At 69.4% G+C, this 57,671-nt stretch carries 44 protein-coding genes and 6 pseudogenes (1 of these 50 running past the window's edge); 24 read left to right on the top strand and 26 right to left on the bottom strand.

Annotation, left to right across the window (positions count from 1 at the left end; genetic code table 11):
- On the bottom strand, positions 1-28 hold the 5' end (the start) of the coding sequence (locus tag AB0L21_RS09515; RefSeq protein WP_365783149.1) for a hypothetical protein. 491 nt of this gene lie to the left of the window's left edge; 28 of the gene's 519 nt are visible here — the first part of the coding sequence; the start codon lies at positions 26-28; its stop codon lies beyond the left edge, outside the window.
- A 467-nt stretch (positions 29-495) separates the two neighbouring features.
- Here AB0L21_RS09515 and AB0L21_RS09520 point away from each other — a divergent pair.
- Positions 496-1,622: pseudogene (locus AB0L21_RS09520) on the top strand (Helicase associated domain protein); the annotation flags it as partial.
- A gap of 78 nt (positions 1,623-1,700) precedes the next feature.
- Here the strand turns inward: AB0L21_RS09520 and AB0L21_RS09525 are convergent.
- From AB0L21_RS09525 to AB0L21_RS09565, 9 genes and pseudogenes are all read right to left on the bottom strand, one after another.
- A complete protein-coding gene (locus AB0L21_RS09525) occupies positions 1,701-2,204 on the bottom strand; it encodes a VWA domain-containing protein (RefSeq protein WP_365783151.1) in 504 nt (167 codons plus the stop codon).
- 64 nt (positions 2,205-2,268) lie between these two features.
- Positions 2,269-2,850: a shikimate kinase gene (locus tag AB0L21_RS09530; protein ID WP_365701705.1), complete on the bottom strand. Its 582-nt coding sequence runs from the start codon at positions 2,848-2,850 to the stop codon at positions 2,269-2,271.
- Positions 2,847-4,035: pseudogene (locus AB0L21_RS09535) on the bottom strand (IS256 family transposase). Before AB0L21_RS09535 ends, AB0L21_RS09530 begins: the two are co-directional and overlap by 4 nt.
- Before the next feature lie 250 nt (positions 4,036-4,285).
- On the bottom strand, positions 4,286-4,759 hold the full coding sequence (locus AB0L21_RS09540) for a hypothetical protein (protein ID WP_365701710.1): 474 nt from the start codon (positions 4,757-4,759) through the stop codon (positions 4,286-4,288).
- A 773-nt stretch (positions 4,760-5,532) separates the two neighbouring features.
- On the bottom strand, positions 5,533-6,252 hold the full coding sequence (locus AB0L21_RS09545) for a hypothetical protein (RefSeq protein ID WP_365783153.1): 720 nt from the start codon (positions 6,250-6,252) through the stop codon (positions 5,533-5,535).
- Between the two features lie 259 nt (positions 6,253-6,511).
- Positions 6,512-7,294, bottom strand: coding sequence for an MBL fold metallo-hydrolase (locus AB0L21_RS09550; RefSeq protein ID WP_365783155.1), 783 nt, complete (start codon positions 7,292-7,294; stop codon positions 6,512-6,514).
- Between the two features lie 502 nt (positions 7,295-7,796).
- Positions 7,797-8,762 carry a helix-turn-helix domain-containing protein gene (locus tag AB0L21_RS09555; RefSeq protein WP_365783157.1) on the bottom strand — a complete coding sequence of 322 codons (966 nt, stop codon included), beginning with the start codon at positions 8,760-8,762 and terminating at the stop codon, positions 7,797-7,799.
- 838 nt (positions 8,763-9,600) lie between these two features.
- A pseudogene (locus AB0L21_RS09560) lies at positions 9,601-9,889 on the bottom strand (hypothetical protein); the annotation flags it as partial.
- Positions 9,890-10,148: 259 nt separating this feature from the next.
- A complete protein-coding gene (locus tag AB0L21_RS09565; RefSeq protein WP_365783159.1) occupies positions 10,149-10,457 on the bottom strand; it encodes a hypothetical protein in 309 nt (102 codons plus the stop codon).
- A gap of 504 nt (positions 10,458-10,961) precedes the next feature.
- Between AB0L21_RS09565 and AB0L21_RS09570 the strand changes: the two genes are divergently transcribed.
- The 4 genes from AB0L21_RS09570 (at position 10,962) to AB0L21_RS09585 (ending at position 15,056) form a co-directional block, all read left to right on the top strand.
- A complete protein-coding gene (locus AB0L21_RS09570; protein ID WP_365783161.1) occupies positions 10,962-11,351 on the top strand; it encodes a hypothetical protein in 390 nt (129 codons plus the stop codon).
- A gap of 71 nt (positions 11,352-11,422) precedes the next feature.
- The gene (locus AB0L21_RS09575) at positions 11,423-12,844 is read left to right on the top strand and encodes a M48 family metalloprotease (RefSeq protein ID WP_365783337.1); all 1,422 of its coding nucleotides are present in this window, start codon (positions 11,423-11,425) and stop codon (positions 12,842-12,844) included.
- Positions 12,845-13,131: 287 nt separating this feature from the next.
- The gene (locus AB0L21_RS09580) at positions 13,132-13,707 is read left to right on the top strand and encodes a hypothetical protein (RefSeq protein WP_365701725.1); all 576 of its coding nucleotides are present in this window, start codon (positions 13,132-13,134) and stop codon (positions 13,705-13,707) included.
- A gap of 818 nt (positions 13,708-14,525) precedes the next feature.
- Positions 14,526-15,056 (top strand): GNAT family N-acetyltransferase, encoded by a 531-nt coding sequence (locus AB0L21_RS09585; RefSeq protein ID WP_365701726.1) that lies wholly within the window; start codon positions 14,526-14,528, stop codon positions 15,054-15,056.
- Between the two features lie 542 nt (positions 15,057-15,598).
- Here the strand turns inward: AB0L21_RS09585 and AB0L21_RS09590 are convergent.
- The gene (locus AB0L21_RS09590) at positions 15,599-16,849 is read right to left on the bottom strand and encodes an Ig-like domain-containing protein (RefSeq protein ID WP_365783163.1); all 1,251 of its coding nucleotides are present in this window, start codon (positions 16,847-16,849) and stop codon (positions 15,599-15,601) included.
- Positions 16,850-17,076: 227 nt separating this feature from the next.
- On the opposite strand from AB0L21_RS09590, the pseudogene AB0L21_RS09595 reads away from it, so the two are divergent.
- Positions 17,077-17,197: pseudogene (locus AB0L21_RS09595) on the top strand (BlaI/MecI/CopY family transcriptional regulator); the annotation flags it as partial.
- Between the two features lie 362 nt (positions 17,198-17,559).
- Here AB0L21_RS09595 and AB0L21_RS09600 read toward each other — a convergent pair.
- Positions 17,560-18,069 carry an RICIN domain-containing protein gene (locus AB0L21_RS09600; RefSeq protein ID WP_365701729.1) on the bottom strand — a complete coding sequence of 170 codons (510 nt, stop codon included), beginning with the start codon at positions 18,067-18,069 and terminating at the stop codon, positions 17,560-17,562.
- 229 nt (positions 18,070-18,298) lie between these two features.
- On the opposite strand from AB0L21_RS09600, the gene AB0L21_RS09605 reads away from it, so the two are divergent.
- From AB0L21_RS09605 to AB0L21_RS09615, 3 genes are read left to right on the top strand one after another with little or no spacing between them, the layout of a single operon-like run.
- On the top strand, positions 18,299-18,442 hold the full coding sequence (locus AB0L21_RS09605; protein ID WP_365783165.1) for a hypothetical protein: 144 nt from the start codon (positions 18,299-18,301) through the stop codon (positions 18,440-18,442).
- A gap of 37 nt (positions 18,443-18,479) precedes the next feature.
- On the top strand, positions 18,480-18,809 hold the full coding sequence (locus AB0L21_RS09610) for a helicase associated domain-containing protein (RefSeq protein WP_365783339.1): 330 nt from the start codon (positions 18,480-18,482) through the stop codon (positions 18,807-18,809).
- A 19-nt stretch (positions 18,810-18,828) separates the two neighbouring features.
- Entirely contained in the window at positions 18,829-20,916 is a 2,088-nt protein-coding gene (locus AB0L21_RS09615) for a VCBS repeat-containing protein (RefSeq protein ID WP_365783167.1), read from the top strand.
- Positions 20,917-20,970: 54 nt separating this feature from the next.
- Here the strand turns inward: AB0L21_RS09615 and AB0L21_RS09620 are convergent.
- From AB0L21_RS09620 to AB0L21_RS09640, 5 genes and pseudogenes are all read right to left on the bottom strand, one after another.
- A pseudogene (locus AB0L21_RS09620) lies at positions 20,971-21,231 on the bottom strand (transposase); the annotation flags it as partial.
- A gap of 185 nt (positions 21,232-21,416) precedes the next feature.
- A complete protein-coding gene (locus tag AB0L21_RS09625) occupies positions 21,417-22,667 on the bottom strand; it encodes an alpha-L-fucosidase (protein ID WP_365701735.1) in 1,251 nt (416 codons plus the stop codon).
- A 3-nt stretch (positions 22,668-22,670) separates the two neighbouring features.
- Positions 22,671-25,715 (bottom strand): glycoside hydrolase family 38 C-terminal domain-containing protein, encoded by a 3,045-nt coding sequence (locus AB0L21_RS09630; protein ID WP_365783169.1) that lies wholly within the window; start codon positions 25,713-25,715, stop codon positions 22,671-22,673.
- Between the two features lie 45 nt (positions 25,716-25,760).
- Positions 25,761-27,098 carry a 6-phospho-beta-glucosidase gene (locus tag AB0L21_RS09635; RefSeq protein ID WP_365783171.1) on the bottom strand — a complete coding sequence of 446 codons (1,338 nt, stop codon included), beginning with the start codon at positions 27,096-27,098 and terminating at the stop codon, positions 25,761-25,763.
- Complete coding sequence (locus tag AB0L21_RS09640) at positions 27,095-27,865, bottom strand: DeoR/GlpR family DNA-binding transcription regulator (RefSeq protein WP_365701988.1); 771 nt, start codon at positions 27,863-27,865, stop codon at positions 27,095-27,097. Before AB0L21_RS09640 ends, AB0L21_RS09635 begins: the two co-directional genes overlap by 4 nt.
- Before the next feature lie 127 nt (positions 27,866-27,992).
- On the opposite strand from AB0L21_RS09640, the gene AB0L21_RS09645 reads away from it, so the two are divergent.
- From AB0L21_RS09645 to AB0L21_RS09685, 9 genes are all read left to right on the top strand, one after another.
- Positions 27,993-29,015, top strand: coding sequence for a carbohydrate kinase family protein (locus AB0L21_RS09645; protein ID WP_365783173.1), 1,023 nt, complete (start codon positions 27,993-27,995; stop codon positions 29,013-29,015).
- A gap of 55 nt (positions 29,016-29,070) precedes the next feature.
- The gene (locus AB0L21_RS09650; protein ID WP_365701743.1) at positions 29,071-30,357 is read left to right on the top strand and encodes an extracellular solute-binding protein; all 1,287 of its coding nucleotides are present in this window, start codon (positions 29,071-29,073) and stop codon (positions 30,355-30,357) included.
- On the top strand, positions 30,357-31,313 hold the full coding sequence (locus AB0L21_RS09655; protein ID WP_365783175.1) for a sugar ABC transporter permease: 957 nt from the start codon (positions 30,357-30,359) through the stop codon (positions 31,311-31,313). The genes AB0L21_RS09650 and AB0L21_RS09655 overlap by 1 nt, the downstream gene beginning before the upstream one ends.
- Before the next feature lie 14 nt (positions 31,314-31,327).
- On the top strand, positions 31,328-32,191 hold the full coding sequence (locus tag AB0L21_RS09660; RefSeq protein WP_365783177.1) for a carbohydrate ABC transporter permease: 864 nt from the start codon (positions 31,328-31,330) through the stop codon (positions 32,189-32,191).
- Entirely contained in the window at positions 32,188-35,115 is a 2,928-nt protein-coding gene (locus AB0L21_RS09665; protein WP_365783179.1) for a glycoside hydrolase family 2 TIM barrel-domain containing protein, read from the top strand. The genes AB0L21_RS09660 and AB0L21_RS09665 overlap by 4 nt, the downstream gene beginning before the upstream one ends.
- 113 nt (positions 35,116-35,228) lie before the next feature.
- Positions 35,229-35,798: a hypothetical protein gene (locus tag AB0L21_RS09670; RefSeq protein WP_365783181.1), complete on the top strand. Its 570-nt coding sequence runs from the start codon at positions 35,229-35,231 to the stop codon at positions 35,796-35,798.
- Complete coding sequence (locus tag AB0L21_RS09675) at positions 35,798-38,701, top strand: M48 family metalloprotease (protein WP_365783183.1); 2,904 nt, start codon at positions 35,798-35,800, stop codon at positions 38,699-38,701. Before AB0L21_RS09670 ends, AB0L21_RS09675 begins: the two co-directional genes overlap by 1 nt.
- Positions 38,702-38,787: 86 nt before the next feature.
- Positions 38,788-39,339 carry a hypothetical protein gene (locus AB0L21_RS09680; protein ID WP_365701755.1) on the top strand — a complete coding sequence of 184 codons (552 nt, stop codon included), beginning with the start codon at positions 38,788-38,790 and terminating at the stop codon, positions 39,337-39,339.
- A gap of 177 nt (positions 39,340-39,516) precedes the next feature.
- Positions 39,517-40,602, top strand: a complete 1,086-nt coding sequence (locus tag AB0L21_RS09685; RefSeq protein ID WP_365783185.1) for a hypothetical protein — start codon at positions 39,517-39,519, stop codon at positions 40,600-40,602.
- 36 nt (positions 40,603-40,638) lie between these two features.
- Here the strand turns inward: AB0L21_RS09685 and AB0L21_RS09690 are convergent, their stop codons facing one another.
- The 3 genes from AB0L21_RS09690 to AB0L21_RS09700 form a co-directional block, all read right to left on the bottom strand.
- The gene (locus tag AB0L21_RS09690) at positions 40,639-40,800 is read right to left on the bottom strand and encodes a hypothetical protein (RefSeq protein WP_365701759.1); all 162 of its coding nucleotides are present in this window, start codon (positions 40,798-40,800) and stop codon (positions 40,639-40,641) included.
- Between the two features lie 64 nt (positions 40,801-40,864).
- Positions 40,865-42,034 carry a PP2C family protein-serine/threonine phosphatase gene (locus AB0L21_RS09695; protein WP_365783187.1) on the bottom strand — a complete coding sequence of 390 codons (1,170 nt, stop codon included), beginning with the start codon at positions 42,032-42,034 and terminating at the stop codon, positions 40,865-40,867.
- Between the two features lie 647 nt (positions 42,035-42,681).
- On the bottom strand, positions 42,682-43,542 hold the full coding sequence (locus tag AB0L21_RS09700; protein WP_365783341.1) for an MFS transporter: 861 nt from the start codon (positions 43,540-43,542) through the stop codon (positions 42,682-42,684).
- Between AB0L21_RS09700 and AB0L21_RS09705 the strand changes: the two genes are divergently transcribed.
- Complete coding sequence (locus AB0L21_RS09705; protein ID WP_365783349.1) at positions 43,514-43,735, top strand: hypothetical protein; 222 nt, start codon at positions 43,514-43,516, stop codon at positions 43,733-43,735. The genes AB0L21_RS09700 and AB0L21_RS09705 overlap by 29 nt on opposite strands.
- Before the next feature lie 77 nt (positions 43,736-43,812).
- On the opposite strand, the gene AB0L21_RS09710 is transcribed toward AB0L21_RS09705, so the two are convergent.
- Entirely contained in the window at positions 43,813-44,199 is a 387-nt protein-coding gene (locus AB0L21_RS09710) for a hypothetical protein (protein ID WP_365701763.1), read from the bottom strand.
- A gap of 356 nt (positions 44,200-44,555) precedes the next feature.
- Here AB0L21_RS09710 and AB0L21_RS09715 point away from each other — a divergent pair, with 356 nt between their 5' ends.
- Positions 44,556-45,989 (top strand): hypothetical protein, encoded by a 1,434-nt coding sequence (locus tag AB0L21_RS09715; RefSeq protein WP_365701765.1) that lies wholly within the window; start codon positions 44,556-44,558, stop codon positions 45,987-45,989.
- Between the two features lie 13 nt (positions 45,990-46,002).
- On the opposite strand, the gene AB0L21_RS09720 is transcribed toward AB0L21_RS09715, so the two are convergent.
- A complete protein-coding gene (locus AB0L21_RS09720; RefSeq protein WP_365783189.1) occupies positions 46,003-46,776 on the bottom strand; it encodes an HAD family hydrolase in 774 nt (257 codons plus the stop codon).
- Positions 46,777-46,972: 196 nt separating this feature from the next.
- Between AB0L21_RS09720 and AB0L21_RS09725 the strand changes: the two genes are divergently transcribed.
- Positions 46,973-47,155 (top strand): hypothetical protein, encoded by a 183-nt coding sequence (locus tag AB0L21_RS09725; protein ID WP_365783191.1) that lies wholly within the window; start codon positions 46,973-46,975, stop codon positions 47,153-47,155.
- A 345-nt stretch (positions 47,156-47,500) separates the two neighbouring features.
- On the opposite strand, the gene AB0L21_RS09730 is transcribed toward AB0L21_RS09725, so the two are convergent.
- A complete protein-coding gene (locus AB0L21_RS09730) occupies positions 47,501-48,490 on the bottom strand; it encodes a helix-turn-helix domain-containing protein (RefSeq protein WP_365783192.1) in 990 nt (329 codons plus the stop codon).
- 729 nt (positions 48,491-49,219) lie between these two features.
- Between AB0L21_RS09730 and AB0L21_RS09735 the strand changes: the two genes are divergently transcribed.
- Positions 49,220-49,708 carry a hypothetical protein gene (locus AB0L21_RS09735; RefSeq protein WP_365783194.1) on the top strand — a complete coding sequence of 163 codons (489 nt, stop codon included), beginning with the start codon at positions 49,220-49,222 and terminating at the stop codon, positions 49,706-49,708.
- A 731-nt stretch (positions 49,709-50,439) separates the two neighbouring features.
- On the opposite strand, the gene AB0L21_RS09740 is transcribed toward AB0L21_RS09735, so the two are convergent.
- Complete coding sequence (locus tag AB0L21_RS09740; protein WP_365783196.1) at positions 50,440-51,597, bottom strand: Dyp-type peroxidase; 1,158 nt, start codon at positions 51,595-51,597, stop codon at positions 50,440-50,442.
- A gap of 88 nt (positions 51,598-51,685) precedes the next feature.
- Between AB0L21_RS09740 and AB0L21_RS09745 the strand changes: the two genes are divergently transcribed.
- The gene (locus AB0L21_RS09745) at positions 51,686-53,026 is read left to right on the top strand and encodes a right-handed parallel beta-helix repeat-containing protein (protein WP_365701775.1); all 1,341 of its coding nucleotides are present in this window, start codon (positions 51,686-51,688) and stop codon (positions 53,024-53,026) included.
- A gap of 7 nt (positions 53,027-53,033) precedes the next feature.
- Here AB0L21_RS09745 and AB0L21_RS09750 read toward each other — a convergent pair whose 3' ends face one another.
- Together AB0L21_RS09750 and AB0L21_RS09755 are read right to left on the bottom strand one after the other, a co-directional pair.
- Positions 53,034-53,714, bottom strand: a complete 681-nt coding sequence (locus tag AB0L21_RS09750; protein WP_365701992.1) for a hypothetical protein — start codon at positions 53,712-53,714, stop codon at positions 53,034-53,036.
- 302 nt (positions 53,715-54,016) lie between these two features.
- A complete protein-coding gene (locus AB0L21_RS09755; protein WP_365783343.1) occupies positions 54,017-56,467 on the bottom strand; it encodes an SdrD B-like domain-containing protein in 2,451 nt (816 codons plus the stop codon).
- Between the two features lie 756 nt (positions 56,468-57,223).
- On the opposite strand from AB0L21_RS09755, the pseudogene AB0L21_RS09760 reads away from it, so the two are divergent.
- A pseudogene (locus AB0L21_RS09760) lies at positions 57,224-57,355 on the top strand (IS5/IS1182 family transposase); the annotation flags it as partial.
- Between the last annotated feature and the right edge of the window lie 316 nt (positions 57,356-57,671).

Genomic DNA, 57,671 nt, shown 5'->3' on the forward strand with positions numbered 1-57,671 from the left:
GCGCTCTCAATTCCTGCGGAAAGACCACCTTTATGGCATGCTCGGTCTGCTCGGTCTGCTCGGTCTGCTCGATCTGCTCGGGCGTAGCCGGCTCACGCGCAGCCAGCTCTTCGAGCTGCCTGGTGGTCCGGCACCTGAGGCAATGCGTCAGGCACTACCGCTCATCTGCCCCATCAATTTAGGGACGGGTCACATGCGACCGCTACGACGGTGCGCGGCACGGTGTCGGTCGGCGCAGCAGTGGGTGTCCCATCGCACGGCAGCGTGGGCTGCGCGTCATCCTGGTCCACCGTCGGCATCGGCTCCGGCGCCGGCCGCGTGCTGGCGTTGAGCACTTCTGTCGCGGCGTACCCCGCCACGCCGATCACCACGGCCACGGCGAGGAACGCCTGCCTGGCCCGGTTCACCCCAAACCCCCTGTCTCGCAGCGTAATGGGCGCGGTGCCCGACGGACCTTTCCCACTTCCTTCGGCACTCACCATACGAGAACCCGGACGCCGCGAGGTCATCAGGCAGTTCACCAACGGCATCGACGCCGCCGACCGCCGGATCCACCGCGCCTTCCTCGCCTCGGTGCGCGTACTCGGGGAAGGCGTGGACATCACCGGCGAGCGGGGAGTTGAGGCGGTGTGCTTCGCGGACACCCGCGGCTCCCAGGTGGAGATCGTGCAGAACATCGGCCGGGCGCTCCGGTTGAACCGTGACGGCAGCACGAAGGTGACCAGAATCATCGTGCCCGTCTTCCTGGAGCCCGCCGAGGACCCAACCGACATGGTCGCCTCCGCCTCGTTCCGCCCTCTTGTCGCCGTACTCCAAGGCCTGCGCTCACACGATGAGCGCCTGGTCGAACAGCTCGCCTCCCGCGCCCACACCCACGGCAAGCGCAAGATCCACATCCGGCGCGACGAGGACGGGCGGATCGACGGGGCCGACGGCGACGGCGAGGACCAGGACCACGACGACGGCACCGACGCCGCTGCCCAGTCCGCGCTGCTCCACTTCTCCACTCCCCGCGACGCGGCGACGATCGCCGCGTTCCTGCGCACCCGGGTCTACCAGCCGGAGTCGCTGGTGTGGCTGGAGGGCTACCAGGCCCTGCTGCGGTGGTGGGCGGGGAACGAACTCATTGCCCATGGCCACTGGACTGGCAACACCACTACCGCGTCCTCGCGGACCTCGTCGACGCCGACGGCAGCCTCCCCGACATCGCACCCGGCGTACTGATGGACGGCGACGACATCGGCAAATGGCTCCAGCAGCAGAAGCAGCCGGGCACCTGGGCGCAGCTCCTGCCCGAACAGCAGGAACGGCTGACCGTGCTGGGCGTCAAACCGCTTGAGGAGCCGTCTGCCGCCCCGGCGGCCGGGCGCGCGGGAAGGGGCCCGAGCAAAGCGCAGCAGGCATTCCAACGGGGCCTGGCGGCGCTCGCACAGTGGGTGGAGCGGGAAGGCGCGGACCGGGCGGTGCCGCGCCGACACAGCGAGGAAATCACGGTCGACGGCGAGGCGGAGCCAGTGGTCGTGAAGCTGGGCGTATGGATCTCCAACACGAAGTCGAGGCGCGACAAGCTCACCCAGGAGCAACTGGACGCCCTGCGGAAGCTGGGCATGGAGTGGGCGTAATGATCATGCAGTGAGATCGGTGCGGTTTGTGCCGGCTGCGCGGGTGCGTGGCAGTCACGGCTGGCTCGATGTGCGGCCTTACGCCTGCATCCACGTAGCGAAGGCGTCGACAAGGCTCGTGTAGAACCGCTCGCCAGGCACCGATCCCGGATTCTCGCTGGCGTCGTAGAACGCGACATTGGTGAAGGTGTCAGAGGCGGAGGCGTTGAGGTTCTTGTAGAACGCGAGCTTGCCGCGGCCGAAGCCCACAAACAACCAGAAGACACCCAGAGAGGCGGTGTTCTGGAGCATGGAGCGGACCTCGGCTTTGTCCCAGGGCTCGTCACCGACCTGGGTAACGATGAAGGCGGGGTCTGCCGCGCCGGACTCCTGGTAGTGGCTGACCGCCCGGCGCATCGCGTCGGCGACATTGCCCCAACCCCAGTCGATCTGAGTATGCAGCTGCCCGATACGACCGCGGTAGTTGTTCAGCCGGATCTCCTCCAAGAACGGTTCTCGCCCACTGGAGAAGATCACGGGGACCGTGCCGTCGTCGTCGAGATTGGCCGACAGGGCCAGAACGCGTTCGGCGAACGCCTGCACGGCGAACGACTCAGAGTCATTGTCAATACCTGTGGATTCGGGGTGTTCGTCCGTCGTTCGCCGGTCAACTGCTTGCGAGCAGCCGTGCTGTGATCTGGGCGGGTGTCTCGTCACGGGTGTAGATCGTCCGTGTCGCGACCTGTTCGGTGCCGGGGTCGTCGAGCCAGTGGGCGAGAAAGTCGTGCCCGTCGATGATCCACGATCGGCCCTTGCTCGCCGCGCAGCGTCGCCGTAGGACGGTCAGTGAGACGTCGCGGTTCGGGGAGGGCAGGAGTCGGACCACGTCTCCGCAACGGCTCAGAGCGGTGCGGACCGTGACCAGGTGCTGGTGGTCGGTGTAGCTGGTGTGGCCTGCGCCCAGTGCCACTACGGCGTCGGGATGATCGGCGACGGCGCGGGCCACGGCGTGTGCCCGGGCTGGTTCCCACTCCGCTTCGGCTGCAAGGCGTCCGACCGCGGTGATGCGCTCGCGGAGTTTGTCGATGCTCCATCCCGCCTCCGCGTAGTACCCGTCCGCGGCAGCGTCCAGGTCGACGAACGGTCTCTGCGTCCTTGCCGCGATCTCTTGGCCGAGGGTGGTCTTTCCGGTGCCGGCCGGACCGACGAGGACCATCCAGGGTGTTTCGATGGGCGTCGGTCGGCTCACGCGGCAGTCACCTCTTCGCCTTCGACGAGGTGACCGCGTTCGAAGCGGGCTCCGGCGCGGACGAGGGCGACGAGGTGAGGTGCGTTCACGGCCCGCCACCGGGCCTGGGCGGACTCGATGAGCTTGAATACCATGGCCAGGGCAGCGGTGCGGGAGCCGGCCCCGCGGGTGACCTTGGTGCGCAGGCGGACGGTGGAGAACGTGGACTCGATCGGGTTCGTGGTCCGCAGGTGGATCCAGTGCTCTGCGGGAAAGTCGAAGAACGCCAGCAGCTGGTCCTCGTCGTCGGTGATCTTCTTGACGGCTTTGGGGAACTTTGCGCCGTAGAGCTGGGCGAACGTCTTGATTGCCTTGACCGCGTGCTCGCGGTCTTCGGCGTTGTAGATGTCCTGGATCGCCTTCTTCGCGCCCGGCTGCGCGGACTTTGGAAGAGCGTCGAGGACGTTGGCCGTTTTGTGCACCCAGCACCTTTGCTCGCGGGTTTCCGGAAAGACCTCCGCGAGTGCTTTCCAGAATCCCAGGGCGCCGTCGCCGACCGCGAGGACGGGGGCGCGCATGCCCCGGCGTGCGCAGTCGCGCATCAAGTCGGCCCAGGATTCGGATGAGGACGCAGGCTCTGGCTTCCTCCAGGCGGACGTTGAGGTGGATACCGTCGGCCCACACGTACACGTAGTCGGCCTCGGACAGGTCGCGCTCCATGAACGCGGCGTGGTCGGCCTGCCACTGCTGTGTGAGCCGGGTGACCGTCGCCGGGGAGAGCCCGGCCGCGCTGCCCAGGAACTGCTCCAGCGCGGGCACGAAGTCGCCGGAGGACAGGCCGTGCACGTAGAGCAGCGGCAGCACCTCGCTGATCTTCGGGCTCTTGCGGCACCAGGGCGGCAGGATCGCCGACGAGAACCGCTTGCGTTCGCCGGTCTCCGCGTCGACGCGCTTGTCGTTGACCCGCGGTGCCTTCACCTCCACCACGCCGGCCGCGGTAGTCACCTTGCGGGGCTGGTGGTAACCGTTGCGGACCACCAATCGTCGGCCGGTCTCGTCTCTGTGATCGGTCAGCTCGGCCATATAAGCGTTGACTTCGGCTTCCAACGCGGCAGCAAGCATCCGTCGTGCGCCCTCGCGGACGATCTCATCGATCAGGGAGGAGCTGTTGGCGACGGTGCCGTCGTCGTTGACTACGCTGAGCACGGGCGTGCCTTCCCGACCGGTGCTGCGAACACCGGCCTACTCGATGACCACCAGTCGATCACTCGGGAAGGTACGCCCTTCGCGTGCTCCCCGGGCTCGATCCACAGGTCTCGAGCATGGCTCGGCGGTAGCGGTGGTCGGAGCGGTCCTGCGAGGGACGGTGATCTTGTGCTGTGTCACTGAAGGTGAGCGCGTGTCATCGAACGTTGGTCGCCGCGGTGTGGGATTTCGTGGCTCCTGGGATGGGGGCTCAAGGCCGACGCAGTAGTTCTTCCAGGGCCGCGCGGGTTTCGGCTATCCGCTTCTTCCAGGCCGCGCCGCGCAGGGTAGCGAAGTCCCATGCGACCACGGGCTCGGCGCCGCCCACGCAGTATCCGTAGACCGAGGATGCGATGTCCTCGGTGAGGAGGTGGTCGTAGTGGAACGATCCCTCGAAGCCGGCCCAGGCCGTGGCTCGGCCGTCCGCGCACAGGCGGCGCAGTGTCTCGCACGTGTAGGTGGACAGGGAGAGAGAGGTGTCGCGGAAGGTGAGGTCGTATGACATGAGGCCGAGCGACGCGATCGCTGCCGGCTGCTCCATCAGCCTGAAAGGGTGCACGTCGTCGGGCACGAGTCCGGCGAGGTGGAACGCCTCCGGCGGCAGCGGTTCGTTGCCCGCGCCGATGACGAATACGGTCACCACAGCGGGACCCATGAGGCAGAGTTCTTCCTGTACCTCGTTCACGGGATCCCTTCCTGCTGTTCGCGGCCTGGCTTGCTCATCCTCGCAGGCAGAACGACACGCCCCCACGCCACCCATCCCGCGCCGACGGCCGGTGCCAGCAGCGCACGCCACCCCAGAGACCCTGGCCGGTCAACCTTCAGTGGCAAACGGTCAAGGTTCAGTGTCAGAGGACATCCCGTCGTGCTTCTCAGCAGTCCGCTCGTGGAGGAGTGAGTGAGCTCGCCGCACCACCCCCGTCCTGGGTTACTTCCGGCCCACGATGCCTGCGCGGCCGCGCTGCTCGACTCCCTCACCACGGTGGAGGCCTGCCGTCTGGCGGACCGGGTCCTGGTCGTGAGGCGCTCCGCCGAGACGGCTCTTCCGGCGGCGTACGCCAACGAGCTCGGCCCTGACGGCCAGTGGTCCGGTCCGGCAGGCGCGGCAGACGCGGTGCTCGCGGAGCGCCGGCGCCCGTGGGGACGGGCGGAAACGGGCCGGTTCCGCCGCCAGCTCGCCGACGCCGACCGGCGTCTTGCCGACCCCCGGCTCCCGGAGGACTGGTCGCTGGCGGTACGCCGCGACGCCGAGCGCGCCGTCGCCGGTTCACCGCCCTGCGCTATGCCCGTGCCCTGCAGGCAGGGGTCTCTGGGTGGTTCACCACGGCCGCCGGGCACGACCGCTGCTCCAGGCGCTGCTGCTCCAGGAGCAGCCCGCCGCGGGCCGGGCCTCGTGGGCGCTGACGGTCGAACGCGCGCGCTGCTGCACGGAGCAGGAGGCCGCAGCGTGGACGACCGTTAGTCTCGTCGGGGCGGCCCCGACCCGAGGAACTCGCCAGCGGTGTCGGCCAGACGCAGCCACCGCACGGCCGAGCCAGAGGTCAGGCCCGTGGACAACAGGCGCAACTGGTCGACCCGAGGACCCAGTCCGGCCGGCAGAGACTGGGGCAGCGCGGCGAACAGTCCCACACCGTCCTGGCGCCGCAGCTTGGCAAGAGCCCGCGCACGCCATTCGGCCTCGCTCAGTTCGGTGGCGTCGTCTGGTGCGGCAGCCACAAGTGCAATCCATACAACGGCTTCGACTTGGGCGAGCAGGTCGTCGCGGCTCACGGCCCACACGGAGCAGCGCCCGTTCACCCATGCCGCAAACGTCTCGTCGTTGAGGCGACCGTCCATGATGTGTCGAGCGAGCCGCTCGCTTGCTGCTGTTACGTCGTCCATCGCCATGGGCGCGTTTCCGTCTTTCGTGAGCGAGCACGTGTGGGGCGGGGCCAACACCCGCCCCACGGCAACCAGGTACAGGCACTTGACGTTGAGTACCGCGCTGTGCGCGGTGCCGCTGTCCGTTTCGCCGTAGTAGGTCGTCCCCAACGTCTCGGTGCGGTAGGAATAGGTCGACGAGGACGGATCACAGCTGAACGCGGCTTTCGATGAACGCGCCGGAGGTGGACAGCTGTACTGCCGCGGGATCGACGCCTGCGTCTGCCAGACTCCCGGCCCGGTGAGGTAAGTCCGCACATCCGCCTCACTGTTGCAGGAGAACGGTGCGCGTGGGGCGAGACCAACGGTAAGAGGGAGGGAACCTGCCGCCGCGATCATCGTCAGCTGACCGCTCCGCCGCTCTGCCCGCTCAGCGCAGGCTGCGGGCAGCGGCCTCCGGCGACGAGCGGGAGCCGGCCTTGCCGACGGCACCGAACGCGACGGTGCTGCTCATCACGTGAACCTTTTCTGTGGTGGTGCGGCTTGCGTTGCCGGTGGTGTCGCGTGGTGGCGGGTCTCAGACTCCGGTGGCGCCGAAGAGGTACTGGTTGCCGATGTCGATCAGGAACCGGCCGCCCCAGGCCGGGTAGCGGGCCAGGATGGCCTGCTTGTACGCCTCGCCGTCGTCAGCGAGCAGTTCGCTCGCATCCGCGAGGTAGCGTCGCAGCTCGTCGAAGACCTCGGGGCCGGCGGGCAGGCCGTGACCGGGCAGGACCGTGCTGTAGGAGGGGTCGGCGGCCAGCTCGTCCACGGCCTTGACCCAGCCGGGGATGTCGTTGTTGCCGAGGAAGAGGTGCAGGGCGTGGTAGACGAGGTCCTGCCCGACCAGCACACCCTGTTCCGGGAGCCGGATGACGAGTTCGTCGGCGGCCTCGCCGCCCTGGTGGGCCTCGAAGATGAACGGGACGCCGTCGATGACCTCCGTGCCCGGCGTGATCTCCACGGTGGGCGTCACATCGGCGACCGGGATGAGAGTGCCGGCCGGGTCGCGGCCGTCGCCCTGGGCCGCGATCTGGTCGCGCACCGCGGCCAGCGCGTGCACCGGAACGCCGAAGCGGGCGGCGCCGTTGAAGTGGTCCGGGTGGGCATGGGTAATGATCAGCCGGTCCAGCGGCTTGCCCAGGCCCTGGGCGTAGGCGACGACCTCATCGGCGTAGGCGAGCGTGTACTGGGCGTCGACGGCGATAACGCGGGACGGGGTCTCGATCAGCTGCGTCGTGACGTTCAGGCTGTCGTCGCCGGCCATGTAGCTGTGGATGCGCACCGCGCCCTTGTCGATGACGGTGACCGTGCCGTTCATGAAGTCTCCTGCTCGTGGGGTGAGCTTCCTGTGCTGTCTTGTCCTTCATTGTCCGCGTGAAAATGCGGGGCAGACGAGAAAATCCGCCGACAGGACCCTCACGGACAACACTTCGTACGTTCTTCGACAAGGCACTCCCGTTTCGCAGTGACGTGTCGTGATCAAAAACGGACGGCGATGCCAGCGGTTTTCCAGTTCGGCCGAGTCCGCCAAGGCGACGCGCGGGGCAGGGAGGGTCCTTTCAGCCTGCTGGGCCTGGCGCTGCCGATCGGTGCAGCGCTGGGTAGCGGATCGCGCGCCGTACCGGGGGGCTTCTCGCCGGGCTGAACGCCGCCATCGGGCGCGAGTGGTGCCGTTGCGCGTCCGGGCGTGGTCGGCGGCTCGCGGAATCGCGATGGATGTGAGGGACTACACGTCTGGCTTGCGGACGGGGCGTACCCGTTGGGCGGCCGGCTGTGCGCCGGCCGTTCTCGTGGCGCTGACGCTGCCCGGCGTCAACCGGTCACCTGTGTTCCTTCGCGGTTTTCAGGGTCTGCCACTCTCGCGGGCTCATGCCGTACGCGGCGCGGAAGACACGGCTGAAGTGGCTGGGACTGACGAATCCCCAGCGCTGGGCCACGGCCGCCACCCCGGGGCGGCGTGCCGGCGGCATCAGCAGTTCTTCACAGCAGCGTTCCAGTCGCTTCGTCCGGATCCACTCACTCACGGTGGCTCCCTCCGGCTCGAACAGCTTGTGCAGGTAGCGCACCGAGATGAAGTGCGCGGCGGCGATAGTGGCCGGGGAGAGATCGGGATCGGAGAGGTTGCGCAGGATGTAGGTCTTCACCCGCAGCAGGGTGGCCGAGGCCGCTTGCGGAGCCTGCGGAACAAGACCGCGGCACCTTTCATCGATGAGGGTCGCGAGCAGGTCCAGGCCGACTTCGCTCAGCCGGCGGCCGGTGGCCTGATCCAAGTCGGCCGTGACTCGGGCCAGCGGCGCGAAATACGTGAAAACCAGCGCGGCCAGCTCTTCGCCGGGCGTGAAACTCGTCGCGGTCAGCGCCCGCAGATCCTCACCCCGTACCCGAAGGTAGCTGCGCCGGAACTGGAAGGACGTGAAGGCGAACTCGGAGTCCAGTGCCTTGCGCAGCGGGCGAGACGCGTCGGAGATCGAGAATTCGCCCGCCCTCACGACCGTTTCCCTGCCGTCCTGCTCCTTGATCGCGGTCCCGCGATGCTGCAAGGTCAGGATGAGGTAGTCCTCCCCGCCGCGCCGGATCGTACCCGGGGTGCGCAGCACCCTCTGCGGTCCCGCCTTGACACGGGTCACCCGGAGCGTGCCGACCTGCTTGCTGGTGATCGTTCCGGGGGAGGGCTCACGCTCAAGCAGCCGCACGTCCAGTGGGACGAACGCCCGGGACACCGCGTCATGCCACTGCTCCGCCCGCTCACCGGCGTCCAGCGACTCGGTGGAGACGGAGAGGGTCATCGGCTCCCTGGCCGGGCTTCCCGATCGGCCATCTGCCGGGGAACCCGCAGCAGCAGAAAGATCATCCCGCCCGGGCCGGGCGGACTCGGAAGAATCGGAGGAATATTTTTGCGCTACTCGCTCGTACATCACTAATTTCGTGCATTCCTAGCAGGAAAAACCGGCCCCCGTCACTTTAATGGGCTGCCGCCACGACTGCAATGTCGGCATATTCCATCCATGAAAGCAGGCGCGCACTGCAAGGCGTGGGTAGCGTATACGGTCCCCGAATAGGATCCGGCCCACGCCCCCAATTGACCCGCTCTCGCCGCCACTTGGCGCTCTCTCACCGGCGCCCCTGCTCCGCATCCATGTGGCCCGCTACCGCGTGATGTACGAGATCAGCGACCAGCAGATCCGCGCCAGCGTCATCCACCTCGGACGCCTACGCTGACCGGCCCGGTCCGGAGAACTGCGCCCCTTCCGAGATGGCGGGTCGGCACACTGGCACGGTGACTTGCTGGCTGCACCGCCGCCGGCTCAGGCTCTGGTCCCGTCTGCACCGCGACTTCGACAGCACCGCCCCCGCCGCGAAACGGACCGCCCGCGCCATCTGGGCACTGCTGACCGGGGCGACCTGCCTGGTGCTGGGCCGCCCGGCCACCTGGGGCATCCCGGGCCGTGGGCGCATCCCCGACCCTCACAGCGTGGCCTGCCGTGTGGCTCCTGATCACGCTGTTCACCCTCGCCCGGATCGCGGTCGGTGCCGGACCAGGCCGCACCCGACGGCCAGCACAAACCGCGCTCATCCTCGTGACCGGCGTCTGCTCACGGCGCTGTCCTGGCCGTCCTGACACCAGTCCAGTACAACGCCGGGGGCGCGGGCGAGGGCGTAGCGTTCAAAACCGGGCATCCCGGCTGTACGGAACTCGGTGAGGGAGACGATGACGAGCTCCAGCTCGGCGGTGCGGTGACCCGCGAACCGGGTGAGATCTCGTGGCGTCATCGGCAAGGAGCACATACAGATCGTGGTCGCAGTGCCGGGTGATCATGCCGTCGTGTGCTCGGGAGCCTTTGGGGAGGAGGCCGACGACGGCCGGATCAGTGCGGGCGAGTGCGACGAATGCGCCGTATGGGAGAGGCTGCTGCGGTCATGGTGTGGGTCTCCGCTGAGGTGATGACGGGCATGCCTGCTAGGGCGGCCCCTTGCTCAGAGGCGCCCCGCACCGTCTGCGGCTGCACAGGGCCGCCGCCCGGGAGATCAACGTACATCCGGGCCCTCCGCCCGGGCCGGGCCGCGGGCAGGGCATTCGGGAGAGATGTCAGCATGCCGGCTCTCTTGGCCACAGCCACTCGCCGGGGCTGCGACCAGCACGGTCGCCTGACAGAGCGTGCGAGGTTGGTCGATCAGGCGTCCGCGCTACGCAGCCGCTCGGGCGCTTCTCCGGCCAGCCGGGTGGCGGCAGAGCCGTTGGGCTGGGCGACCGATGCCTTCTTGGCGTTGAAGGCCAGCACCCACAGCCCAGCGGCCCAGGCCACCTCGAACTCCTCACGCGTCCTGTGCCGTCCGCGGGCCCGGGCGTATTCGCTCAGGAACCGCTCGGTCTCGGCGACGGTCGCAGGCCGGTTCTCGGGTCCGACCGCAGGGAAGACTGCGGCTGCCGGCCCGGCAAGTGCCGCCTCGGGGCGGGCGACCGCGCTGTCCCAGTCGTGCACCTCGTGCAGCTTGTCACCGTTCCAGCGGATGTTCTGGGACTCGAAGTCGCCGTGCCCGACCTCCTCGGGCAGAGCGGCGCCCCGCAGCGATGTGCCGCCGCGATGGCGGCCTTCTCGAAGCGCGGCACGATGTCCGCCGACAGGCGGCGGGCGTAGGGGCGAAGACGGCGGCGGACTGTTGGCGTGGCATCTGGCGGAACTGCCGCGCGAAGAAGGCTTTCAGCCGCAGCAGGTTCGGCAGGTGGGTGATCGCCGGGCGGCTTCGCAGCGTCGGCACAGCTGCAGGCCGAGCCGCGCACCCGGGATAGCCTGCATATCAAGATCAGCAGGCACAAGACCCGCAGCTCAACTCATGTCGAAAAGGATCAGTCAGTCGAGCTGCATGGCCATCACCCCGTGCGTCCCCCAACTCGCCGGGAAAACACTAGAATTGGGGACATGGTCGGGACCAGGCGCGGAGCAACCCGAGATATCGCGGCCGTTGCAGCTCCGCTGGAACTTCCCGTGCTCGACAGCCTGCGGACGTTGGACGACGCGCACGTCACCCGCCTGCTCAGGCGCCGGAAGGGCGCATCGGAGATGCTGGGATTCGGTCTGGCGGAGACCGGCGCCTTGGTGACTCCTGTGCTCTGGTTGGCGGTCACCGAAGTGGTCAACCGTGGGGCGGGTACAGCCGCTCATGGCCTGCTTGCCCGTCTTCGGTCGGCAGCGCGCAGCCTGCTGCGGCATCCGCGGGGGGAAGCGGTGGCTGTACCGTCGCGATCGGCCGGACAATTGGTTGCCGTACACCGCAGAGTGCTCGACCGGGCGGTCGATGCCGGTATCGACGGGCAGCAGGCCCAGGCGCTCACTGACGCAGTGGTCTCGCGGCTGGCGCGCGAGACCACTTCATAGATCTCGTGTCTCCGGTCGACCAGCTGGTTGGGGGACGTGGCACGGCCCGGCGACTGGCGTTGTCGGTGACCATGCTGCTGACGTCTTGCATGTCCCAGATCTTCACCGTGGTGCTGGCAGTCCGGTCCGAGACGCTGTCCACGTACTGTGACCGCGCCGTCGGCGCGGATCTCACCATATGGCGCTCCGAACAGCTGGCCCGCCGTGTCGCTGCCGAGTACGCCGACTGCCGTGCCGATGGAGCGTCCGAGGTGCTGCCAACCGCTCTGGCCGGGACGGGAGCGGTGCTGGGCGCGGCGCTGATTCTGTACTGGGTGCTGCCGTCCTGGCGGCGTCACCGGCGACGCCTCATCCCCGCTGCCTGGTTCGATGCCGCTATCGGGACCGGCCCCGTGTCCACCGCGCCACAGCAGGGACGGCACAGGGTGTGGACCGCGGAAGAATGGAATCGGCGAGATCGCAGCGAGAGACCCAGGAAGACCGAATCAGAGCCCCGTGAAACTTTGTCAGAGCACCTGTTGCGGCTGACGCGCCAGGCCGGCCTCCTCCGCTCACCCTGCTTCGTCGTCGACGCCGGTGCGTTGTCGACCGGGGCTGTCGTCTTCGGCCGGGGTGGCAGGCACACGGTGTGCCTGCACATCGGCCTGGTGATTGTCCGCGATAGGCAGCCGAAGCTGTTCGAGGCCGTGGTGCTCCACGAACTGGCGCATGTACGCAACGGTGATGTGGACATCACGTACGTCGCCGTGATGCTCTGGCGGGTGTTTCTGCTGGCCGTGCTGTTGCCGTGCCAGGCGCTCACCTGCTGGCTGCTTCTGGAGGAACGTCTACGGGGAGAAGACGAATTCTTCTGGGCGGACGCTCAGCCGGACTGGACCGTGGTGACGACGTCCGCGCTTCTCGTCGTCATGACGTACCTGGATCGCGCCGATATCCTTCGACGGCGTGAACTGGTCGCCGATCTCGACGCCGCCGCGTTCGGTGCCGATCCGGCCATGTGGCGCGTCGCGCACCGTGCTGACTCGACCAGGCCTGCCCCCGTACCCGGCAGTGGCCGCGGACGCTGGGCCGTGGCGAGGCGATGGTTCACCACGCTGTGGCGGACCCACCCGACATGGGAGCAACGGTATGAAGCGCTGGTCCGGGCCGAGACAGTCAATTCCGGCGGTACACCGTTACAGTTCGTGCTGTGGTTCGCGACGGGACTGGTGCTGCCCATGGCCATCGTGCCTGCGGAAGTGACCCATTCCGCTTGGCTCACACGCGTTCTTGGATACGCCTGCTTCGGTCTTTGGGCTGCGCTGTTCACCCTGATGCTGGGCCGGGAACCGGAGGTACTTCCCCGGTACGGAGTGTGGTCCCACCCCAGACGCGCCCAAGTTCTGTATCTACGTTACGCCACAATGTCGATCAACCGGCGGCTGTGCGTAATAGCTGCCTGCATCTCTGCGCTCTTCGTCATCGACCCGATCGGACGGTTGAGCGGCGGCTGACTCTCCGACCGGATCAAGATGAAGGCCGGGGCGGCGGCGGTCGCGGCTTCGGCGGCGAGCAGGGTCGATGCGCTCCCACTCCTGGAGCTCCGTACGGCCGCGCGTATCGTCGGCCAGGTACGCGTGCCGCGATTCCTGGCGCGCATCGAACCGGGGCTTCCTGGAGGGAATCTCACGGACGACAAGATTCCCCATTTTGCCCCTATCTGGCGTACAACCTTCCGGTGCCGCGGGTCGTCTCACCCGGTATCAGAGTTACGCGACGAAGCTCGACCAAGGGGGACAGGATGCGACGTATCAAGGCGGCAGTGGCGGTACTCGCGCTCGCGAGCGCCACGCTGTGGACGGCGACGAGCACCGCGGGCGCAGCCCCGGTGGAGAAACCGCGCGCGGCGGCGGCCTGCCCGACGGGCTGGGGCAGCGGCGCCAAGGGTGGTACCGCCATGGGGGCCGATCACCTGGAGGACATCAGGACCGGACAGCACGAGTGCTACGACCGCATCGTGTTCGACGTGCCCGGCGGGGGCGACCATCTCGGCTACCACGTCCAGTACGTCGACCGGTTCTACACGGACCCCGCGGGCCAGTACATACCAGTTGCCGGCGGGGCGATCCTCGACATCCGCGTCGGAGCCTGGAGCTACGACCTGGAGGCCGGCGCGCCGACCTACCCGGGCAGGGTGGGCCAGGCCCTGCCCGGCGTGAACATCAGCGGGTACCGCACCTTCCGGGACACCCGGTTCGGCGGCACCTTCGAGGGGCAGACGCAGGTCGGTCTCGGTGTACGCGCCCGACTGCCCTTCCGTGTGGTCCAGTTGGACGACCGGATCGTGGTCGACGTGGCCCACAGCTGGACGAGTTAGCCCACGCCCGGCCCGGGCAGGACTCCCCCACACTGCGGTTCCTGCTCAGCCGTGAGTCCCACGCCGTGCGGGGCAGCATCACCGCGTCCCCTCTCACTCTCGCCGGAAGGAGCCTGGAGCTGGGCCCTGTGCGCTTCCGTCTCCCTCACGTCACCGCCGATGAGAAGGACAGCCGGCGCGCTTCGCGTCCTGGGGCCCGGGCGCGGCGAAGGCCGCGAGGTCACCGTACGGCCCGCCGGCGGCGAGTGCTTCCGGCTCCTGCTCCACGATGCCACGCCCGCAGCCGAGTGGACCCCTGTGCCGCTGGAGCAGGGTCCACCCGGACCGTGCCGCCGACGAGCGCGGTCGTGGCCGCCATCGAGACGGCCGGGGGGTAAATCCCGCTCGTACTCCACTGTCCGCAGCCGCACAGGTGAGGTCCGCGCCGCGCTGGGAGCGCTCGTCGTCACGGCCACGCCCGGCTCCACCTCCTCGCCGCGCAGCACGGCGTCCTGGTGGCGGCTGCAGACGGTCACCCGAACCGGCACCGCGTCCGGCGAAGCGAGGAGCGCGTGACGCACACAGGACCGCACCTGATCGGCGTCCAAGCCCGTTCCGAACAGCTCCCGCGTACTGTCCTCCAGCCGCTTCAGGTGCAGATCCAGTTTCGCCACAGGTCCTAACGGCTCGATCCGCCATTGATGGTGGGTGCTCCGTCTCGGGGGCAGCTGATCTGGGGTGTTGCGGCGACCGTTGACCGGCCCGGGGTGTTGTGATGGGCGGTGTTCGGTCGGGATATTGGATGGTGGCCGCTCGTTGATGGTGGTCATACTGCCGCGATGGATCCAGTGACTCTTGAGACCGAACGTCTGGTGCTGCGGGCCTTTACAGCTGCCGACGTCGACGCGGTGTACGAAGCCTGCCAGGACGAGGACATCCAGTTCTACACCCCGGTGCCGGTGCCGTACCGGCGTGCGGACGCGGAGGAGCTCGTCCGCGAGAAGCTGCCCGCTCAGTGGGCCGAGGACAGGGACTACACCCTCGGCGCGTTCCGCAAGGACACCGGCGCCCTGGTCGGCTCGTACTGCCTGACCCTCGTCAGCCGCGGCGTCTGGGAGCTCGGTTACTGGGCGGTCAAGGAACAGCGCGGACGCGGGTATTCGGTGGAGGCCGCTCGGGCCCTGTGCGACTGGGGCTGGGCCACCCTCGACGTCCACCGCATCGAGTGGTGGGCCATGGCCGGGAACACCGGATCGCGGGCCGTCGCCGAGAAACTCGGCTTCACCGTCGAAGGGACATTGCGCAATCGCGGCATCGCCAACGATGGCAAGCCGCACGACTGGTGGGTGGGCGGACTGCTGAGGCCCTGATGATTGATCATCGGCGGGCAGCCCTGACGTGGCAGTGGCCGCACGGGTTCTTCGAGTGTGACCAAGAAGAAGTGGGCTGTGCGGCCTTGACCATCCTGCCTTCTGCGGCGTCTCGCATGCGCAACTCGGCGATTTGATCGAAGAGTTGGCCGATCTGCGGCTCGCCCGGTGCGAGTCGGAGCCTCGTGAGCGGCGTGGTGCCGAGCGGGCGGCAGCGGGAGGCCGGTGCCGGCCCGAGGCACGACCCGGCCTTCACCGACCGCCTGCTCGTCACCCTGGTCCACCTACGCACCAGGCTCCCGCACGCCGCGCTCGCCGCACTGTGCGGCACCACCCGCTCCACGATCTCAGCCCATCTGATCGGCCGGTCCGTTGCTCCGTGCCGCTCACCGAACCCGGCGTACCCGTCTCCGCATACGCGCTGCGGGTCCCCCGGCCGAGGGCTGTTCGAGCGTCCTGACGCCGCAGACGGTGGCCGATGTGGTGTCGGCCACCGCCTGGTGGAAGGGATGCTGTTCGGCTGACTGGAGAGTGGCGTGGTGTCAGGTGGTCGGGCTGCCCGCGACCCACTCCTTCCACGGCATGTTCCAGTCGCTGAGGCCGTTGTCCGGGGCCAACCTGGTCTTGTCCTCGGAGTTCTTGACGACCACGAGGTCGCCGATCATCGACTGGTCGAAGAACCACGCGGCGGGCTGGCTGCCGTCGCCGCTGCCCCTGACGTCCTTCAGGCCCACGCAACCGTGGCTGGTGTTCACCTTGCCGAAGACCGAGTCGGCAGCCCAGTAGTTGCCGTGGATGAACGTGCCCGAGTCGGTCAGCCGCATGGCGTGCGGTACGGCCTTGATGTCGTACGAGGGCTTGCCGTCCTTCTCTGTGAGGCCGACGCTCGCACCGTTCATATGGACATGCCCGAACTTCTCCGAGATCACCATCTGACCGTTGTACGTCGGGTGCTCAGGGCTTCCGGACGAGATCGGGATGGTCTTGATCGTCTTGCCATCCCGTACGACGGTCATCTGCTTGGTCTTGGCGTCGACGGTGCTGATCTGGCTCCGGCCGATCTTGAACGTGACCGTCTTCTGGATGCCGTGGCGGGTGAGCCTGACGGTGACGGTGGAGCCGGGCTTCCAGTACTTCTCGGGACGGAAGTCCAGGCGGTGGGCGTTGAACCAGTGGCCGACGACCTGCTGGCCGCTGCTGGAGCTGACCTGGATCTCCGACTCCACGGCGGCCTTGTCGCCGATCGCCTTGTCGAAGGTGACCGTCACTGGCATGCCCACGCCGACGGTCGAGCCGTCCTCCGGGGAGAGGTGCCCGATGAAGTCGTTCGGGGAGACCGTGGTGATCGTGGCGTTACCGGTGGCGGAGCGACCCTTGGCGTCCTCAGCCTCCGCGGTGATCTGATACCTGGTGGCCCGCTCCAGCCGGCCGTTCGGCTTCCAGGAAGTGCCGTCCGCGGACAGAGTGCCTGGGGTCTCGGCGCCGGTCGCGACGGCGGTCATGGTCACCTTGGTGAGCTTGCCGCTGCTGACGGTCACACTGATCGGGTCGTTGATCCCGACGCCATAGGCGCCCTGCCCGGGCGTGATCCGTATGCGGGCGTCGGAAGCTTCCCGGGTGCCCGCCTGCTGTACCTGCGTCTGCGGTTTCGGGGGGTTCCCGGCGTCGTTGCCGCCGGTGGCAGCGTTGCTGGTACCACCGAGGGCCGTGACTGCGAGTACGCCGCCGAGTACGCCGGTCGTAGCCATCAGCCCGGTGCGACTTGTGAACAGCGTGATCAAGCGCTTCTCCATGTCACTGGTCTTTACATCCCTCCGCTGATCGCCGAAGGGGTGCAACCAGCCATGGCATCACTTATAGGCATACCATGTTCAAAAATGGGCAAATTGTGGTGAAGGACACGCATTGTCGAGCACGTCGCCGAGATTGCGAACCTGGAGCTGAGCCTGGGAGCCGATGACGGTCCGCATACGGATCTTGATGCGGTCGCGCTCTAGTCGAACGCCGGCCGGCAGGCGAAATCGGAGGCCGTGGTGACGGCCGCACTGTGGGCCGCCGACGCGCCGCTCATCCCCGCCCGGGTACAGGCGGAACTCGTCCAAGACCTGGCCCGGACCGCCGCGACGACGATCCGGACCAGGAAGGGAACGATCCTCATCCCCCACAATCGTCTACGGTGCTGTAGACGGAAGGTGCCGGGCGCGGCACGGCTGTCGGCGTAAGTGACGTCTTCGGGGTCGGCGTCGGCCCACACGGAGTGGTAGAGCGGGATCGTCTGAACGGCCCCGTCGGGTGTGAGGCGGGGTGAAGTGCCGCCAGACCAAGATCCGTGAGGAGAGCATCGGTGCCGTTCTCGCGACGGCGGCCGGTGGGACCGCAGCCCGGGCCCGGCCTCTGAGCCGCTCACCGGCAGCAGACAGCCCCCGCCTGAGCGAAGCAGACGGGGGCTGCGGCCCTCTTCATCCGGCCTGACCCGCCGGCCGCGGGCACGCCGAAAGTCAACTCACCAAAGCCCCCAGTGCTGCGGATCGGGCTTGGAGGGATTGCAGGTCCACAGCGTCAGGTAGACGCCCTGCGCCATCACGTCCCCCTTGTTCGTGATGCACTTGCCTCCGTAGTAGGTGAAGATCGAGTCCCACCCACTCGAGGGCTGGTAGAGCACGAAGCGCTGGGACGGTGCGTTGGTGCACGTCCACAGCGTCAGCACGGTCCCGTTGACAGCGCTGGCGTCACCCGACGGAGTCAGGCACTTGCCGCTCGCCACGTTCCTCAGATAGCCGTCACCGTAGTACGTCCACTGCTGCAGGCTGCTGCCCGTGCAGGACCACGTGGTCACGATCGTGCCGTTGGACGTGCCGTTCCCCTGGGGCGTCGCGCAGAAGCGGATCCCGACCCCCTCAGAACTGGTCTGCTCCATGTAGCCCGTCGTATCCGCGCTCGCGGGAGCGCCCGACACCAGTGTGAGCGAGATGGCGGCCACCAAACCCGCGACCAGAGCGAAGATCCGTCTCATATTTTCTTTCAACCTCGATAAGCGATCAGGAAGTTGGTAATCAGACCTGATCATCATGGCATGCTCATGAACCCCGCCGTAGGGGAACCTCCGCTTCCGATCAGTGAGCGCACCCCCGGCAGGGCAGCGCCTGACCCGTGACGAAGCCACCGAAGTGCCGCACACAGCAGTGCGGTTGGAGCGGGAGGACGACGAGTACCAAGCCGAGGGCGCCGAAGATGACGTGTGAGTGGGTCAGGCGGCGGGGCTGCTGCGGTTCAGCACTCCGCGCGACCCGGCGTCGTTTGCGCAGTTCGCGCAGTTGCGGGTGAGCGCCCCGGAGAACACGTACTGGCGGCGCGGGATCGAGGCGGCCACCCCGGTGGCGGTGTGAGCACGGCGGCGGGCAACCGCGGGTGCCGTACGACTACGTGACGGGCGAGGACGCGGCGGCCGACCCGGGTTTCCCGCTCGGGCGGTGGCTCGCCGGCCAGCGGCGCTACTACGGCGCCGGGACCCTGGAAACCTCCCGCGTCGCGCAACTCGACGCACTGGGCATGGTGCGGTCCCAGCATGATGTCGCGTGGGAGGAAGGGCTCACGGTCGCCCGCTCGTGGGCGGCCGGGCACGGGCATGTCCTCCCGCCGGTGAACGCGGTGGGAGACGGGTGCTGTCCGATCGGAGTGTGGGCTAAGACGCTGCCGTTGACCAACCGCTTCGCGACCGGATGCCAGACTACGTGGCCCGGAAGTGTTCGATAAGAGGGGAGCTTCATCGCTCATGCTGAGATGGATACGCCGCGCCGGCGCCGCGGCCGTGACGACGGCGGCCATGCTGGCCGTCGCCCTGCCCGCGCAGCCGGCGGCGGCCGTGAGCGTGCCGAACGGTTCGGTCGTGCCGGCCTCGGTCACCCGCATCACCCCCGCCGATACCTGGCGGCTCGCCTCCACCGAGACCGGTAATGTGGCGGCCGGGCAGGAGACCCGATTCGGGCAGTACGCCACGGCCGTGGAGAACGGCGGCATCCCCAAGACCGGCCTGTCCACTGTCCTCGCCGACCTCAACGCGACCGGCCGGGCGCTGTGCCACGACACCAACGCCGCCGGTGCTCAGGGCTTCTGCTGGGATGACACCTGGGGCGACGACAGCGGCATGACGTACGTGCCGCAGGGCGTGACCGGCTCCGGCGCGGCCCGCGGCAACGAACTCCTCACCGGCGGGCGCCGCGTCGTGGTCGCGAGCTGGCACAGCGGCGGGGCCCACCCGGTCGGCGAGGACAACCTGATGCGGGTCACCTTCGCCGACGTGACCGACCCGGTGGTGCGCTACCGCCATGTCCTCCTGGTCACCCCGACCGCCACCGGCTACACCGCCCTGCCCGGCCACGCCGACTCCGTGACCTGGTACGGCAAGTACCTGTACGTCTCCAACGCCGGCGGCCTCGCCGTCTTCGACCTGACCCGTATCTGGCGCACCGACGAGAACAGTGGCTCCGTCGGCGCCTCGGGCGGCACGTACTCCGCGGCCTGGCACAAGTACGCGCTGCCGCAGATCGACCGCTACCAGTACGTGGCGCCGACCCCGCCCGGCTACTGCGGCACCTTCAACGGCTACCCGCCCTGCTTCGCCGGCGTGTCGGTGGACGACTCCGGATCCGTGCCCGCGCTCGTCACCACCGAGAAGAACGGGGTGACGGACCGCCAGCAGCAGCAGTTCACCGACCCCGGCGTGATCGCGCGCTGGCCGCTCGACAAGACCACCGGCCTGCTCCTCACCGACCCGGGGACCAGGAACACCCGCGCCAGTGAGGCCTTCCGCTCCACCGTCAGCGGCGCCCAGGGCGTCGCCATGGACCGCGGTCGCTTCGTCGTCTCGGCACCCTGCCCCGAGTTCGTCTCGGGCGGAGCGAACATTCCCAGCTGCCTCTACCACGCCTGGGAGGGCGAGCCGGTCCGCCTGTGGACCCGCACCGGCATCAACAATGAGAACGTCTCCTACTGGCCGGCCACCGACGAGCTGTGGACGATCAACGAGTACCCCGGAGACCGGACCGTCTTCCGCATCCCGTGGCCCAAGCCCGCGGTTCCGGTGCGCTCCCTCACCGGCACCTTCGGCGATCTCACCGGCGACACCCTGCCCGAGCTGCTCGCCGTACGCCCCCAGGCCGTACCCGAGAACGGCGGCGCCTCGGGCGAGCTCGTCCTCTACCCCGGCACCCGGCAGGGCCCCGGCACCCGCGCCTCGATCGGCTCGGGCTGGGACGCCATCCGGCTCCTCGCCGGCGTCGGCGACCTCACCGGCGACGGCCGACCGGACGTCTTCGCCGTGGACACGGCGGGCGACCTCTACCTGTACCCGGGAGCGGCGGGTGGTCTGGGCGCGCGTCAGAAGCTGTCCTCGGGCTGGGGCGTGGTCCAGACGATGACCGGGGTCGGCGACCTGACCGGTGACGGCCTGCCCGACCTGATGGCCGTGTGGAACGACGGCACCGCCCACCTCTACCCCGGAAAGACCGGCGGCCTCGGCACCCGTGCGCAGATCGGCACCAACTGGAACAGCATGCGGCTGCTCACCGGCACCGCCGGGGACCTCACCGGCGACGGCCGACCGGACGTCCTCGCGGTGGACGGCGCGGGCGACCTGTACCTGTACCCGGGTGCGGCGAGCGGCCTCGGCGTCCGGCAGAAGCTGTCGGGCGGCTGGGGCGTGGTCCAGGCCATGGCCGGGGTCGGCGACCTGACCGGTGACGGCCTGCCCGACCTGACGGCGGTGTGGAACGACGGCACCGCCCACCTCTACCCCGGAAGGGCCGGCGGCCTCGGCCCCAGCACCGCGGTGGACCTTGGCTGGGGCACGGGCCAGGCGTAGGCCGGACAGCGCGTGCCGTGCGGGGTGGCCGCATGTGCGCCACCCCGGACAGCGGCCGTGGAACAGGTCGTGGACGGGATGGTCGATCGCCCAGCGGGTGGCGACGGTGTCGTGGCGGATGGTGGCCACGACGTGGAAGACGTCCGCCCGCTCCAGCTCGGACCGCCAGCCTTTGCTGAACCCGTAGGCGGCATCCGCCGTCACCCGCCGGAACGAGGTCTTGTCCGCGATGGCGCGGCGGACCATCGCCTCCGCCACGGCCCCCTTGGTCTCGAAGCCGGTCTCGTCGCCGATGCCGGGCCGGCGTTCAGCATCCGGTGGATGCGGTCCGGGCCCGCGTGGCCCGGTTTCCTCCGCCAGCGTCCAGCCGTTCTGAGGTCATGTCTGATCCTCTGTGCAGCAGTTGGAGGGCCTGGCGCCCGAGTGGCGCGGCCCTCCGACTTCCCACTAGCTCACGGCGGTCCCGTACGTCGTCCTCCGGAAGGCAGGCATCACCGGGGTCAGAACCGGCCGGCCCCTCGGTACAGCTCCAGTTCGCCGTCCAGTTCGACGGCGAGGACGGTGGCGTGCGGGTCGAGGTCGGACTCGGCCGGCGGGTCGATCCACAGCACCCCGACCGCCTCGTGGAGTCCGCCGATCACCCGGTGGCGTAGTTCGGTGCCGGTGCCGAGGACGGTGACCCTGTTGACCTTGGTGGCCAGGCCCCGGACGCCGATCTCGGCGCGCGGGGCGTCGAACACGGTGAGGTAGAGGGTGCGCCGGTCGGGAGAGAGGGTGCTGGGACCGTAGTGGTGCCCGGCCGGAAGGCCGCGCACGGTGCCGTACACCGCCTCCGCGTGTTTGCGGATCCACTCCCCCAGCCCTTCCAGGCGCTCGACCTGCGGCTGCGGGATGGTGCCGTCCTCCATGGGACCGACGTCGAGCAGCAGGTTGCCGCCGCCGCCGATGGTCTCGGTGAAGTAACGGATCAGCTGGGCGAGGGACTTGTGGTTGTGGTCGTGGTGCTGGTAGCCCCACGAGTCGTTGATCGTCAGGCACAGTTCCCAGGGGCCGGCCGGGGGCACGACGGGGGCGCCCTGTTCGGGGGTGGCGTAGTCGCCTTCGCTGAGCATGCGTGCGTTGAAGACGACGTGTGGGACGTACGAGCGGATGAGCGCGGCCAGTTCGGGGATGCGCCACTGCTCCTCGCTGCGGTCCCACTCGCCGTCGAACCACATCAGGTCCGGCCGGTAGCGGGAGGCCAGCTCTCGTATCTGGCCGTCCCGGTAGGCGATGAAACGCTCCCAGGCGTCCAGGTCCTCGTCCTCGGCGGCCACTTCGGAGTAGCGGTTGTCCTCCAGCTCCGGCGGGCGGCCCGGCTTGCGGGTGCTCGCGTAGTCGGGGTGGTTCCAGTCGGAGTGCGAGTAGTACAGGCCGACCTTCAGGCCTTTGTCGCGCAGGGCGTCGGCGTAGGGGCCGAGGTAGTCCTTGCCGAGGTTGAGGTCGCCGTACGCCGTGTCCCACAGGGCGACGCCGTCGTGGTGACGGCTGGTCAGGACGGCGTACCGGGCGCCGGCGCGGGCGAACAGGTCCGCCCACGCCTCGGGGTCGTAGTGGGCGCCGGTGAAGCGCTCCAGCTGGGACATGTACTGGTCGTGCGGCACGATGTCGTCGTAGAAGGACCAGGACTCCTGGACCCCGTCGACGGCGTAGATGCCCCAGTGCACGAAGATTCCCAACTTGGCGTCGGTGAACCAGGGTTGCATCGCCATGGGTCAGCTCCTGCGCAGGCGGAGGGTGAGGATCTGGAAGGGTCGCAGCTCGACGGGCACGGTGTCGCCGTCGGTGGCCGCGGCTTCCAGGGGGCGCTCGAGCAGGTCGGTGACCTGGGCGGCGGCGAGGGGGAAGCCGGTGCGCAGGACGCCCTGGGCGCGGCCGCCGCGGGACTCGTAGAGGCGGACGATGACATCGCCGGAGGAGTCGTCGGCGAGCTTGACCGCCTCGACGGTCACTCCTTCGCCGTCCACCGAGACGACGGGCTGCGGCTCGCCCGCCGCCTCGGCGACCCGCAGCGGCAGGTTGAGGGCGTAGCCCTCGGCGACCGCGTCCGCGATGCTCGCGCCGGGCAGGAGGGAGTAGGTGAAGCGGTGCCGGCCCTGGTCGGCCCCGGGGTCCGGGACGCGCGGGGCGCGGACCAGGGAGAGGCGGACGGTGGTGGTCGTACCGCCGTCCTCGCGGACCGTGCGGGAGACGTCGTGGCCGTACGTCGAGTCGTTGATGACGGCGACGCCGTAGCCGGGCTCCGCGATGTGCAGCCAGCGGTGGCCGGAGACCTCGAAACGGGCCGCCTCCCAGCTGGTGTTGGTGTGGGTGGGCCGTTGGACATGGCCGAACTGGATCTCGGCGGAGGAGTGCGGGGCGCGGATGTCCACCGGGAAGCCGGCCTTGAGGAACTTCTCGGCCTCGTGCCAGTCGATGTCCGTCTCGAAGTCGATCCGGGGGCTGCCGGCCCGGAGCGTGATCGTCTGGGTGATCTTCGAGCCGTTGCCGAACGAGCGGCTGACACGGATCGCGCCGAGGAGCGGGTCCTGCTCGACGACCGTGATCTCCGAGGGGTCCAGCAGGTCCGTGTAGCGATTCTTGTAGTGCTTGTCGACGTCCCAGGCGTCCCAGTAGTTCGGGAGGTCGGTGTGCAGGCGCAGGAGGTTGCCCTTGTCGGCGAGAACCTCGCGGTTCGCCCGCAGGTCGTACACCGAGGACAGGGTGCCGTCGTCCGCGATCCGTACGCGCACCAAGCCGTTGTCGATGACCCGCCCGTCGACCGTCACCGGCTGCGGAGTCTTGGCGCCGCCGGTCAGAGGCGCGCTGCCGCTCGCCGGGACCTCGACGTACACCGGCGCACCCGCGCCGTCGCGGACGACCTCGGCGCGGGCGTAGGGGCTGGTGTTGAAGACCCGGGCGGTGCCGGTGCCCAGCGCGGCGATCGCCTCGGCGGTCAGCGCCTCCAGTTCCTCGGCGACACGCGCGTATTCGGCCTCGGCCTCGCGGTGCACCCAGGCGATCGAGGAGCCCGGCAGGATGTCGTGGAACTGGTGGAGCAGGACGGTCTTCCAGAGCCGGTCGAGCTTCTCGTGCGGGTACCGGTAGCCGGGTGCGTGCAGGGCGGCCGTCGTGGCCCACAACTCGGCCTCGCGCAGCTTGTGTTCGCTGCGCCGGTTGCCCTGCTTGGTGCGAGCCTGGGAGGTGTAGGTGGCGCGGTGCAGCTCCAGGTAGAGTTCGCCGACCCAGACCGGCGCGTCCTCGTACTCGGCACGGGCCTTGGCGAAGAACGCATCCGGGTGCTCGACCTCGACCCGCGGGGAGCCCTCCAGGTTCTTCAGGCGCCGGGCGCGCTCCATGATCTCGCGGGTGGGCCCGCCACCGCCGTCGCCCCAGCCGAACGGGGCCAGCGACCGGGTCGCGGCGCCCTTCTCGGCGTAGTTGCGGACCGCGCGGGACATCTCCTCGCCGCTGAAGCAGGCGTTGTAGGTGTCGACCGGCGGGAAGTGGGTGAAGATGCGGGTGCCGTCGATGCCCTCCCACCAGAAGGTGTGGTGGGGGAACTTGTTGGTCTGGTTCCAGGAGATCTTCTGGGTGAGGAACCACTCGTTGCCGGCCAGCTTGGCGAGCTGCGGGTAGGCCGCGTTGTAGCCGAAGGAGTCGGGCAGCCAGACGCCCTTGGTCTCCACGCCGAAGTGCTCGATGAAGAACCGCTTGCCGTGCACGAACTGGCGGGCGACGGCCTCGCCGCCGGGCAGGTTGCCGTCGGCCTCCACCCACATGCCGCCGACCGGCGCCCACTGGCCCTTCTTGACCGACTCCTGGATGCGGGCCCACACGCGCGGGTAGTTGTCGCGCACCCACTCGTACTGCTGGGCCTGCGAGCAGGCGAAGACGAACTCCTCGTACTCGTCCGCCAGCGATGTCACGTTGGAGAAGGTCCGGGACGTCTTGCGCTTGGTCTCGCGGATCGGCCACAGCCAGGCCGAGTCGATGTGCGCGTGGCCCACGCCGGAGATGCGGTGGGCGCTCGCGTGCGCCGGCTTCGACAGCACCGGCTTCAGGGCCTCGCGGACGGCGGGCGCCGAGCCGGAGACGTCGTCCAGGTCGAGCAGGTCCATCGCGTGGTCGAGGGCGTGCGTGATCTCGTGCCGGCGCGGGTCGTGCTCGCCCAGCTCCAGCATCAGCTCTCGGAGCACCTGCAGGTCCAGGTCGAGGTGCCAGACCTCTTCGTCGAGGACGGCGATGTCGGCGCGCTTGAAGGTGTAGAGCGGCTCGTCGCCTGCCGTCAGGACGTCGCCGAGCGGGGTCGGGGCCGCGAAGTCGCCTGCGAGGATGTCGGGGTTGGAGGCGGCCTCGAGCAGGTAGTCGATGACCTCGCCGCCGGTCGCCGGGTTGGCGATCGGCACGTACTGGTTGAGCGGGTTGACCGCCTTCAGCGGGGTCCCGTCGGTGAGGTGGACCAGGGCCTCGGCCTGGTTGCCGGGCCAGTCGCCCACGAAGCCGAGGTCGATGACGGCCTCGACGCGGCGACCCGCGAACTCGGCGGGCACCCGGCCGTGCAGCCGGAACCAGGTGGTGCCCCAGGGCGGGCCCCACGGGGTGTTCATGGCGAACGGCTCGTACGGGGCGGTCGCGGCTTCCTCGAAGGGCACCGGCTCCCCGGGGGCCTGCCAGGCCGCCACCTCGAAGGGGACGGTGGCCGCGTGGATCGCGGGCTTGATGCGCTGGTTGTGGAGGCGCTCTACGCGCTCCTCGATCCGGCGGCGTTCGTCGTGCATGGAGGTCTCCAGAAGAGGGCTGGAAAGCGCTTGCTGAGCGGTCGGCTAGGTGAGGTAGGCCAGGCCGGGATGGACCGCGGTGTAGCCTTCGACCAGCCGGCGGGCGACGTTGACCGAGTCGACCAGCGGGTGCAGCGCGAACGCCTTCACGGCCGTCGCGCGGGAGCCGGACTCGGCGGCCGCCAGCACCTCGCGCTCGACGGCCTTCACCGCGCAGACGAGGCCGGTGGCGTGGTCGGGCAGCGGGTCGACGGCGACCGGATGGGCGCCGTTGGCGTCCACGAAGCAGGGCACCTCGATGACGGCCTCACCGTCGAGCACCGACAGGGTGCCGCGGTTGCGGACGTTGAGGATCAGGGTGGTGCGCTCGTCGCGGGCGATGGCGCGCATCAGGGCGAGGGCGACCTTCTCGTAGCCGCCGGAGAGGTCGTCGGCGTCGCGTTCGCCTGCGCCCGCGGTCTCGCGGTTCTCGGCCATGTAGGTCGCCTCGCGCTCGGCGCGGGTGCGGTTCCAGACGTCCAGGGCCTTCATGTCCGGGTCCCTGACCTGCTGGTAGAAGTGCGCCTGCTGGTCGCGCAGGAAGGCGCCGCGGGTCTTTTTGGCCTGCTGGTAGGCGCGGACGGCCTCGCGGTTGAAGTAGTAGTAGTGCAGGTATTCGTTGGGGATCGCGCCGAGGGACCGCAGCCAGTCGGTGCCGAAGAGCTTGCCCTCCTCGAAGGAGCCGAGCAGGCCGGGGTCGGCGAGCAGGCGTGGGAGTTCGTCCCGGCCCGCGACGCACAGGCCGCGCACCCAGCCGAGGTGGTTGAGGCCGACGTAGTCGATCCAGGCCTCCTGCGGGTCGGCACCGAGGACGCGGGCGATGCGGCGGCCGAGTCCGACCGGGGAGTCGCAGATGCCGATGACGCGGTCTCCGAGGTGGCGTGACATGGCCTCGGTGACCAGGCCGGCGGGGTTGGTGAAGTTGATGACCCAGGCGTCGGGGGCGAGGCGGGCCACCCGCTGGGCGATGTCGACGGCGACGGGGACCGTCCGCAGACCGTATGCGATACCGCCCGCGCCGACCGTCTCCTGGCCGAGGACGCCTTCGTCCAGCGCGACCCGCTCGTCGTTCGCGCGGCCCTCCAGGCCGCCGACGCGGATCGCGGAGAAGACGAAGTCGGCACCGCGCAGGGCCTCGTCCAGGGACGTGCTGACGGTTACGGTCGGGGCGTCGTCCACGGTCGACGCCTGTTCAGCCAGCACACGGGCGACCGCCTGCAGTCGGCTGTCGTCGAGGTCGTGCAGAACGACCTCGGTCACCCGCCCTTCGCCGCGGTCCGTCAGCAGTGCCCCGTACACCAGCGGCACCCGGAATCCGCCGCCGCCCAGGATCGTCAGTTTCACGTCCGTACCTTTCCTGCTCCTGTCATGACCACCTCGACGCCGGCCTCCTCCAGGGAGGACCGGGTCGCCGGGTCGACCGGAGCGTTGGTCACCACCATGTCCAGGTGCTCGGGACCGCATACCTTCGCCATGCCCGTACCCGGGAACTTGGCCGCATCGGCGAGCAGCACGACCTTGTCGCTCGCGTTGATCATGGCCCGCTTGACCGGCACCTCCACGACCGTCGTGTCCATCACCTGTCCGCCCGGACGGACCCCGCTGGTGCCCAGGAACAGCCAGTCGGCGTGCAGCTGGCGCAGGTTGTCCTCGGTGAGGAAGCCGACCAGGGACCGGTACTCGCGCCGGACCATGCCGCCGAGCAGCACCAGTTCGATGCCCTCGTCGTCGGCGAGTTCCTCATAGACCACCAGGTTGCTGGTGATGACCGTGAGGCGGCGGCCGTGCAAGTGGCGGGCCAGCCGGTAGGCGGTGGTGCCGATGTCGAGCAGCACCGACTGGCCGTCGGCGACCATGGCCGCGGCACGCTCCGCTATGGCGTCCTTCTCGGCCACGCGCACCCCGGCGACCTCGGCGAAGGGCTGGTCGCCCTCCTCCACGACCGCGCCGCCGTGCACCCGCGTGAGCAGCCCGTCCTCCTCCAGCTTGACCAGGTCGCGCCGGATCGTGGCGGGGCTCACGCCGAGCTGCTCGGAGAGATCGGTCACGGCGGCGGGACCACCCGAGCGCAGGGCCCGCAGGATCAGTTGATGTCGTCGTTCTGCCAGCACACCGTGAACACTACTCTTCATCTTCAATCAAATCCATGCTCACTTCTGCTCGACTATTGACCAATCTCGACGGGCAGCGCACGATTCCGGTCATCGAAATTGACGAGTTCTGACGAGAGGGTGGCGTGTGGACGACGACAGGCCCGATGTGCTGCTGACCGGGCTGCTCTTCTACGACCTCGTCCTCACGGGGCTCGCGAAGCCGCCGACCCCGGGCGAGGAGATCTGGACGGCCGGCATGGGCTGCGGCCCCGGCGGCATCGCGAACCTCGCGGTGGCCGCGTCCCGGTTCGGTCTGCGCACCTCGCTGGCCACGGTCTTCGGCGACGACTTCTACGGCGCGCACTGCCGGGACGTCCTGCGCGACCAGGAGGACGTCGACCTCTCGCTCTCCCGCATCGCGGACGGCTGGCCGACCCCGGTCACCGTCGCCCTCGCACACGGCGGCGACCGCGCCCTGGTCACCCACGGCCAGGAGCCGCCGTACTCGCAGGACGCGCTGATGGGCGACCCGCCGCAGGCGCGCACGGCCCTGGTGCACCTCGAGGCCGAGCCCCGCGAGTGGATCGCCAAGGCGGCCGCGAACGGCACCCACATCTACGCGGACGTCGGCTGGGACCCCACCCAGCGGTGGTCCCGCGACCTCCTCGACCAGCTCGCGCTGTGCCACGCCTTCCTCCCCAACGAGCACGAGGCCATGGCCTACACCCGTACCGACACCGCGGCCGCCGCGCTGCGCGCCCTCGCGGAGCTGGTTCCGGTGGCGGTGGTGACGCGCGGCGGTCAGGGTGCGGTGGCCGTCGACCAGACGACCGGCGAGTACGCGGAGGTACCGGCCCTCGACGTGGACGTCCTCGACGCGACGGGCGCCGGGGACGTCTTCGGGGCGAGCTTCGTCGCCGCCTCGCTGGGCGGCTGGCCGCTGGCGGAACGGCTGCGGTTCGCCGTCCTCGCCGCCGGGCTGTCCGTCCAGCACCACGGGGGCGCACTCGCCGCCCCCGGCTGGTACGGCGTCGACCGCTGGTGGCGCTGCTCGCCGGCCGACCCCGACCTGAGGCGCGCCTACGGCTTCCTCGCGGACCGGCTGCCGGCCGACCCCGGACCACCGGTGCGGTACGCGCCCGTCACTCCCCCCGCACGGCAGCACTGACCCCACCCCCACGCTCATGCGAAGTCACGAAAAGATCCGAAAGGCGGTGGGAGCTGTGCGGCTCTCACGTAGAGGCCTGCTGCGCGCGGGCCTGGCCGGTACGGCCGCCACGGCGCTCGGCGGCCTGGCGTCCGGCTGTGCCGTTCCGACCGGTTCCACCGGCCGGAACATGGTCCTGTGGTACTGGGACGGCGGGCTCAGCGACACAGTCCTCCAGAAGGCGAAGGCCCGCTACGACGCGAACGTCGATCTGCAGGCCATCAAGATCGGCGGCTACTACCGGCCGAAACTGCTCACCACCATGACCGGCCGGGCCCACATCCCCGACATCGCGGGCCTCAAGGGCGAGGACATGGCGTCCTACCTGCCCAACGCCGACCAGTTCGTCGATTTGAGGACCTTGGGCGCCGACAAGTACAAGAGCCAGTACCTGTCCTGGAAGTGGGAGCAGGGTCTCGCCGACGACGGCACGATGGTCGGGTTTCCGATCGACTGCGGGCCGGTCGCGCACTTCTACCAGTACACCGTCTTCCAGAAGGCGGGGCTGCCCTACGAACCCGACGACGTCTCCCAGCAGCTGAACACCTGGGAGAAGTTCTTCGCGGCCGGCGAGCAACTGAGGAAGAGGATCCCGGGGGCCTGTCTGCTCACCGACATCACGTCCGTCTTCACCAACGTGGTGCAGCAGGGCAGCAAGCGGTACGTGGACAAGGACCGGCACTTCATCGGCGACCAGGCACATGTGCGCGACGCCTGGGCGCTGGCCGTGGAGGCCAAGCAGCGGAAGATCGTGTCCGACCTGGTCACCGGCACACCGGACCAGCTGTCGGCCGTGCAGGACGGCAAGCTGCCCAGCCAGCTCGGCGCCTCCTGGGCGACGTACGACCTCAAGAGCGGGGTGCCGAAGACCAAGGGCAAGTGGCGCGTGGCGCAGATGCCGGTCCGGCCCTCCAACAGCGGCGGATCGTTCCTGTCGATCACCAAGGCGTGCCGGGAGCCCGAGCAGGCGTTCCAGGTCATCACCTGGATCCTGAACGCCGCCAACCAGGCCCAGGGGTACGTCGACGCGGGTCTGTTCCCCTCCACCCCCGCCACGTACGGCATGGGCCAACTGCGGGAGCCGGACCCCTTCTTCGGCGGTCAGGTCACCACCGACGTCTTCGGCCCCGCCGCGCAGAAGATCGTGGTCGCCTACAACAGCCCGTACGACGTGGCGCTCTCGCAGCCCATCCTCGACGAGATCAAGAACGTCGGCGTCCTCGGCAAGGACCCGAAGAAGGCCTGGAGTGACGCCATGAGCAAGTGCCGCCGGATCGCCAAGCACCTGGGGGTGAGCTACTGATGGCCACCACACTCGAAAAGCCCACGCGGACCGTGGAAAGCCTCCCGACCGGCCGCCCCCGCAGGGGTCTGCGCACGTACTGGCACCTCTACGCCGCGATCTCCCCCTTCTACCTCCTCTTCCTCTGCTTCGGCCTGATCCCCGTCGGCTTCTCGCTCTACGTCTCCCTGCACCGCTGGGACGGCCTCGGCTCGATGGAGTGGGCGGGTCTGTCGCAGTACCAGTACCTGCTGAGCGACAGCGACTTCTGGCAGTCGGTCGGAAACACCATCGTCATCTGGGCGCTGGCCACCTTCCCCATGATCTTCCTGGCGATGGTGACGGCCGTGATGCTCAACTCGGCGGTCCGCTTCAAGAACGTCTACCGCTTCGCCTACTTCCTGCCGAACGTCACCTCGGTGGTGGCCATCGCGATCGTCTTCGGCTCGGTCTTCTCGACCAACTTCGGCCTGGTGAACGCCCTCTTGCAGGCGGTCGGCCTCGATCAGGTGGCGTGGCTGAACACGCCGTGGGGCATCAAGATCGCCATCGCCACGCTGATGACCTGGCAGTGGACCGGCTACAACGCGATCATCTTCCTGGCCGGCCTCCAGACCGTCCCGAGCGAGCTGTACGAGGCGGCCCGCATGGACGGCGCCGGTCCCGTGCAGACCTTCTTCCGGATCACGCTGCCGATGCTGCGGCCGGTGCTGCTGTTCGTGCTCGTCGTATCCACGGTCACCGGCCTGCAGAGCTTCTCCGAACCGCAGGTGCTGCTGCAGAACACCGCCAACGAGTCGACGTTCTCCGGTGGTCCCGGCCACGCGGGCCGCACGATGGTCCTCTACTTCTTCCAGCAGACCTTCGACAACAACGACTTCGGCTACGGAGCCGCCGTGGCGTGGGGCGTCTTCCTCGTCGTCATCCTCTTCTCGATCATCAACTGGCGCCTGGTGCAGCGTCGGGGCGAAGACTAGGAAGGCCGATCACCATGGCATCCATTCAAGGAACCCGCAGGCCCAAGCGCATACAGGGAACCCTCACCCGGGGCATCGCGCTGCACGCCGTACTCATCGTCGGTCTGCTGCTGTCGGCCTTCCCGTTCTACTGGGCCGTCATCATGTCGACGCACGCGTCGTCGGAGATCTTCGCCTATCCGCCGAAGCTGCTGCCGGGCTCGCACTTCCTGCAGAACGTCCGCAACCTCTTCCACAGCGTCGCCTTCTTCGGTTCGATGTGGAACTCGCTGCTGGTGGCGGGCTCGGTGACCTTCCTGGTCCTCTTCTTCGACTCGCTGGCGGCCTTCGTCTTCGCCAAGTTCGAGTTCCCCGGGAAGAACGTGCTGTTCGCGGTGCTGATGGTCATCTTCATGGTGCCGGCGCAGCTGTCCGCCATCCCGCAGTTCGTGATCATGGCGAAGCTGGGCTGGATCGGCACGATGACCTCGCTGATCGTGCCCGCCGCGGCCAACGCGTTCGGCATCTTCTGGATGCGCCAGTACATGAAGGGCGCCATCCACGACGAGCTGCTCGACGCCTCCCGCATCGACGGCGCCAACTTCCTGCGCCAGTACTGGCACGTGGCCCTGCCGGTGGTCCGGCCCGGCCTGGCCTTCCTCGGCATCTTCACCTTCATGGGCCAGTGGAACGACTACGCCTGGCCCCTGATCGCCCTCACCGACCCCCGCAACGTCACTCTCCAGGTGGCCCTGTCCCAGCTCAACGGCACGCACGGCACCACCGACTACGGAGTAGTCGTGACCGGCGCACTCCTCGCCCTCATCCCCCTGCTGATCGTCTTCGCGATCGGCGCCAAGCAGATCATCGGCGACCTCGGCAAGGGAGCCATCCGTTGACGGACCCGCTTCTGGCACTCCGCCCCTGGCAGGCACCCGAGGTGACCTCCTGGGGGCGGCTGCCCATGAACGCCGTCGACCGGCGCTCCGGCGCCCTCTCCCTGGACGGCGACTGGCGCTTCCAGCTGCTGCCGACGCCGGAGGCGACGGTCCACGGCACATGGTCGACGGCACGCGTTCCGGGCGCGTGGACGATGCAGGACACCGACGACCTGCCGCAGTACACGAATGTCCGTATGCCGTACGCGGAATTCCCTCCACAGTCGCCCGCGGCCAATCCCACCGGTGTGTACGAACGACACGTGGACGTCCCCGCCGACTGGGCCGGCCGCCGGATCGTCCTGCAGGTCGGGGCCGCCGAGAGCGTGCTGCTGGTGCACGTCGACGGACGGCCCGTCGGGATCTCCAAGGACTCCCACCTGGCCGCCGAGTTCGACCTGACCGACGTCGTACGCCCCGGTGAGCCGTCGGTCGTACGGCTGACGGTGGTCAAGTGGTCCGACGCCACGCACATCGAGGACCAGGACCAGTGGTGGCACGGCGGGATCACCCGTTCCGTGCTGCTGTACACGACCGACCCCCTGCACCTCGCGGACGTGACCGTACGGGCACGCCAGGACGGCGACCTGCGCGTGGACTGCCTGGTGCGCAACGCGGCGGGCGACCGGACGCTGCCCGTGGGCTGGTACGTCACCGGTGATCTGGACGGGGACCTCCTCGCCCAGGACACCGAGTTCGACCGGCTCAACGCCGAGGACGAGCGGGTCTCCGACTTCCTGGGCGAGGCCCGTATCCACGCCGTCGTGCCCGAGGTGCGCACCTGGAACGCGGAGCAGCCCGAGCTGTACGGACTGACCGTACGGCTGCACCGCTCGGACGGCACGGTCGCCGACTCCTCGTACCAGCGCATCGGCTTCCGGGACGTCGACATCGTCGGCCGGGACCTGCTGGTCAACGGCGAGCGGGTCTTCATCCGCGGCGTCAACCGGCACGACTTCCATCCACTGACGGGGCGGACGGTGTCGTACGACGACATGCGCGCGGACCTGGTGCTGCTGAAGCGGTTCGGCTTCAACGCGATCCGCACGTCGCACTACCCCAACGACCCGTCGCTGTACGACCTCGCCGACGAGCTGGGCTTCTACGTCGTCGACGAGGCCGACATCGAGTCCCACGACCACGCCCACGAGATCGCCGACGACCCGCGCTACCTGAACGCCTTCGTGGATCGCGTCGCGCGCATGGTGCTGCGCGACAGGAACCACCCCTCGATCATCGTCTGGTCGCTGGGCAACGAATCCGACTACGGCGCCAACCACGACGCGGCGGCGGGCTGGGTGCGCCGGCACGATCCCACCCGGCCGATCCAGTACGAGGGCGCCGCCAAGCGCGGCTGGGCCGACCCGGACGTGGCATCCGACATCGCCTGCCCCATGTACGCGCCGCTGGAGGACTGCCTGGCACACGCGCTGTCCGGGCAGCAGACCAAGCCCCTCATCCAGTGCGAGTACTCGCACGCGATGGGCAACAGCAACGGCACGCTGGCCGACCACTGGGCCGCCATCGAGTCCACTCCGGGCCTCCAGGGCGGGTTCATCTGGGAGTTCTGGGACCACGGAATTCTCCAGCGCCTGAGCGACGGCAGGCCGGCCGGGCGCGCCGGCGCCGGACTGTACGACAACGGTGTCGCCGCACCCGGCCACCGCTGGGCGTACGGCGGTGACTTCGGCGAGACCCTGCACGACGGGGCGTTCGTCGCGGACGGGATCGTCTTCCCCGACCGCACCCCCAAGCCCGCGATGTACGAGCACCGGGAGATCGCGGCGCCGGTCCGCATCCGAACCCTCAGGCACGAGGGCATCGTCCTCGCCAACCATCAGCACTTCCGCGGCCTGGACTGGCTGACCGGCACCTGGGAGCTGGCGCTGGCCGACGGCCGTACCCTGACCGGCCCGGCCGAACTGCCCGATCTGCGGCCGGGTGAGACCGCGACCGTATCGCTGCCGTTCGCGGTGCCGGCCGACGGCGGCGAGGCGTGGCTGACGCTGCGCGTGACGACGGCCGAGGACCAGGCGTGGGCACCGGCCGGTACGGAGGTGTGCGCGCCCCAGATCCGGTTGCGGGCGGCGGACGCGCCGAAGCAGCCGGTCGTGGCCGGGCCGCCCGTCGAAGTGGACGCCGAGGGCCTGCTGCGCCACCCGCTGCTGACCACCGCTCCGACGCTGTCGCTGTGGCGGGCGCCCACCGACAACGACGAGCTGGGCGGGATGGCGATGCGCTGGCGCGCCTGGGGCCTGGACCAGATGGTGCGCAAGGTCGTCTCCGTACACCGGGACGGCGAACGGGTGACCGTGGAGTCCGCATACGCCTGCACCCTCGGAGTGGTGCGGCACCGGCAGGAATTCACGCCTGTCGAAGGCGGCGTCCGGGTCGACGAGTCGGCCGAGCTGCCCGAGGAGTTCCACGACGTCGCCCGGATCGGCTCGGTCTTCGAGACGGTGGCCGGGCTCGGTCTGCTGGAGTGGTTCGGACAGGGTCCCTGGGAGTCGTATCCGGACCGGGCCGCCGGGGCACCGGTCGGCCACCACGCACTGCCCGTCGACGACCTGTTCACCCCGTACCTGCGCCCCCAGGAAAGCGGCGGCCGGCACGGCGTACGGCGGTTCACGCTGTCGTCGCCCGACGCCACCGGACTCGCGGTCGAGCTGGACGAGCCCCGCCAGGTCTCCGTCACCCGCTACCGCGCCGAGGACCTCACCGCCGCCGCGCACCACGACGAACTCACACCGCGGACCGGCTGTGTGGTCCACATCGACGCCGCACACCGGGGCCTCGGTACGGCCTCCTGCGGCCCCGACACCTTCCCCACCTACCTCGTCACACCGGGGGTGCACCGCTGGAGCTGGACCCTGCGGATCGTATGAGTCCCTTGGCGGGGCGACGCTGCCGGGTCTTGCCCCGTGGGGTCCCGTTCGGTCAGGGTGATAGCCGGTGCGGTGGCCGATCTGGGCGCACCGGAACTGATCGCGGGGGTGTCATGGGTTTCCAAGCAGCTCGGTCCGGCGGCCGGACGGTCGCGGCGGACGGGACGCGAGTACGCGACGTGGTCCGTGACGTGGTGGTCGAGGTGGCCCCGGAGGAACTGCCGCTGGTGGCGGGGTTGGCCGGGTTCGACGACGGCACGGCCGTACGGCGGCTGGGCGGCCGGGGCCGGCGGCGCGACACTCTGGGCTTCGGCCTCGGCGAAGTCGCCGCGCTGGTGACTCCGGTGGTGTGGCTGGCGCTGGACCAGGCCGCTCAGCGGATCGTGGGTACCGCGGTGGACAGCGGGGTCAGCAGGGCGGCATCCGCGCTGCGCAAGCTCTTCCGCAGGCCGGCCGAAGCCGTGACGGTTCCGCCGCTGACCCGTGAACAGCTGGCCCAGGTACGGGAGTCGGTACTGAAGACCGCCGCGCAGCGCGGCCTGGAAGAGGAGCGCGCGTCGACGATCGCCGACGCGGTGGTGGCCAGGCTGGCGCTGGCCGGGCAGCCGGAGGATTCCGGGCCGGAGGTGACCGGTTCGGACAGCCCGTCCCATCCGGCCGGTGCGGGCGACGGCGAGGCGTGATGGCCGGCTTACCCGCGGATGCCGCTTCCGAGGCGGGGGAACGGCCCGCCTCGGCCCCGCTCGACGAGCGGGTCCTCGCGGCGGGTACGACACTGCGTTTCGTACTGCTCCTGCTGCTGTTGGCGGCAGCCGGTGCGAGCATGGTCCCCGGGACCGTCTGGCATCTGCTCGCGTCGTCGGAAACGGCCGACAAGGAGGCGGCTTGCTGGCTGGCGGCAGGTATCGATCCTGGTGTGTCCATGAACGCGAGCTACGTCCAGTACACCCGGAACGCGTCCGCGCTGGAGGAGTGCACGGCGCAGTACAGCCAGGACTTCACCGGGGTGTCGCTCGGCGTGGGAGCGGTGGCGATCGCTACGGCCGTCGCGGTGTACTGGCTTCTGCCGGTGTGGAGGACACGGCGCTCCAAAATCTTTCCTCTGGACGCGATGGACGTGCACGGCGGGCTGCGACCGCTGCTCGACGAACTGGTGGGCATCGCCGGACTCACCCGCCCGCCCCGTTTCGTCGTCGACCCGGCCGCGCACACGGCCGGCGCCGTCGCGTTCGGCCGCTGGCGCAGGCCCACGGTCTGCCTGGACGTCGGCCTGGTCGTCACGAGCGACACGCATCGCGACCGGTTCCGCGCCGTGGTGCTGCACGAGCTCGCGCACCTGCGCAACAGGGACATCGGTGTCACCTACTTCACCATCGCCCTGGGGCGGGTGTTCCTCGTACTGGTCCTGCTTCCCTGGGCGGCGGCGGGCCTGGACATCCTCTTCTTCACCGGCACCCCGGACGACCGGGGCCAGTTCGCCCCGTTCAACACGCACGACCGGGTCCTCGGCGGCCTGATCGTAGTGGCGGTCTACCTCACGCGCGCGGGGATCCTGCGCAACCGTGAGATCTACGCCGACCTGATGGCGACGCGCTGGGGCGCGAGCCGGGAGCCCTGGGAGGTCCCCGCCCCGCATCGCTCCGGGGTGTGGCCGAGACTGTTCACCAGGTTCGTCGAGCTCTGGCACACGCACCCGTCATGGGCACTGCGCCAAAGGTCGCTGACCGACCCGAAGGCGCTGTTCGCGCTGGAGGCACTGCCCCTGTTTCTCACCGGCCTCGCGGCCGACATCCTCGTCTGGCACCTCGAGCGTCTGCCGTACAGCGTCCTTCCGGCCAAAGCGGTGCTCGTCGCGGGACTGGTCGTGGGCATCGGCGGCGTCGCACTGTGGCGTGCCGTGCTGTACGCCCTCCTCACCGGACGGCCGACCCCGTCGGGATGGCCCGTCGGCCTGTGGCTCGGCTCCGGCATCGTGATGGGCGAGTTGACCGGTCCCCGAGCTGCGGGGAACCACTGGCTGCCGGCGCATCCGGAGGCACTTCTGGTCCTCGTGGCCGCGCTGGTACTGGTGATGACGTGGACCGCGCAGAACGCCGAGTGGTGGCTCAGGTCCTGGCACGGGCGCTCGCTGCGCCCGGCCATGCTCGTCGGCCTGGCGGCACCCTCGCTCGCGCTCGCCTCCGTGCTGTACTGGTGGTGGTTCTTGGGCGAGGTCCTGACCGACGGGTGGCCGTTCACGACGGCCGGACTCCTGGGCTCGTACGGTATGCCCGGGCTGCCACCCGCGCACATCGGCCCGCTGCTGGAAGTCGTTGCGGTGGTGAGCGTCCTTCCCGGCACCGACGCCTCCGCCAAGAGCCTGTGGTGGGCAGGGGTGCTGCTCTGGATGCTCCCGCTGCTCGCGCTGGCGACCCGCCCGCCGACCCGCCGCCCGAAGTGGCTCACCGGAGCGCTGCCGGAGACGGTCGCGCCGCTCGCCCCGAACCCGTCCGGGCCGGGCCGGCTCCTGGCCGCCGGACTGGCTGGCGGGCTCGTCTGCTGGGCCGGGCTGGCCGTGGCGCTGGCCCACATGCACACGCCGGATCCGGCGGCCGTGCGCATGACGGGCCCGTTCCAGCTCGTGCACCTGATGTGGCCCGTCCTCGTGATCTGCGGTGCGATGGCTCTGACGGCCGCCGTCGTCGCTGCGGTGACGGACTCGGCATGGCTGCTGGCCGGGATGGTCACGGCGGGTATCACCGCACTGTTGGGTGCGGGCGGCACCTACCTCCTGATGAGGACGGACGGCTGCCTCGGGCCGCTCAACACCATGACCAACATGTGCAGATGGTGGCCGAACGTGGTGGCATGGCCCCTGGTGAGGATCGAACTGGCCTACGCACTGGCCCTGGGAACGTGGGTAGCGGGTCTGGCCGCCTTCGCAGGCCGTGGCGCCGGGTTGCTCGTGCGACGGCCCGGACGAACCGCGCAGCACCCGACAGCGCGGTCCACCGCAGAACGGCCGCTTCACCAGGTGTGGCAGCGCGGTGCCCGCGTGGCGGCCGTCGCGGTCGTCGCGGCCGGGGTCGCCACCTCGGTACTCACCGTCCAGGCAGTCGGCCCAGCCGCTCGGTCCTCCCGGCCGCCGGAACTGATGCTGGATCAGTCCACGTCGGCTCCCTCGGCGTCGATGGTGCGGCTCCAGGGCAAGGCGTGGGCAGCGGTCGGGGGCCTGGACCACATCAACGCGCTCTCCGCGGCGGAGCGTGCCTACACCACCGCGTTCGAGGCTGTGGTGAACTCCACCTCCGACGCGGAGTTCACCACGGCGATGGGCAAGTTGGACAGCACCTGCGGTGGGCTGGCCCGGGCGACGAAGCGAGCCGACGCGTACTTCACCGTGCCCGACCCGACCGGACAACAGATGTGGTCACGCGTGTTGACCCGCTACCAGCAGTTCGCCACCGCGTGCCGGAACCTCACCTCACAGCCGAGCTCCGCGACCGCCCAGGCCGCTACGGCCGCGCACCAGGACGCCGTCGACTCGGCGGACGCGATGATCTATTGGCTCGCCGAAACGGGTGCGATCCGACGCAAACCTACGTGAAGGCCCCGTGAACGTTCTGCGATCGACCGCCGAGTTGCACGGCAGACGAGTGGCAGCCCTGTGATGACCGCCGCTACTGTCACGCCATGGGGAACGCCAAAGTGAATATCGCTCGGGGGCCTTGGCGACGATTAAGGGGAGTCGCCGGACCAGTCGCCGTCGTCATGCTGGGCGGAGCGCTCGCGCTGACCGCATGCGGCAGCCACAAAAGCGACAGCGCCAAGGACAAGAAGCCGGCCGAGCACCACACCGTCGTGCTGGAGGCCACCTCCGATTACGGCAGACCGATAGCGATCAACTACTTCGGTATGGCTTCCGGGCCGGAAGGCATGACCACGATCGGCGAGAAGGGCAAGGGGCATCTGTCGGCGGCGTCGCCGTGGAAGGTCACTCTCACCGTGCATGGCAAGGACCCGTGGATTCAGTTGTCGGCCAACGGGACCGGCTGCATCGGACGGGCGACCGGGGGTGACTCCTGTGAGACCGGGGCCATTCCCGACCGCGCGGACATCGCGGGGAAAGGCACCACCACCTGCCGCATCACCATCGACGGCAAGGTCGTGGTGGAGAAGTCGTACACGTATCCCACGATCATTCCCGTCACCTGCCTCACCCCGCGCAGCGGGACATCGGAGTGAGGGAAAATGACTGATGACACCGCTCGGTCCGTCCCGCCGGAGAACCCGCCACCTCCTGCCGCAGGCGAGGAGAACGACGGCCCGGGGAACACTGGCAAGCAGCCACCCGTACGGCAGCGCTCGCGCCGGCGTGCGGCGCTCATCGCGCTGGTCGCCCTCCTCATCGTCGCCGCCGCCGTGCTCGTGTGGATCATCAAACCCGGCGATACCAGCCCGGAAGACTCCAAGTCATCCATACGTGACGAACTGACCCGCTCCGCGGCCCTGCTCCGCGGTGCACCGGCCCTCCACTACACGGGCACCATCAAGGTCAAGGAGCAGGGCAACGCCCGACTGGACCTGGTCGTGGACAACCCCGGCGACGCACTCGGCACGTTGGCCATGGCGGACGGTCCCGCACTCGACTACGTGGCCGTCGACGGCAAGTCGTTCCTGCGGGGAAAGACAGAGGCCTGGCAGTCGATCGGCATGGACAAGAAGTCCAAGGTGCTCGCGGAACACCCGCGACTGGTGGCACCGGGTGTGTTCTTCGGCAAAGACCTCGCCACAGCTCTGGCGCCTCCGGCGCTGGCGAAAACCCTGCTGCTCGAACACACCCCCGACGAGAAGATCACCGTCGGAGATCCCGTCACCGTGGGCGATCACACCTGCACCCCCCTCCACGCCGACGGCATGACCATATGCCTGGGCAAGAGGTCGCAGGGTGGTGCACGGTTCGTCGACCGCGTCAGCTTTCCCGGCGGAACGCTCGTGATCGACATCAAGGCGATGTCACGGAAAGCGATCAACGAGTTCTCCGGTGACTTCCAGTCGAAGTTGACCATGACGCGCGAAGCGGTCAACGACCAGATCGACGTGACCACCCAGATCCTGCGCGACTACAAGGGCGACTGTGCCCCGACAGCCTGTACCTTCACCGCTCGGGTGACCGTCACGTACCTCGGCTCCTCCACGGCTCCCGAAGCGTCCAAGGCCGTCCAGGTGAACTACGCGTGGGTCATCGACCGGGACGGAACGCCGGTGACTGTCGGCCCGGACTGCTCGGGCACCGTACTGATCAAGCCGGGCCAGTCGACCAACATGGCGTGCACCGCCACGGGTCCCTCGGTTCCCGCCAATGGGCCGAACAGTGGCGCCTACCACGGTGAGATCCACACATCCGACGTCGCCCTCACCCAAGCGGAGTACAAGCGCCTGGTGCGCCTGGCGGCAGACCACAGCAAAAAGGTCACGGCCCTCCCCGACCTGCCACCGCCCCGCTGACCGTGCCCGCCGCGGCGCCGATGTTGAGGGGGTCTGTCAATCGAACGGTGCAACAAGGGAGGCTGACGGTTGCTGACGGGCTGCGGAAAGCCGGCCGTCGAAGGTGATGCCGAAGGCGTTCAGGGCGGTCTTCCAGCAGCTGGCCCAGCGAAGGGACAGCGGGCGGACGGCGGACGACGGACGGCGGATCATGGTCATCAGGTCACTGTCCGTACCGCGGGCTCCTCTGGGCTGGCGTGACCGCCGCCCGCAGGTGACGAGGTCATCTCCGGGGACCGTGCCAGTCAAGGATGAGCACGGTGGCGTCGTCCTTGAGGTTGCCCTGGCAGGCGTCCGATACCGCGGTCGTCAGGGTGCGGACGGCCTCCCTGGGATGCGAGGCGCGGGTGTCGCGCACCAGAGAGGCCAGGTCGGCGGCTGCGGCACCGCGTTCCTGCATGCCGTCAGTGAGCAGGATCAGGCGGTCGCCGGGGCACAACCGGAGTTCCTGGAGTCGGTAGGAAGTGGGCGCGGCCACGCCGAACGGCAGGTTGACGGCGAGTTTGACCTCCTCGACATCGGCAGCGCCCTTGCGTAGGCGCAAAGGCCAGGGATGCCCCGCGTTGACCAGTTCGCAGGCGCCCGTTTCGAGGCGGATACACAGCAGTTGGCCCGTGGCCAACCCGCGATTGTGGGTCAGCAGGGCCTCGTGGGCACGATGGGCCTGCTGGAGCGCGTCGCAGCCACTGCGGCGGGCGCCGCGCAGGGCGCCCATGAGCAACGTGGCCAGCAGGGCGGAGTCCGTGTCGTGGCCCATGGCATCGGTGATGGACAGGTGGAGGGTGTCGCGATCGAGGGTGTAGTCGTAGGTGTCGCCGCCGATGTCGTCGGCCGGGACCAGTCCGGCGGCGAGGGTGAACTGCGGGGCCTCGCAGCAAGACGCCGAGGGAAGCAGCTGGTGCTGGATCTCGGCGGCGAGGCTGGTCCGGGTGGTGCGCCGGCCCGTCTGGTACAGATCGGTGAAGCGACGGTCCGTGACGATGACGTAAGCCAGAGCGTGGGCCGCGTCGCCGACCTGTGCGAGCACGTTGCCGTCGGCGTACGGCAGCGTCACCTCCAGCACACCGATGCAGTCGCCGCGATTGGTCACCGGCGAGATCACGCGCTGCCGGCCCTGGCCGTCCGGCTCCACATGCTGGCGTTGGCTGCGCAGGACCGTGTCGTACACGCTCCCTTGCAAGTCGATCCGCGTAGCACGGTCCGGCGCGCCGCCCTCGGCGGACGCGGTCAGGCGCAGCAGCCGCTGCCCCAGGAGATCGGCGAACAGGAACGACACACGCTCGGCCCCGAAGCGCTTGCGCAAGTCGTCCGCGATCACGCCGACGGACTCCCCGGGTGGCGCGGCCTCCGCGGCGGCCAGAAGCTCACCCAGCTCCAGGTCTCCACTACCCACGACAACCTCCCATCCGATGTCGGACTTGTTCCCCCGGTTCCGCCGAGTGCACCCGTGCGTCCATCACACCGTCCCGGCGGCTTCCCACCCGGCCGGGAGAGACCGGGCTCAGGAGGTGCCGTGCGTCTGCCGGTTCGGCATCCGGGCGGGCAACGCCGGTGGGAGGAGAGAAACTGTCACCCGATCGAGGGCAGAGGGGACGTCCGTGGAGTCGGGCGGCGGTTCCGGGGCAGTCGGGGGCATAGGCGCGCGATCAGACACGAGCGCGTGCGTTCGGCAGGGGAAGGCCGTAGGGCCGGGCAGGGCATGAGGGGACGGGTGTCGCGTGGAGTGTTCGGACAGGACTGGACACGGGCCGCAGCCGACGGCCGCCGACGGCGACGTGTCGCCGCCGACCGTGAGGTCGGCAGAGATCTCGGCAACTGACCTTCTTCTGCACTGCCGCCTACCGGCGTGACATGCTCGGCCGCAAGGACCCGTGAGCGCTGGGGCGGCCCGCGAACGCAGTGCGGGCGGAGATCCGGGACGCCATCGACCCGCGCATCGCAACCGCGCTCAGTACCGGGAATACGACCTGGGACGAGAGGGTGCTGCTCTTCCCGGGGCGTTCCGGTTGCGGCGTGGAGACTTACCACACCTCCCCTCACCTATCCGTTCGACGGCGGCACCCCCCGGTTGTCCGGCGCGACCGGACTCCCCCGGGGGGACCCGGCCGCACCGACCGTCCTCCCGGTCCGGGGGCCCTGACGGGGTGTGGCCCGCCGCGGCGCCGGCAAGGGGCGAGACGGCATTGGTGCCGCTGGTCGGCGACGCCCTCGCCGACCTTCCCTCCGGCGACTGACCCGAACCGCCCGTGCAGGAACTCGTGGTCCCGCTCCTGCGGCAGGGACTCGGCGCGTCGCTGCATCTCTCCCCTCCGGCGCCGCTCCCGGTGTGGCGGGCAGCGCGTGAGCGTCACTGACCACGGACGTCGGTCGGCCGGCAGCGGGGCGACGTAGCTGTAGGCGGCCATGATGCCGGCCTGGGTGAGCGCGATGGCCAGGTAGACCAGCCACAAGCGGGGATGCTTGAGCGCGGCCGTCTCGGCGCGTAGGGAGGTGTCGCCGCGGGTGGTGTCGGCGGGCAGCCGGCAGGCCACCACGCCCGGCGGCCACCACGGCGAGAGCGGCGAGCATCCAGAAGGGGGCCTGCCAGCCGGACAGCTGGCCGGCCGCCGTACCGAGCGGGACACCGACGATGTCGGCGAGGGTGATGCCGCCGACCATCACGCCCATGGCGCGGGTGCTGGCGGCCGGTCCCGCGGCAGCGGTCGCCACCACCGCGCCCACGGCCCAGAAGGTGCCGTTGCCGAGCGCGGCGGCGAACCGGCCGATGAGCGCGAGGGTCAGGTTCGAGCTGAGCGCGCCGACGACGTGACCCGCGGCGAAGACCAGCAGCGCGGCGACCAGGGCCGAACGACGCGGCAGGCGCTGGGTCGCCATGGACATCACGGGCGCGCCGATCATCATGCCCACGGCGAAGGACTACCACGTCGACGTGGCGGGCGGATTCCCGGCCGCGCAGTACGTCCACGACTGCGTGGATGCGGACGGCATCGTGCTGCCCACGAAGCGCCGGGCATACCGCCGCGACGCCCACGGCTGTCCCATCCTGGAGCAGGTCATGGTCTCGATCGACCTCAGCGACGTCTACTTCAGCTGACACCAAGAGAACACTTGCCCGGTGAAGTGACGCGGACCGGCGAGCCACGGGACGTCCTGGCACGGGCTGGCTGGAAGTCAGTGCCCGCGGAAAGGACACCGGCGCACGGCTCGGAGTACGGCCCTGCGCAGCGACTTGGCCACGTGCAGGAAGGGGTGTGGCGGGGGCTGCCAGGGGGGCGGCCTCTCCGGTAGCAGCGGGACCCGCGGCATGAGGTAGCGAGCCCGGTCGACCTCCATCTCGCACAGGACCACCCCGCCCATCTCTCCCAGTCTGATGATCAGGGGGCGCGGCGGGTCTCCTGGGAATTCGGCGCGCAGCACGGTGGTACCCGCCTTCGGTACCGTTCCCCGGCCGACGACCTTCCCGTCGACCAGCACCTCGACCGGGCCGGAGGCACGTGCCGGCTGGACTGTGACGGAGTGGCCGTCCTGGTCGAGGTGGAAGCGGCTGCCCACACCCATGCGTCCAGCGTAGGGCCGTACGAGGGGCACGGCACGGTGCTGACAGAGGAGGCTGCCCTCCCGATGGGCCGGCCCGGCGCCGGCCGGCCTGACGGGCGCCGTACGCGGGTCAGGCTCGCACCGTCACCCGTCCGGCCGTCAGGTCATTCGCCCGGTCCCGTGGCAGTACGCACCGGCCATGGGCCGTGGACAACCGCCTGTTCGGCCGCCACGGCCCACCGACCGGAGGGACCCACCCGCCTTGTTCGAATTGACGCCGGGCTGCCGCGGCCTCGTACTGAACACGACGGGCTCTTGGCGAAAGTTTCCCCGTCAACTTCCATCATCTGCAACCTCTCCCCTCTCAGGGAGCCACCATGACGGTGCAGCAACAGACAGCGACCATCCCGACGGTGCTGGTCTACGAGGACGACCCCGGTTTTCCTCCCCGGGTCAACATGCCCGTACCGCACCCCGTTCCCCAACTCGACACGCAGCCCTTCCCGACGGCCATCGCGGACGCCGCGCCGCAACCGGACGGTGCCGGGCCGGGCACCGAGGCGTTCCGCTACTGGGTGGCGGCCGATGCCCTCAGCCGGGCCGCCCAGACCTGGGGGCCGCTGGTTCCCTCCGGAACCCAGTGGCACCCGACGGTCGGCCGCGCCCTCACCGCGCACCTCAACGCGGGAGTCGACCTCAACGCCTTCTACGACCGCAAGGGCCTGTTCTTCTTCCGCAGCACGGTGGCAGGGGTCACCGTCGCCGCCTGCGAGAGTCCCGAGGTCGTCGCGCACGAGACGGGGCACGCGATCCTCGACGCCCTGCGCCCCCAGCTGTTCAACGCCGCGAGCGCGGAGACAGCCGCCCTGCACGAAGCCTTCGGCGACATCAGCGCACTGCTGACCTCACTCCGACTGGAACCGCTGCGGATCGCGGTACTGGCCGAGACACAGAGCGACCTGGAGCTGTCCTCGCGGGTGTCGAGGATGGCCGAGCAACTGGGCGCCGCGATCCGGCAGGGCCACCCGAACGCGGTCGACCCGGACTGCCTGCGCAACATGGCGAACAACTTCTTCTACCGCGACCCGGTCCATCTGCCGCCCAGCGGGCCCGCGAACACGCTGTCCAGCGAGCCGCACTCGTTCTCCCGAGTGTTCAGCGGCGCGTTCCTGAAGATCGTCGCCGGGACCTTCCGCCAGCAGGACCTGCAGGACCAGGCCGGCCTGGCCAGGGCGGCCGAGATCGCGGGACAGCTGCTGGTGGACGCCGTCGTGGCCGCGCCCGTGGTGTCCGCGTACTACGCGCAGGTCGCGGGTCACATGATCGCGGCGGACCAGCGCCGCAACGGCGGCAAATACGGCCCGACCCTGCGTTCGGCGTTCGTCCGCCACGGCATCCTCTCCCTGGAGGCCGCCACGGCCATCACCGAGCCGGAGGTGGCTCGCCGAGGCGCCGGCATGGCGGAGGCGACGCCGGGCGGCAGTGAGGAGGAGGGTCTGACGGCCGTCACGGTCCACGGGGCGATGTACGGCATCACCCAGCCCCTCACCCTGTCCGCCCCCGCGCAGGAACGACGCTTCGGCATCGCCAGCTCCGACCCCGCGGGCGGCTCGGTGCGGCCCGCCGACCCCGAGCAGGTCGCCACCTCGTACCTAGAGGACCTCTTCCGGCGAGGCCGCGTCGACGTGCCCGAGGAGCACCGGACCGCGGCGGCGATCGTCGACGACAGCCCCTCCCGGCTGAAGACCCACGAGATCACCCGGAGCACGACCGGTGAGGGTCTGGCCCTGGTCCGGCGGTGCTTCGACTGAGTGCTCGGCCGGGTCAACGGAAGCGCAGACGGCGGACGGTGAGCCGTCCGTCGTCCTCGCTCGTGACGATGTGCGTGGTACGCGGCGTCGGCTTCTCGCCCTCGTACACCGCCTCGCCCCGCTCCAGCAGATCACTGATGAACTTCTCGGACGCCCGGCGCTCGGCGTCGTCCATCGGTCCGCCGTCCACCAGTTCTTGCAGGTCCACCGGGAAACCGGCGCGTTCGAGCGCTTCGGTGCCCCGCGTGGTCACCATCGCGAGCACGAGCCGTTCCGAGACGTTCCGCACGACAACGGCCTCCGTGTCGTTCACGGCTGTGATCAGCTCGGGCAGGTCCCGGCCGTCCGGCAGCTCGATCCACGCCCGGTGCACCGGCCGGTTCTCCGTCGCGGCGCGCGCGAACACCGGATCGGCCGCCGTGCGCATCCCCGCCTCGCGGGCGAACGCGCGCTCCCGGGCGTCATCGCCCACGAAGACACAGTCGCCGCCCGTGGCTTCCCCCGCGCCGGCGACCGCCCGGTCGAAGATCCCGCGCCCGTCCTTCGCCCCCCAGTGCACCAGTGTCTCGTCCGTGAACCGGCCGGGGAACGCCTCGTGCAGGGCGGCCGCGGCACGTCGCGCGGCACCGGCGCCCGGTCCGGGGTCGGAGATGATGCCGGTGCGTACGTCGCGGAGGGCGTCGAGCACGGCCATCACGCGCGGCCGGGGGCGCAGTGTCAGAGAGCCGTCGGGTTCCACACGGGCATCCGCCAGAGTCGCCCCGACGTCGAAGAAGATCACAGGCATGTGGAGTGCCTCCCCGCGACGGACGCTTCCGAGTCGGGCCCACCCGGGTGAGACGTCCTGGGTAGCGTCTCGGCCATCCGTGTGGAGCCAGATGAGTGTGTTGGCCAGGGTGATGCCGGCGCCGCCCTCGCCGGCCCCAGTTCAGTCACCTGGACGAGGCCGATGCGCGGTTCGCAGCCGCACGGTGCGCCATGACTTGGGCGGCACGCTGTATGCCCTTGACGGCCCGCTGTGGGTGAACCATCCCTCGCGCATCGCCGCCGACCGCAAGGTGGCCCAACTCGCCGTGGCCGCACGTCTCGAACTCCGCGTGCCTCCTGCGCTGGTGACCAACGACCTGGTTGAGGCAAGGAGTTCATCACCGCCCACCGAGAGGTGATCTTCAAGACGCTCCGCTGAACGCCGTACGAACGGGACGGGGCCAGTCTGGAGGAAGGGAATCAGCGCGCCGGTGAGGACCGCTGTCGTGACGACTTCCAGCCAGCCCAAGGGGCGGATTCCGGCGTTGGTAGGCCTCGGCTTCCGCGAGGAACGCATCGGCATCAGCCACCTTCACCGTGGCCAGCAGGGTGGCAGCCCGCTTGTGTGCAACCGCGGGCTGCCTGCCCGCAAAGTCGATCGGTCGAAGCTCCCCCAGGGGTCGCCTCTCGGTGGAACCGGTTGGGTCGTCACCGTAGTAAGCCCGGCACCAGTGTGGGAGTGGGTTGGGTCCACCTGGCGAGTGTCACTGAGTGGGAGGCAGGGGGAGCCGGGTCGAGACGTGGTCCCGGTAGTCCCTTGGCGGTATGCCGTAGGCGTTGCGGAACGCACGGCTGAAGTCGGCGGCTCGGGGGAATCCCCAGCGAGAGGCGATCACGTGGATGGGGGTGTTGCGCAGTGCGGGATCGGCCATGTCGCGGCGGGCGTTCGCCAGACGTTGCTGACGGATCCAGGATGCGACGGTGATGCCCTCTCCCTGGAAGACACGGTGCAGGTAGCTGACGGAGATGTGGTGGGCGGCGGCGATGGCCGGCGGGGTCAGTCGGGGATCTTGCAGATGCCGGCGGATGAACGCCTGGATCTGCAGGACCAGAGCGCGCCGGGTGCTGTTGGGCTCGCTGCTGCCGTCCGCGTCGAGGTGATGGGCGAACAGTGCGGTCAGCAGTTCGAGGAGTGCGGCCTCCAACCGGGGACCGTCGGACGTGCGGTAGGAGTCGGTGTCGTGCGTCAGTTGCAGGAGGAATCCCGACAGCAGCGCCCCGACTCCTTCCCGGCCTGCTAATCGTCGGGTGAGGAGCTGGTCCATCCAAGGAGGGGGCAACGGAATTCCGGCCTTGGGCACGTCGGCCCCGATCAGGTGCACCGATGGGCCGCCGAGGAGCCGAAGGTGAACGGGCCGGGACGAGTCCAGGACGTGCAAGTCGAAGGGGCCGTGGACGACTTCCCGGTCGGCCTGGGCGACTTCGCTTTCGCCTCTGAGCGGCAGGATCAGCGTGTAGACCCCAGGATCGGACCGCCGGACGAGTTCCGATGTACGCCGGATGGTCGCCGGGTCCACGACTGTGGACCACACGCGTGAGCCACCGAGCCTGAGCAAGCGTGTCTCCGCCCGGAAACCGTCCCCGTGGTCACTGCGGGAATCGAGGGGGGAGACGACCCTGCCCAGCCGTTCCCGCCAGGCATCGAAGCGATCGGTCGAGGGAACGTCGTCGCTCCGGAACACCTTCTCGATCATCAGGAACCCCGTTTGTACGCGGCCGAGCAGGGACGAGGGACGCTGGTCAGACGTTTCTCGTCACGGGCTCATTTGGCAGGAATCGCAGGTCAAGCCCTGAGGGGGAGGCTAAATTCACCCGAACAACCGTGTCAACGGCCACTGGCCCGCGGGCGCCGAATACGGCCAGCCGCGGGGCTGCCGCCGCCCGGCGGCCGACACCGAGGTGGGCACCGCCATCGACCAGCGGCTGCGCTCATTGGCGGCGGATCCAGGCCGCGACCGTATGGCACGCCGACCGGCCTACCCGCGACCAGCGCTGACTCTTCGACTCGAGTAGACGCATCTGCAAGCCAACTGAAGACTCAGCGCTAACGACACCCCCGCGATTCGTCCGGCAGCCTGTTGGTGACTCCGATACGGACTCTCGGCCACTCCGACCATGGCGCCGAGTCGCACCGTAAAGAATCCGATCGGCAGGAGGAAGAATTGCAGGAGGAAGAATTGATGGGGTGGCGATTTTCGGGAGCAGCCACATCAGTGCCGCGACAACAACCTGCGTGAGAATGCCTGCATTCGCGTCCGAATCCAACTCAAGGACGACTACGGCCGTACCGTTCCCGGTAGCTATGACGACGCGGGGTGGCGGAACTACAACGACGCCAAGGCCAGCTGCTGAGAGCGACCTGGTTGGCGCTTTCGGCACACGGCCGGGACGCCGAGTCCTTCACGGCGCCACCCCAAGAAAGGATGACCATGACACGCGCGAAGAAGCTCCTGTACTCCATCGGTATCGCCATCGCCATCGCAGGCGGCGGTGCCGCATCATCTGCGGCAGAAGAAGGCCACACTCCCATCGCGGCTCAGCTGGACGAGAGCCACATGCCGGCCGTGACACCGTGGGATGCGGCCCCACAGCCCCTCCCTGCCGATGCTGTCTGCCGTTCCAGGATCCGAACCGCCATCGCTCTCAATGAGAAAGCCCTGGCGGCCGACGGTCAGCGGCCTGACACAGACGCGGCCGCAAGGTACAACCGAAGGACGCAGACCGAAATCAGTTCAGCGCAAACAGACTGTCGTGGCGGGAGCCACGCCCGGGAGATCAAGCGAGAGTTGGACTCGGCGAAAGATTCAGCGAAGGCAGCGGAACGCCACAACAAAGCCGGGAACGACGTGCCTGCTAGGCACGCAGAGCACGATGTGAAGGCTCACCTCAGCAGGGCCAAAGGCATGGCGTGATCGCGACGCGGCGGGCGGGTCCGCTTCCCCCATGGTGGAGCGGCGCTGCCCGCCCGTCAGAAAGCGGGTGATCGGGGCTGCGTGGTCGAGTTGTTGCCGGAGTTGGTGGTTTTCCATGAGCGCTTGGTGCAGCGCTCAGACGAGGGTTTCGTTGTCCTCTCGGAGTCGGCCGGAGTTCCACGGCGTCCGCCTCGCCGGAGTTCATCACGTCCGTCCCCTGGACGGCAGGACGGCAGGGCTGCTCACGGTGAGCGGGGAAATCGCGGATCGCGAGACGATCCCGGCTGGGTCCAACCCCCGTGCCGGGCACGGCAGTTGATGCTTGGGCCGGTGGTGGCCGAGACCGGCGACCTGAAGAGGGCCACGCACACCGTCGGCCTGCAGCGGCCGGATCGACACCTCCGGGGTCGCCGTCTACCTCCCTACGCATCCCGACCGGGGTACGCCGCCGTCCCCGATCCAGCTCCACGAGGGCTTCCGCCAGGGCGCGAGCGCGGTACGACCGGGTGGGTCCGCACGGTGACCGTCCTTGCCGGGTTCGCTGTCGGGCATGCCGCCCAGGCCCGCACCCGCTCGGCGTCCAAGCCCCTGCCGGGCAACTCGCCGCGCTCTCGTCCAGCCGCTTCAGACGCAGATCCAGACCCCCGGACCGCGCCGTCCCGTACCTCCTCGGTCTTGCCGCCTGCCCCCGCCGGTAAGCCGCGTGATCAGGCCGAAGCGACGGAGCGCGATCAGTCGAACAGCCGGGAGCCGAGCGGGCGCTGCCGGTCGAAGCCGGGGAGGATCAGGAAGGTCGCGCCGGCGGTTGTGGTGGTGAAGGGCAGCAGTGCGTCGGAGACGTCCATGTGGGTGAGAGTGGCGGTGAAGGTCCGCAGGTCGTTCTGGAAGCTGATGAAGAGCAGGCCGGGGGCGGGATCGTCGGTGCTGTAGGAACGGCGGAGCATGAGGCCGGCGCCGACCACCGTGGGGTTCGCCCTGCGCACGTGGGCGTCCACGGGAACGAGATAGCGTCCGTCCGGTGTCTTGGCTCCGAGTTCCGGGTTCGAGGCGACGGTGCCACCGGAGAGGGGGACGCCACTGGCCCGGCGCCGCCCGAAGACCGCTTCCTGCTCGGCTACGGACAGGGCGGCGAACCGCGGCAGGTCGAGCTCCATGCGCCGCAGTACGGCAAGGGTGCCGCCGGCGACCGCGGGGGGGCCGGCCAGCCATAGGTCGCGTTCTTGTTCTGCGGTCGTGTGCGGGCCCACGATGCCGTCGATGAAACCGAGCGGGTTGCGTGGAGCGGTGAGACCCTTGCCGACGGGCACGTTCGTACCGCGGCGGCCGGACTGCCGCCAGCGTTCGTGGACGCGGTCACCGGCGTGGTCCAGGAGCGCGGCGGCGACGACCGGCAGGAGCAGCGCGTCGCTGGCGCAGATCTGTATCAGCAGGTCACCGCCGCGCGCCCGCGGGGCGATCCGCTCGCGGGAGAACCGCGGGAGGTCGACCGCGCCGGGCAGCGAGGCACCGGCCCTGCGTACCAGCCGGGGGCCCACGCCGACGGTCACGGTGAGGTCGCCCGGCGGCAGGCCCAGCAGCCGCGGGTCGGTACCCGCTGTGAGTGTGCGGATGGCCTGGCCGAGTTCGGCCAGTAACGGGCCGGGAGCCGCGGTGGCGTCGAGGTCGGCCACCACGGCGAGCAGGTGGGGCTGGGCCGGCTGGGGATGTGTGATGCCCGCCTGGTGTCGGCCCGTCGCCATGACCGGCTTCGGCGTGGGCGCGGCGGGTGGGCCGTGCCTGCCTGGCCGGGCGGAGTCCGCTGTGCACCCGGCGGTCAGACCGGCGGCCACCATGGCGCCGGTGGCATCGAGGAACCTTCGGCGCGACGGGTGGTGATCGGCTCGGTGCATGGTGTGCAGAGTGCCACACCCGAATGGTGGCCGCCGGTCAACCTGGCGATTCTGGCGCGTGATTGGGCGTCATGCCAGACTGGGAACCATGCCTCGATTAGCTCTTCGTGTGTGGGCGGCCGTACTCCTGGGCGCGCTGACACTTGTGGTCGGCTGCGGCGGCGACGGCGGATCGGGGAAGGGCCGGCGACCGGCCGGTGCGCATGTGACGATCCGAGTACCTGCCGATGCCCCGACGATCTCGGCCGCGGTGTCCTTGGCTCGGCCCGGTGACCTGGTACTGGTCGCGCCGGGCGTGTACCACGAGTCGGTGAGGATCGACACGGCTCGCATCACTCTTCGCGGCGCGTCCCGGGACAAGGTGGTCATCGACGGGCGGTTGCGGCAGCCGAACGGTGTCGTCGTCGCGGCGCCCGGGGTGGCCGTGGAGAACCTGACCGTGAGGAACAACACGCAGAACGGGGTGCTGGTCACCGGTTCGGCGAAGGCGGCCGCCGGCCTGCCGGGGGGAAGCGGCGGCTACGACACCGGCGACGAGCCCGTCACCTTCCTGAAGTCCTTCCTGGTCTCCCACGTGACCGCGACCCGCAACGGCCTGTACGGCATCTACGCGTTCTCCGCCCAGAACGGTGTGATCGAGCACTCGTACGCGTCGGGTGGCGCCGACTCGGGGATCTATGTCGGCCAGTGCAAGCCCTGCAACATCGTGGTGCGGGACAACGTCGCCGAACTCAACGCGGTCGGTTACGAAGGCACCAACGCCAGCGGTGACATGTACGTGGTCGGCAACCGCCTGGTCGGCAACCGGGTCGGACTCACGACCAACTCCGACCACCAGGAGAAACTGCTCCCGCAGAAGGGCTCCGTCATCGCGGGCAATCTGATCGCCGCCAACCAGCAGACGGCCACCCCGGAGCAGGCCGACGGTGGGTGGGGCACCGGCGTCGGCATCGACGGCGGCAGCGACAACCGGTTCATCCGCAACCGTATCGCCGACAACAGCAACGCCGGGCTGATGATCACCGCGACCGCCGACCTGCCCCCGGTCGGCAACCAGATCACGGACAACACGTTCACCGGCAACGGCGTCGACGTCGGCTGGACGTTCCCCACCGCCACACAGGGACGGGGCAACTGCCTGCGCGGCAACGACCTGCGAACCACGGTGCCCGCCCGGCTCGCGAAAACCGCGTCCTGTCCGCTTCCGGCCAGGTCACCCTCGCCGGCCGGCAGGTGGACGATGCCGACGGCACCCGGCGGCATCCCGTTCACCGAGGTCGCGGCGCCTGGTCCACAGCCGCAGTTCCCCCATGCCCTCACTACGGGCGCCACCGCGGTCCCGCCCGTTCCGGCCCTACCGGACACGGCAGGCATCCCGCTGCCGCCGGCTTCCCTGCTCGCCGCGAACGCGCGGGTGCAGACGTCCTGAACAGCGGTTACCGCTTCGGGGTGACTCCGGGGACCGGCTTGACCGGAACGTACTTCTGGGTGTCGAAGTCGATGACCACCGGCTGCGACTCGGAGTCCACGCTGACACGGACCCGGTACATGGTGCCGTCCGAGCCGACCCAGTAGCGCACGTTGCCCGCCGTACGAGAGCGGTCACGGGAGGACGGCCCGGCCATGACGTCCACCTGATGTCCCTTCACCTCGTCTCGGCCCCACCAGGCGGCGCCGTTCTGCGGCAGCAGTGCGGCGTTGTCCGGCCGGTCGCTGCCGAGACTGAGCGCGATGGTCAGCGCCGTGTCCAGCGAGTTGCCGGACGACTGCAGCGGGCGGCTGTACCAGCCCGAGCGAGGCGGCGACGCGGGTATGTGCGCCGGGGCCTTCACCATGGGATGGACGAACACCGAGGTGGCCGTCCACTCGATCAGCCCGTCGCTGGACGTGCCGCGCCCGGTGCCGTGTACGACGCCGTAACCGAGCTTGCGTCGGTAGTCGACGGACCCGGTGAGGACAAGCCCGCCGGCGGTGCCCGGCACAGTGATCGTCACCGCGCGGCCGTGCATCTGGTAGTTGCGGAACCGCGTGATCGCCAGCCGGTTCGTCTCGTCCGACGTCAGTGCGCGGGGACCGCTGGGGCCGGAGCCGCCGCGGACGATCAGGAACGCGGCCACCACGACGGCCGCTGCGCCGATGACGGCCGCCGCCCAGCGTGGCCGCAGCCATCGTCGCCGGTCAGCGGCACGGCCTGGTAGAGCTGGCTGGATTCTGACGTTCCGCACGCGGCTCGACGCTGACACTCTTCTGATCCACCCTCTCGATCACCGCACCGCTCGGCCGCCGTGCGGTCGCGACGGCACTCGGCAGCCCAGTGACAGACGACGACAAGGCCGGCCCTGGTGGACCGGCCGAGACGTGATCTGCCCGACCGGCCGTCCGGACCGCGGGCGGGCAGATCATTGTTTCTTCCGTTCGTTCAGTGTTTCCGGGCGCGACGCTTTCGGCTCACGAAGGCGATGACCAGGCCCGCACCCACCAGCAGACCGACGAGGGTGATCATCTCCGGCAGCCGGGACATACCGGTGTGCGCCAGCGAACCCGAACTCCCGCCTGCCGGGGCCGGGTTGCCAGGCGCCGCGGGCGACGGTGCCGTAGAGACCGGTGGCGAGGCCGGGGTCGGCGTCGGTGTAGGCGTGGGACTCGGCGTAGGCGTCGGACTCGGCGTTGCCTTCGGGATGTACACGCCGGCGTCGATCGTGTGGTCGACTCCGCCCGGCTTGTCCGGCGCCGTGACGGGCGCGTAGCCGTTGCACAACCGCCCGGTGGTCGGCGGGGTCACATTGGAGTCGTGCGCACGGTCGGCACCGGCTCGCGGAAGCGTGAACCTCAGCTCGCTCGCCGGGGGCTGCTCGGGCACCTGGCTGGTGTCCGCGGTGCACACGTCGAACTGCACCGTGTACTTCGCGCCCGGCGTGAGCTCGTACGCGGCGCCGACACCACCGAAGTAGTACTCGCCAGCGGCATTGGTCCTGGTCGTGGCGACCTGTTTGCCGTCCGCGTCCAGCAGGTTGATCGTCGCCCCCGGCAGCAGCACGTGCCCCGGGTCCTGGATCCCGTTGTGGTCGCCGTCGAACCACACGACGTTGCCGATCTGGATCGGCGCGTTCGCCGCCGCGTACGCGATGTCGCCGAGCCCGCCGGCCTTGCCGAACCCGCCTTGTTCCCGGCTGACGAACTGGAACCCGTTGGCCGTCGGGTTGTTGCCCGGGCCCTGACCGGTCGTGATGTCGTGGTACCCGGTCCCTGAGGTCGCGACGTTGACGACCGGGTCGAACTCCGTGCTGACGACCCACTGCTGCTGCGGGATATAGGCCACCGATCCCAGCGCGGTCTCCTGGTGCGCGTTGGCGTAGAAGTCGCCCGGGAAGTATTCGACGACATCGGCGCCCTGGCCGCCATTGTTGGCGGGGGTGGCGTGGTTGGGGCAGCTCCCGGTGCCTTCCCACTGGTATTCACCGGTGGGAGTGGCGCAGACCATGGTGATGTCACCACCGGACATGCCGTTTTCCGCCGTGTCGTTCCCCGGGCGGGGGTCCAGCCCTCCCCAACTGAGCACGTCCATGAACCGGTCGCGGAAACCCAGGATCATCGAGCCGTCGCGGCCGAAGGCGAGGGAGGACAGCTCCGGCTGCGGATCGATGAAGACGTTGCCCGCCTTCCGGTCGTCCCACGTGTCCAGGCTGGTGTTCCACGGGTTCCAGTGGGTGGCCTTGTCTCCGGAACCGAAGACGCTGCCGCGTTCGTCCGTGAGCGGGTGGCTCAGCACCGTGGTGAACCGCTTGCCGTCGTAGGTGGAGACGAAGGCTTTCAGGTCCGCGCGCCGCTGCGTGCTCTCCGCGCTGCACACGCCGCCGACGTACAGCGTGTTGTCGTGGACCTGGAGACCGAACGGCCGCCAGTCGTCGGGGCTCGCGCACCCCGGGTCCGGGATCGGGACCGTCGACTTGGGCGCCGTGGCGGTGGCCCCTGTCGCGTCGAAGCTCACCAGGGTGCGGGTCCGCAGGTTCACCGCGTACAGCGTGGAGCCGTCCTCCGACAGGGCCAGGCCACCGATGCTCTCCTTGCCCGGCGCGTCGGTGAACCCGGGGTCCTTGATCATGTTGGCGGTGTCATGCCGCGTCACCGCGGCGTCGGGCACCCGCGCGAACAGCTTCGGCGCACCCGAGCCGTTGACCGGCACCGTGTAGATCGCGCCCCCGCCCTGCGGCCCGTACGGGGCGTACCGGCGGGCGAACGCGCTCTGGAACAGCCGGCTCCGGTACGTGTCGTACGCCAATCCGAACGTCGTGCCCACCTGGTCCTGCGTGGCGAGCGTGGTCGGGCACGCCACATCGGTGGGACACGTGCCCCGGGTCTTCGTCCCGAACGCCACCAACGCCCGCTTGTCGGTCCCGTTGGCACCGTTGTGGACCGGCACGAAGTACCGCGAGTCCGGCAGCGCGTAGTCGGCCGGATCCCACACCCCCGTCACCACCGAGGCGTTCTTCCCGCCGGACACGTCCACGAACGACGTGAAGCTGTCGAAGTGGTTCTCCTTCGTCGACGCGGGCGCCGCCCGCAGATAGCCGCTGTACGGCGCCGGGACGCTGACATCGACGCGGTAATGGCCGCCGCTCAGCACCGTCGACCGCGACACCACGACCTTTCCGGTGGCATCCGTGACGCCGGTGACATGATGTCCCGCGGGGTCGGAGATCTCCACCTTCATGCCGCGCTGCGGCACGTCCATCGTCGCGTTGATCACGCCGGTGCCGAAGAAGTCGCGCAGCACCTGGACCGTCAGCGTGCCGTCGGCGGCCGAAGCTGCGGCCGGTCCAGCCGTCGCTCCCACGGCGCCGCCGGCCAGTAAGAGGACGGACAACACCATGCGCGCCAACGGCCCTGGGTACCTCCAGGCCGACCGGCGCGCTTCTCTGCTGACTCGGTTCATGGCATCACACTCCACACTCCTCGTGTCATGAATACGAAGCCCCCCGCTTCTCGCTGCACGTCCACTTCGTGACCCCAGACGCGGAGGCCAGGTCGACACCACAAATGGAAAAAGGGCCCACTGCTGTTGCGCGGACCGCTTCGTGATGATTGTTCGAAGATATTGTGGGCACACCATAAGCGCCGCAGGCCGGCAAAAGCGAACGCGAGTTCAGGGCTTCGGGCGGGACCGCCCTGCGCTGTGTGTTTTTGCAGCCCGATCACGGCACCCTCGCCCCCACCGCCAACGTCGCCGACCGCCATCGCGAGCAGCGCGCGACACTTTATCCGCCGGAGCCCCGCCGGCACCAACAGACCCCTGAATCCGTCCGGAAATCTGCGATAGCCCCCGAGCGTCAGGGAATGGCGACCGGAAGAATGTGCGACAGCGGCCTGATGCCCGGATCCGATTCCGTTGTGTGCCTGACGCCCGGATGCCGCGTGCGGGCGGACTCGAGACACAGGGACGGTGTGGAGTCGAGAGCAGTCCGGTTCCCCTGCCGCCTGATCGACGTGGCGTCATATCTGGCGGAAAAGAGATACGGACACCAGTACGGGCGCAGTCGTTGACGATCACGGTGGCGACTGCGCTCGGCCTGCCGGAAGCTCGGGGACCACCCGGGACGATCACAGGGCGGATCGAGCCCGCAGGGGCAAGGGCATCGAGTCCTCCACACAGTCGGGCGCCCCTCGGGTCACGGAGAGCACGGCCTCCTGGATCGCCGGATGCCGACGCCTGCCCCGCCGCTACGAGCACAAGGCCGAGCACTTCCTCGCTTCATCGGCCCGGCCGCCGCCCCGATCAACTACGAGCCGCAAGAACGTCATCAGATGCCTGATGCATCGTGGAGAGTATCCGTTCACCGCCCCGGCGAGCCGCGCGGAGTCCGAGATCACCAGTACCTGGATCAGGTGTCCCCTTGACCGGGCGCTGGCGCCGCCGGGCCGCACACTGCTCAGGCCGCTGGCATCGGCCAAGGGTGCGGATTGCTGGGAGTGACTTCGTGGGCCAAGCAGCGAGTCGGTAGCGGGCCCGGTGGTTGCGCTGGTTCTCTTGGCCCAGATGGTAGGTCCAGTAGCGGTCGAAGTCGCCGTTGGCGAGC

The organism is Streptomyces sp. NPDC052721, assembly GCF_040678315.1.
GTDB lineage: Bacteria > Actinomycetota > Actinomycetes > Streptomycetales > Streptomycetaceae > Streptomyces.

What these genes read in the sequence shown, in the direction of transcription:
- AB0L21_RS09700 (WP_365783341.1), bottom strand. Translation starts at nt 43,542, where the DNA reads ATGATGATCGGCGCGCCCGTGATGTCCATGGCGACCCAGCGCCTGCCG.
- AB0L21_RS09745 (WP_365701775.1), top strand. Translation starts at nt 51,686, where the DNA reads ATGCCTCGATTAGCTCTTCGTGTGTGGGCGGCCGTACTCCTGGGCGCG.
- AB0L21_RS09710 (WP_365701763.1), bottom strand. Translation starts at nt 44,199, where the DNA reads ATGGGTGTGGGCAGCCGCTTCCACCTCGACCAGGACGGCCACTCCGTC.
- AB0L21_RS09735 (WP_365783194.1), top strand. Translation starts at nt 49,220, where the DNA reads ATGACCATGACACGCGCGAAGAAGCTCCTGTACTCCATCGGTATCGCC.
- AB0L21_RS09715 (WP_365701765.1), top strand. Translation starts at nt 44,556, where the DNA reads ATGACGGTGCAGCAACAGACAGCGACCATCCCGACGGTGCTGGTCTAC.
- AB0L21_RS09600 (WP_365701729.1), bottom strand. Translation starts at nt 18,069, where the DNA reads ATGAGACGGATCTTCGCTCTGGTCGCGGGTTTGGTGGCCGCCATCTCG.
- AB0L21_RS09740 (WP_365783196.1), bottom strand. Translation starts at nt 51,597, where the DNA reads ATGCACCGAGCCGATCACCACCCGTCGCGCCGAAGGTTCCTCGATGCC.
- AB0L21_RS09580 (WP_365701725.1), top strand. Translation starts at nt 13,132, where the DNA reads ATGCGACGTATCAAGGCGGCAGTGGCGGTACTCGCGCTCGCGAGCGCC.
- AB0L21_RS09655 (WP_365783175.1), top strand. Translation starts at nt 30,357, where the DNA reads ATGGCCACCACACTCGAAAAGCCCACGCGGACCGTGGAAAGCCTCCCG.
- AB0L21_RS09690 (WP_365701759.1), bottom strand. Translation starts at nt 40,800, where the DNA reads ATGACCATGATCCGCCGTCCGTCGTCCGCCGTCCGCCCGCTGTCCCTT.
- AB0L21_RS09590 (WP_365783163.1), bottom strand. Translation starts at nt 16,849, where the DNA reads ATGGAGAAGCGCTTGATCACGCTGTTCACAAGTCGCACCGGGCTGATG.
- AB0L21_RS09615 (WP_365783167.1), top strand. Translation starts at nt 18,829, where the DNA reads ATGCTGAGATGGATACGCCGCGCCGGCGCCGCGGCCGTGACGACGGCG.
- AB0L21_RS09630 (WP_365783169.1), bottom strand. Translation starts at nt 25,715, where the DNA reads ATGCACGACGAACGCCGCCGGATCGAGGAGCGCGTAGAGCGCCTCCAC.
- AB0L21_RS09625 (WP_365701735.1), bottom strand. Translation starts at nt 22,667, where the DNA reads ATGGCGATGCAACCCTGGTTCACCGACGCCAAGTTGGGAATCTTCGTG.
- AB0L21_RS09675 (WP_365783183.1), top strand. Translation starts at nt 35,798, where the DNA reads ATGGCCGGCTTACCCGCGGATGCCGCTTCCGAGGCGGGGGAACGGCCC.
- AB0L21_RS09755 (WP_365783343.1), bottom strand. Translation starts at nt 56,467, where the DNA reads ATGGTGTTGTCCGTCCTCTTACTGGCCGGCGGCGCCGTGGGAGCGACG.
- AB0L21_RS09680 (WP_365701755.1), top strand. Translation starts at nt 38,788, where the DNA reads ATGGGGAACGCCAAAGTGAATATCGCTCGGGGGCCTTGGCGACGATTA.
- AB0L21_RS09575 (WP_365783337.1), top strand. Translation starts at nt 11,423, where the DNA reads ATGCTGCTGACGTCTTGCATGTCCCAGATCTTCACCGTGGTGCTGGCA.
- AB0L21_RS09585 (WP_365701726.1), top strand. Translation starts at nt 14,526, where the DNA reads ATGGATCCAGTGACTCTTGAGACCGAACGTCTGGTGCTGCGGGCCTTT.
- AB0L21_RS09660 (WP_365783177.1), top strand. Translation starts at nt 31,328, where the DNA reads ATGGCATCCATTCAAGGAACCCGCAGGCCCAAGCGCATACAGGGAACC.
- AB0L21_RS09705 (WP_365783349.1), top strand. Translation starts at nt 43,514, where the DNA reads ATGGACATCACGGGCGCGCCGATCATCATGCCCACGGCGAAGGACTAC.
- AB0L21_RS09670 (WP_365783181.1), top strand. Translation starts at nt 35,229, where the DNA reads ATGGGTTTCCAAGCAGCTCGGTCCGGCGGCCGGACGGTCGCGGCGGAC.
- AB0L21_RS09550 (WP_365783155.1), bottom strand. Translation starts at nt 7,294, where the DNA reads ATGAACGGCACGGTCACCGTCATCGACAAGGGCGCGGTGCGCATCCAC.
- AB0L21_RS09555 (WP_365783157.1), bottom strand. Translation starts at nt 8,762, where the DNA reads ATGACCCTCTCCGTCTCCACCGAGTCGCTGGACGCCGGTGAGCGGGCG.
- AB0L21_RS09730 (WP_365783192.1), bottom strand. Translation starts at nt 48,490, where the DNA reads ATGATCGAGAAGGTGTTCCGGAGCGACGACGTTCCCTCGACCGATCGC.
- AB0L21_RS09720 (WP_365783189.1), bottom strand. Translation starts at nt 46,776, where the DNA reads ATGCCTGTGATCTTCTTCGACGTCGGGGCGACTCTGGCGGATGCCCGT.